The following is a 42,043-nucleotide window of genomic DNA, read 5'->3' as shown; positions in this document are numbered from 1 at the left end:
AAAAAACCTACACACCCCCTCCCCCCCTGTTTTTTTTTTTGGGGGGTTTTTTTTTTTTTGGGGTATAACAAAAAAAACAACACGCCGCAGATCAACAGGGGGGTGGGGGGTGTGGGGGTCACTGGGTTAGTTTTTTGCTCGTCAGGTTGGCGGCTCGGGCGTTGATGCATTCGCCGGTGGCCAGGTCGAAGGCGAAGTTGTGGGCCAGGCAGTGGATCTGGCCGTCGCGGACGACGGCGCCGACGGAGAGGTCCTCGCCGGCGTGCGGGCAGTAGCGGGGGATGTCGTAGCGGTCGCCGCCGCAGGCGACGGTGATGCGCTCGGACTCGTCCCGGCCGGTCTCGTACGCCTCGACGGCCTGGAGGGCGGGCGCGTTGGCGTGCTTGAGCAGGCCGACCAGGTAGTCGTTGTAGACGTCGGGGTCGCGGTAGAGGCTGAGGCGGAACGAGATGAGGAGGTCCTCCCAGGCCATCCGGCCGGCGAGGACGCCGTCCAGCCAGCGGCCGGCGATCGTGAGCCGGTAGTGCGGGCGGACGTCCGGGGACGCGGCCGACACGGTGATGCCGGCGGCGGAGAAGCCGACGTCCCAGACGCCGCCGTTCGGGCCGGTGATGTCGAACCGGACGGTCATCGCGATCTGCCGGTTGAAGTAGTCGCTGAGCCCGCCCAGGTAGGCGAAGTGGGCCTTGAACCGGTCGAACAGGTCGGGGCCCGGCTCCGGGTACTGGGCGAGGACGTCCGCGATGGCGGGCGCGCGGTCGGCGGCGTACTGCTTGAGGTAGTCCGCGCGGTCGGCGTCGGCGAAAGAGAACGCGGCCGAGACCGGATCGCGGGTGATCTCGCCGGTGTCCAGGTCGACGGCGTCGCCGGGCTTGAAGGAGTCCCAGCGCTGCCCCGGCAGGTGCTCGCGCAGCCAGGCGGTGGAGACCTCCGGGTCGCAGAACGCGCCGTCGGCCTGGTCGAGCACCCAGTTGAGGTGGTCGACCTCGGCGTCCAGGAAGCACGGCGGGCCCGCGAAGGGGACGGCCAGCTCCGGCCCGGTCTGCCGGACGAGGCGCTGCGCCGCGCGGAGCTTGGAGATCCGCTTGGCCAGGGAGACCCTCGCCATCTCCGCGGGCGGGTACTCGTAGCAGATCGGGTGCCAGGACGCCCCGGACGTCTGCAGCGCCATCAGGTCGAGCCGGCCGCCCGCCAGGTGCTTGGCGCGGCGGGTCTGCGCGGCGGTGAGCCGGGCGTCGTTGCAGTGCAGGATGCCGCGGCCGTCCGCCACGACGAGAAAGGCGGCATCGTGGCACATTGGCGACAGTTCCGGAATCACGGTGATCCAGGACCCTCGATTGTCCAGCGGGAATTTCCGCCAGGGTTCGACCTCGATTACCTGGCGGCCACCCGCGGCGGCCGTCATGCGTTCCCGGAACGCGGGTCCGGGATAACACGGAATGAGGATTCTGGTCCGCGCCGGAAGGCGGTCCAGGACCCACGGGTCGAAATGATCTAGATGCTCGTGCGAGACGGCGACCCAGTCGGCGTCGAGGATCGGGGCGAGATCCAGATGATCGTTCCTCGGATACTGGTGCCAGGCTCCGAGAAAAGCCCCCGCTGGAGCGAGCCACGGGTCCGCGAGCAGGTGGAACGCGGTCGCGTCCACCGCCACCCCCGCATGTCCGAGAAAGGTGACCTTCGGCATGGGGAGACTGTCCCGCGCGGCGCCCGCCGGCGCACCCGCCGGAATGCGCAAAGCGGCTACGCCACCGGCATGAAAGAATTGTCATGGACGGAACTGACAATCCTGACTGGGACGCTCCGACAAAGGGCGGAGTTCACATTGCGCCGCGAATGTCCACTTCTGGACAGGCGGCGGTCTGTTGCGGCCAATTGACTGGACATCGATGGGGACACCGGGTGACCGTCTATGGGGTGCTGGAATAGCAGACGGGGGTCTTCATGAACAACGGGGCTCGGTCTTCCCCGGCGGACGGCGCGGCGGGAGCGGCGGGCGCCGTGGCGCTCGCGGGCGCGCGCGGCGGGGAGCGGGACCGGCCGGCGGCGTCCGGGCGCGGCGAGCAGGTGCTGTGGCGGCGCCGGCTCCGCCACGACATCCGGCACGAACTCGGCACCATCATCATGCTGGCCTCAGCCGTCGCGGTCGCCGAGGACGTCGGCGACACCAGCCGGGCCCGCATCGACCAGCTGCTCGGCGAGACCCGGTGGCTCGACCACCTGCTGCGCCGGCTCGACCAGGAGGACGCCGGCGACGACGGCGGCAGCGCCCGGCCGCTGCCCGGCCCGGAGCGGCTCCGGGTGGACGAGCTGACCGCCGAGGTCGTCACCGGCATGCGGCTCGCCATCCCGCACGAGGTGGGCTTCACCGGCTGCGAGGCGTGGGCCCACATGGACCCGGTCGCGCTGTGGCGCGCCGTCCGCAACGTCCTCGACAACGCGTGCCGTGTCGCCGCGGGCCGGGTGGACGTGCGCGTCGACGCCGACCAGGGCTGGATCGCCATCCAGGTCGACGACGACGGCCCCGGTTTCGGCGCCGGCCACGGCACGCGCCCCGGTGCTCCGGCGCGCGGCCCGGCGCGGCCCGGCCTCGCCTCGCTCGGGCTCGGCATCGTCCACGACCTCATCTCCGGCTACGGCGGCAGCCTGGAGATCCGCACCTGCGAGATGGGCGGGGCGCGCGTCCGGATGCTGCTGCCCGCCGCGCCGCCCCCGGACGACCTCGTCCCCGGCGACTCGGCCCGCCGGGGCGCCGACGCCTATACCGACGACTGGCGGCCCCATCCATGAGAATGGTCATCTGCGACGACCACGCGGTCTTCGCCGAGTCGCTGTCGCTCGTGCTCGCCGACGCCGGGCACAGCGTCGTCGGGGTGGTCTACTCCCCCGCCGACGCGCTGCCCGTGCTGCGCGCCGGGCAACCCGACGCCTGCCTGATCGACCTGCGGTTCCCGTCCGGCACCGCGCTCGACTGGATGCCGCGGCTGCGCGCCGCGTCCCCGCGCACGCGGTTCGTCGTGCTGACCGGCTTCCTGGAGCAGCACGTCCTGGACGCGGGCGTCGCCGCGGGCGTGCGGGGGTTCGCGCACAAGGGGCAGCAGGCCGGCGACATCCTCGGCGTGCTGCGCCGGGTCGCGGACGGCGAGGTCGTCGCCGACCAGGCGGCGCTGCGCGGCGGCGTCCGCCCGCGCAGCCGCGCGCAGAAGGTCGCGCAGTTCCTCACGCCGCGCGAGCGGGAGGTGCTGACGCGGCTGGCGCGCGGCGAGTCCACCCAGGCGCTCGCCAAGGCGATGGGGGTGACGCGCAGCACGGCGCGCAGCCACGTGCAGAGCGTGCTGTCCAAGCTGGGCGTGCACTCGCAGCGGGAGGCGGTGATCGAGGCCGCCCGGCACGGCCTGGTCAGCGTCGAAACCGGGGAGTGGCTCGCCGGCTGACGCGCCATCCGGATACGGGACGGCCGAATCCGGCCCTTCAGGGTTCGGCCGGGACGCGTTAGCGTCTGCCTCGGAGAGGAGGTTCCCCCATGCCTCACCGGCGCGGCGCGTCACCCGTCTCCGGCGCCGGGGCCCTCGGCCGCGCGGACGCCTACGCCCGCGGGGTCCCGCACGGCCCGCTCGAACGGCTCCGGTCGCGGACGCCGGTCATGTGGCTCGACGGGAGCGGGGACGGCCGGTCCGGCGCGTGGGCCGTGCTGCGCTACGCCGACGTCCGCCACGCCCTCACGCATCCCACCCTGTTCGCCCCGGAGGCGGACGGCGTCCTCCACGGCCCGGTCAGCGGCGACCTGCCGCCCCAGGTTCCGGGCGGTGCGGCCCTCATCGACATGGATCCGCCCGCGCGGGCCATGCTCGCCCGCATCCCGTCCCGGGAGCCGGTCGACTTCGTCGGCGAGGTCGCGCGCGATCTGCCCGAGACGCTGCGGAACACCCTCGGCGGCGGCCTGTACGCGCTGCTGCGCCACCCCGCCGAGTACGCCCGGCTGCGGGAGGAGCAGGCCGACGAGAGGCTCATCGACAGCGCCGTGGAGGAGATGCTGCGCTGGTGGACGCCCGTCCTGCAGGTGTGGCGGACCGTCCAGCGCGGGACGACGGTCGGCGGGGTGCCGCTGCTGGCCGGTGAGCGGGTGATGCTGTGGCTCGCCTCCGCCAACCACGACGACGAGGTCTTCCCGGACCCCGGCCGGTTCGCCCCGGACCGCTTCCTCCACACCGGCCGCCCGCACCTGTGCTTCGGGTTCGGGTACCGGGCCTGCCTCGGCGCCCGCCTCGCCCGCGTACACCTGCGCGCCCTGCTGGTGGCGCTGCTGGAACGTCCCGGACGGCCGGAGCCCGCGGGCGAGCCGATCCCCCTGCGCTCGAACACCCGCCACGGCTTCGCCCACCTCCCCCTCCACTGGACCCCCTAGCCCGTTGATCTGCGGCGTGTTGTTGTTATGGGCGACCTGAAAACAACAACACGCCGCAGATCAACGAGGCGGGTACCTCTGGGGGAGTAGGGGTGGTGACTCCTTGGGGGCGACGTCGGGGGCCTGGGGGATGACTTAACGTGCAGGCATGAGCAGCTCACCGGCCTCCGTGCAGGGGCGGCCGCAGTGGACGCGGCCCGGTACGTGGCCGGTGTGGGTCGTCCCGATCCTGGTCGCGTTCTTCCAGGTCGCAGGGTCGCTGGGCGCGCAGCGGGGCGGCCCCGGCCGGAACGGGCGGTCCGGCGGTCCGCCGTGGGAGCACGGGGGCGGCGGCCCGGCCGAGATCGGGCACACCGATCTCGACGCGCTCGGCTTCGCGCTGCTGCTCGCCGGTCCGGCCCTGCTGCTGCTGCGGCGCCGGCATCCGGTGTTCACGGTGTGCGCGGCCGCCGCCGTCACCGCGCTGTACTTCCTGCGCGCCTACGTCTACGGCCCCGCGCCGCTCGCGGTGGCGGTCGCGATGATGGCGGCGGTCGTGTCCGGGCACCGGCTGGTGACTTGGGCCGGGACGGGCCTCGGTCTCGCGGCGTTCTTCGGGCTCACCGCGCTGATCGGCGTCCCGGCCGCCGAGCGCGGGCAGGACGGGCCGTTCCCGGTGGAGGAGCCGACGCTCGGCGGGTCGGTCTTCGTCGTCGGGTGGGCGCTGGTGGTGCTGGTCACCTCGGAGCTGATCCGGATGCGGGCGCAGCGGGCCGCCGAGACCGCGCGGACCCGGGCCGAGGAGGAGCGCCGGCAGGCCAGCGAGGAGCGGCTGCGGATGGCCCGCGAGCTGCACGACGTCCTCGCGCACAACATCTCCATGATCAACGTGCAGGCGGGGGTGGCGCTGCACCTCATCGACCAGAACCCCGAGCAGGCGCGCACCGCGCTCGCCGCGATCAAGGACGCGAGCAAGGAGGCGCTCACCGAGATGCGCGGGGTGATCGGCGCGCTGCGGGCGCAGGGCGAGACCGCGCCCCGCGCGCCGACCGCCGGGCTCGACCGGCTGGACGACCTGCTCGACCGGGCCCGCTCCGCCGGGCTGGCGGTCGACGCCGAGACCACCGGGGAGCGGCGGCCGCTGCACGCCGGCACCGACCTCGCCGCGTTCCGGATCGTCCAGGAGTCGCTGACGAACGTGACCCGGCATGCCGGCCCCGGCCCGGTGACGGCGCGGGTCCGCATCGCCTACGGTGAGCACGAGGTCGTGGTGCTGGTCGAGGACGACGGGCGGGGCGCTCCCCTGCTGGACGACCGGCCGGGCGGCAGCGGCATCCGCGGCATGCGCGAGCGGGCCGCCGCGCTCGGCGGGACGTTCGACGCCGGACCGCGTCCGGGCGGCGGGTTCCGGGTCCGGGCCGCGCTCCCCCTCGACGAGGAGACCGACCCCGCTGGAGGCGAGGCGCGATGATCAAGGTGGTGCTGGCGGACGACCAGGTGCTCGTCCGGGCCGGGTTCCGGGCGCTGCTGGACGCGCAGGCCGACATCGAGGTCGTCGGCGAGGCGGGCGACGGCGAGGAGGCGGTGGCGCAGGCGCGCCGGGAGCGTCCCGACGTCATCCTGATGGACATCCGCATGCCGGGCCTGGACGGGCTCGCCGCGACCCGGCGGATCGCCTCCGACGAGCGGCTCGACGGCGTGAAGATCGTGATCTTGACGACGTTCGAGCTGGACGAGTACGTGTTCGAGGCGCTGCGCGGCGGCGCGAGCGGGTTCCTGGTGAAGGACACCGAGCCGGTCGAGCTGCTGCACGCCGTCCGGGCGGTCGCGGACGGGGACGCGCTGCTGTCGCCCAGCGTGACCAGGCGGCTCATCGCCGAGTTCGCCGCGCGGGCCAAGGAGCCGGCGCCCTCGCCGCGGCTGAACGCCCTGACCGAGCGCGAGCGGGAGGTGATGGCGCTCGTCGGGGAGGGGCTGTCGAACGAGGAGATCGCGGCCCGCCTCGTGGTGAGCCCCGCCACCGCGAAGACGCACGTCAGCCGCACGATGGTGAAGCTCGGCGCCCGCGACCGCGCCCAGCTGGTCGTGTTCGCCTACGAGTCGGGACTGGTCAAACCCGGCTGGCTGCCATGACATTCGCCTGCTCGTCCGAGGAATGCCCCGGCCTTTAGGTTGGGAGGAGTTCCGGCTTCCGTCAGGCTCCGGGAACCGACCCCGATGGCGCCGGAAAGTCACCGCGCGGACACCGAACGTGGGTAAAGTGTGGGCCATGCGGACGGCGTACAAGTGCCGGGCCTACCCCGATCGGCAGCGATTCGCTCTGTTACCGTCCACGGGGACATGACAGGCTTGAACGGCTGACACCGCCATCGACGTTGAGGAGTCCGGTGCCGAACGACACGAGGATCCTGGCCGTCGACGACCGCGAGGAGAACCTGACCGCCCTCGCGGCCGTGCTCGACGCGATGCCGGTGGAGGTCGTGCCCGTCATGTCCGGGCAGGCGGCGCTCAAGGAACTCCTCAACGACGACTTCGCACTGATCCTGCTGGACGTCGTGATGCCGGAGATGGACGGGTTCGAGACCGCGGAGCACATCAAGTCCCGGCCGCGGACCCGCGACATCCCGATCATCTTCCTCACCGCGGGCGGCGGCGCCGGGGAGCAGGCGTACCGGGGGTACGCGGCGGGGGCCGTCGACTATCTGACGAAGCCGTTCGACCCGTGGCTGCTGCGCGCGAAGGTGTCGGTGTTCGTCGACCTGCACCGCCGGAACACCGAGCTCAGGCAGCAGGCGAGGCTGCTGCGCAGCACGCTCGGCGGGGACGGCGCCGAGGGCGCGCTCGCGGGCTGCGAGCGGCTGCTGGCCGCCCTCGACGAGCGACTCGCCAAGGTGGAGGACGACGTCGCCCGGCTGCGGTCCGGTGAGCCGGCCGACACGCTCGAAGGGCACGTGGGCGCGCTGCGCCTCGCCCTGGACGCCTTCTCCGCCGGCACCTGACCCCACCGGCACCTGACCCTGCCGGTACTCGTCCGCGGCCTTCGGCCGCGGCTTGCGCGCGTCCGCGTGGGCGTTCTGGTTCGGGACCTTTGGCCCCTGCGATGCGGGATCTATGGCCCGTGACGATCACGCTTGGTAGTTGATAGTAGTTGACACCTGCCGACTCTATTGACAGTGAGTTCAAGAGACTCCGCAGGTCACACCAGCAGATCCTTTACCTTTTGACCCCATGATCCGGTTTGTCGCAAGTAAGTACTTGGTAGTAACTTGCACTCACCGTCACAACCCCCAGGAGCAGACCCCCATGAGCGACTCCCCCGACCCGGCCGTCGGCCGCGTCCGCTGGAAGCGGTTCGCCGCCATCGCCGCGCCCGCCGCACTCGGCGCCGGCGCCCTGATGTTCATGACCGCGCAGGGCGCGATCGCCTCCTCCTTCGCGGTGTCCGGCAGCAGCTTCAAGGTCAGCGCCGACTCCCTCACCGGGACGGGCTTCGTCCAGTACGGCGGCGTCGACGCGAGCAAGGACGGCGCGAAGCACCCGGTGCAGGTCTCCGGCATCAAGTCCGCGAAGATCCGCAACATGTGCCAGTCGGTGAAGGTCGGCCCGTTCACGCTGCGGCTGACCGCCGGGACGGGCGACAAGCCGGTCGAGGCCACCGACCTCGTCCTGGACGTGGAGCAGCTCAACGCCGACGCCACGTTCTCCAACATCGAGATCGGCCGGGACGCGAGCACCCTGGACCAGGGCCCGGACGGCGCCCGGGGCACGGCCGGCATGTTCGGCCAGCAGGCCTCCGCGATCGAGCTGACCAACGTCAGGCAGGTCGCGTGGGCGACCACCGCCGGCACGTTCAAGCTGAGCGACCTCAGCATGAAGCTCGGCGACGAGTGCTTCTGAGGCCATGAACTCCGTCGAACCGCAAGGGTTCCGCCGCTGGCGGCGGACGCGGCCCTTCTGGGGTGGCGTGTTCGCCGTCCTCGGCGGGCTGGAACTGATCGCGATCCCGCTGGCGCCGATGCCGCTCGTCGTCCACCAGGGCATGGCCGGGGTGGCGAGCTGGCTGATCGGCGCGCTGCTCGTCACGGCGGGCGTGCTGTTGTGGACGCAGCCCGCCCAGCGCAGCTTCTACGGCATCCTCGCCGTGCTGCTGTCGCTGGCGTCGTTCCTCACGTCCAACTTCGGCGGGTTCTTCGTGGGGCTGCTGCTCGGCCTGGTCGGCGGCGCGCTCGGCTTCGCCTGGTCCCCCGCCGCCACGGACGCCGGCGCCGCGCGGCGTCCGGACGGCGGCGGGCCGGGCGCGCACGCGGCATCGCGCGGCGGGCGCCTGACCGCGATCGCGCTCCCCGCCCTGCTGGGCTTCCACCTGCTCAACCCCACACCCGCACCTACGCCCACGGCCACGGCGGAACCGGCGGCATCGCCCGATCCGGCCGCCACCCCGGCGCCTACGCCCAGCGCCGCGTCCACTACGACGGCGCCGAAGTGCCCAGACGTCCCCGCCACCACGTCCGGGCTCTCGCAGGACGAGGTGCGCAAGCTCCTCCAGGAGCTGAAGTCGAGCAAGGACCCGGCCTGCGCCGCGAAGACCCCGACGAGCAGGGCGGCCGCTCCCGGCACCCGCCTCTACACCGATTCGGGGACGCTGCGCGCCGACTCGCTGACGATGTCGGGGCTCAGCTATGACGGCGTCGCGTCCCTGTCCTCGGCGAACGGGACGGTGAAGGCGCTGAAGTTCACCATGTCCAAGGCCGTCCTGAAGAACGTGGACCAGACCGTCGCCCGCGGCGGGACCACCGCGCGGACGCGGACCCCCAACCTCACGCTGACCGGCGACGTCGTCATGTACACGACGAAGATGTCGTCCAAGCTGCTGGGGATACCGCTGACGTTCACACCGGAGAACCCGCCGCCGCTGACGCTGCCCTACATGGTGATGACGGACGTGGTGTCCGAGCAGCCCGCCGTCACCGCGAACGGCGCGCAGATCACCGGGCTCGCCATCGCCTGAGCCTCCGTCCGCAGCTTGCCGCGCAGGATGAATGCGCCGAGCAGCACTGCCGCCACCACGAAGACGACCGCGATCGTGACGACCAGCACCGTCCGGCGGCGCTCACCGCCCGCCCGAACCGGCGGCGGCGGCTGCGCCTGCGACTGCTGCTGCCAGTTCGCGTACTGCCGCGGCTGATCCCACGGCGGGGACGTACTCGGCGGTTCGCTCTGCCGGGTCGGCGGCGGCGCCCACTCGGTCTCCAGCAGCGTGCGGGGCTCGCGGTCCTGACCGGGCCGCGCGGTCGGCGGCCGGTAGGAGCCGTTGCGGTCGGCGATGCCTCCGTCGCGCCCCGCGAAACCGCCGTCGCGTTCCGCGATTCCACCACGGTCGCGCCGGGTCACCGGGCTGAGGTCATCGGAGTCGAGGCGCGTCACGGCCTCGCGGTCCTGCCGGGTCACCACGCCGAGTTCGGACGGGTCCATGATCGTCTCCGCGGCGTCGTCGGCGCGGACGAGCGGCGCGCGGCGGACGGACGGCTCGTCCAGCACCGTCCGGTTCGGTGGCGGAGGCTGCGGCGGCACCGGCGGCCGGGACGGCACAGGCGGGCGCGGCGGCGGCATGGCCGCGACGCGGGTGAGCAGCGGTTCCGCCTGCACGGCGGTCATCCGGTGCACCGGCTGGCGCGCCAGCAGCCCGTCCAGCACCGGGGCGAGCGGCCCCGCGTTCCGCGCCGGCGGGACCGGCTCGGTCAGCGCGGCCTGCAGCGACGACATCGCGTCCGACCGCTCGTAGGGGGACCGGCCCTCGACCGCCGCGTACAGGGTCGCGCCGAGCGCCCACAGGTCGGACGCGGGCACCGCCCGCTCGCCCTGCGCCCGCTCGGGCGGGATGTAGGCGGGCGACCCCATGACCAGGCCCGTCTGCGTGAGCGTCGCGTCGCCCTCCACCTGCGCGATGCCGAAGTCGGTGAGCACCACCCGGCCGGAGTCGGTGATCAGCACGTTGCTGGGCTTGACGTCGCGGTGCAGGATGCCCTTCTCGTGGGCGTGCCGGAGCGCGCCGAGCATCTGCAGCCCGATGTCGGCGACCCGGCGGTGGTCCATCGGGCCGCGCTCGATGATGTCCTGCAGGGACGGGGCGAGGACCAACTCCATCACGATCCAGGGGCGCCCCGCCTCCTGCACCACGTCGTGGACGGTGACGACGCCGGAGTGGTTCAGCCGCGCCGACGCCCGCGCCTCCCGGAACGTCCGCTCGTACAGGACGCCGATCTCGTCGTCGTTCAGGCCCGGCGGGAACACGACCTCCTTCACCGCGACCTCGCGGTCGAGCATGACGTCGCGGGCGCGCCACACGGTGCCCATGCCGCCTCGGCCGACCACCGAGTCCAGCCGGTAGCGGTTACCGAGCAGGCGTGCCTGTGTCATGTCGGAAGAGTCCCCCCATAGGTCATCCCACCCCGGAGGGACGGAACGTGTCGAGCACATTCTTCACGAGCGGCTCTCTCTCATTCCACCTGGACGCGGGAACGGCCACCACGATCGCGTACGGCCGGCCGTCGACGATCACGCCCCGGTCCCGGGCCCGGGTGGCCCCCGTGCTCCGGGTCCAGGTGAACTCGATGTCGGCGGCGGCGTGCCCGGCGACCTCCGTGCGGGTGATCTCCCCGACCCGCCGGAAGCCCTGCAGCTTGCCGTCCGCGATGGCCTCCCGCTCCCAGTTCAGCCAGTGGTCGTAGGGATCACCGGCCCAGACCGTCCGGTCGACCTGAATGTAGGCGCTGGAGGCGGGGTCGGTCCAGATGACGCTGTTGCCCTGCGCGGAGCGCCGCCACCCGGGCGGAACGCCGATCGTGAATCCGGCGCCGCGTCCCAGGGTGAGCCCCGCGGGAAGGGGCGACCCGGTCGGCGCGGGCGAGGACCGCGTCGGCGAGGGCGGCGCCGAAGTGCCCGGCCGCGTGCCCTGGCCGCCGGGCGTGGAGGGCTGGGCGACGGTGGTGGGCGACTGCGTGGTGTTCGTCCCCCCGGACGACGGCCGGTTCGCCCAGAACACGCCCCCGGCGACCGCGAGGATCACCGCCGCCGCGGCAACGCCGCCGAGGATCGGCAGGAGCGGTGACCGCTTCCGGGGCGGCGGCGGAGGCTGCGTGTATCCGGGCGCGGTGTATCCGGGCGTCCACTGCTGGCCAGGGCCTGGCGGGAAGGCCGCGGTCATGCCTTCCGGCGGCGGCGGTACGGGGACGGGCTGCTGCGTCGGCGGCACGGCCCCCGTCGCGGCCGCGGGCCCGTCCACGGCCGTCGTCCGGCCGGCCGCGAGCTGCGCGGCGGCGAGGTTCGCGGCGTGGCCGGACGCGACCGCCGTGAGCGCCTCCTCCACCTGGTCCCCGCTCGGCCGCCGGACGGGGTCGCGCTCCAGCAGCCCGGTGAGGACGGGCGCGAGCGGCCCCGCGTTCTTCGGCGGCGGGACGTCCTGCGTCATCACGGCCGCGAGCACGGCCATCGCGTCGCTGCGGTGGTGCGGCGCCCTGCCCTCGGTCGCCGCGTAGAGGGTGGCGCCGAGCGCCCACAGGTCGGACGCGGGGATCGCCGGGTCGCCGTTCACCCGCTCCGGCGACATGTACGCGGGCGACCCCATGATCAGCCCGGTGCCGGTGAGCGTCGCGTCGCCCGCCATCTGCGCGATGCCGAAGTCGGTGAGGACGGCCCGGTCGCCGTCCGCGACCAGCACGTTCGCGGGCTTGACGTCGCGGTGCAGGATGCCGATCGCGTGCGCCGCCCGCAGCGCGCCCGCGATCTGCCGCCCGATCGTGGCGACGCGGCCGGGCGGCAGCGGCCCGTCCTCGTCCACGATGTCCTGGAGGGACCGGGCGCGCACCAGCTCCATGACGATCCACGGGCGGTCGTCCTCGTCCACGACGTCGTGTACGGTCACGACGCCCGGATGGTTCAGCCGCGCCGACGCGCGGGCCTCGCGGAGCGTCCGGCGGTGCCGGTTCTCGCGCTCGTCGTCGCTCAGCCCGGCGGGCAGCACGACCTCCTTGACCGCGACCTCGCGGTCGAGGGTCTCGTCGAGGGCGCGCCACACGGTGCCCATGCCGCCGCGTCCGACCACGGATTCGAGCCGGTAGCGACCGGCGAGGAGGCGGCCGTCCATCACTCGTCCGCGGGCTTGAAGTGCTCGTAGACCGGCTGGAGGTCGCCGAACACCTTGTCCCAGTCCCGGTCGGGGGCGCGCAGCAGGATGGCGTAGCCGTGGTCGCCGGCCACGAACCCGCGGTTGAGGATGTGCACCCTTCCCCCGTCGCCGTTGTAGGTGAACTCCCAGTCAGCCGAGTCGTCGCCGTCGCCGGTGTCGGGGACGGGCGGGTGGTCGCCGGTCGGCGCGATCCTGATCTTCTTGTAGCCGGGGAACCCGGTGTGGCCGCGCGCCTGCCGCCGCCAGTCGTCGATCGCGCTGTCACCGGGATCGTCGGTCTGGTCGATCTGCAGGTAGGCGCTGCGGTCGGGCGAGTAGAAGAAGTCGCCGCCCTGCTTGCGCTCGGGCCCGGTCCAGCCGGGCGGGACGGGCACCGAGTAGCCGCTCGGGTCGTCGTGCGTGGTGAACCCGGCGGGCAGCGCGCCGGCGAGCGTGCTCGGCGAGGCGCTGGGGCTCCGCGTCGGGGACGCGGCCGGGCTGGACGGCGTCGCCGCCCCGGTCGCCGGGGCGGTGGCGCCCTCGTTGCGGACCTTCTTGTCCTTCTCGCCCCCGCCGCTGGCCAGCGCGATGCCCGCGATGACCACGATGATGACCAGCACGATCGCGGCGACGATCAGCACGTTGCGGTTGGCGGCCAGCGCGGGCCGCGCGGCCGGGTGCGTGGTCGGCGGGAAGTGCGTGGACGGCCCCGGCTCGGGCGCCCGCTCGCGGCCGTACCGGACGGCCCCGGCCGGCTCGGTGCGCGGGCCGGGCTGCCACGAACTGGCGCGGCCGGGGTCGGGCGCGGTCTCGGCGGGGTTCCCCGGGGCCGCCTTGCGGGCCCGGCCGGTGGGGAGGTCGAGGCTGGTCAGCTGGTCCGGGCGCGCCTCGGGGTCCGCCGCCGGGGCGCCGGGCTCCGGCGCGCCGGGCCCGCCGGGGTCGTCCATCTCCTCCGGGAGCGGCTGGTCGGGCGCGTAGGTCTCCGGATACGGCTCGGCGTACGCCTCCGCGTACGGCTGCGACCGGTAGGCGGAGTCGCGGGCGGTGGTCTGGGGGCCGGGAAGCTCGTCCATGGCGAACTCGACGGCCATCGTGCGCTGGGTGTCGACGGTCTCCTGCCGGACGATGTCGTCCAGCAGCGCGCCGGCCTCGATCGCGTCCATCCGCTGGTCGGGGTTCTTGCGCAGCAGCCCCTCGATGACCGGGACGAGCCGGCCGCCCTTGTCCGGCGGGTCCGGCTCTTCGGAGATCACCGCGACCAGCGCGGCCATCGGCTCGGGCCGCTCGAACGGCGACCTGCCGTGCAGCATCGCGTACAGGGTGACGCCGAGCGACCACAGGTCGGACGCCGGGCCGGCGACGCGGCCCCGCGCGCGCTCGGGCGCGATGTAGGCGGGCGAGCCCATCACCAGGCCGGTCTGGGTGAGGGTGGCGTCACCGGCGGCGGTCGCGATGCCGAAGTCGGTGAGCACGGCCCGCTCGCCCATCCGCCCCGTGCCGGTGATCAGCACGTTGCTGGGCTTCACGTCGCGGTGCAGGACGCCGGCGCCGTGCGCGGCGTGCAGCGCGGCGAGCATCTGCCGGCCGATCTCGGCGGCACGGCGCGGCTCCAGCGGCCCGTCCTGCTTGATCACCTGGTCCAGGGAGCGCGCCTTGATCAGCTCCATGACGATCCAGGGCCGGCCGTCCTCCTCGACGACGTCGTAGACCGTGACGACGCCGGGATGGCCGAGCCGCGCGGCGGTACGGGCCTCACGGAACGTGCGCTTATGGTGCACGGCGCGTTCCTCATCGGTGAGACCATGCGGGAGGATGACCTCCTTCACCGCAACGTCACGACCGAGGACCTCATCGTGCGCCTGCCAGACCGTCCCCATGCCGCCCCGGCCGACCTGGGTCACCAGGCGGTAGCGGCGGGCGAGCAACCGCTCACCGGTGGGTTCATTTGGCATATCCGCGACCATATCGACTTTTGCTGACAACCTTGGACCGAGCTTGCAAGCCACATCCCCCTACCCGTACGACGTCCGGTCCCGCCCGCAGGTTCGCCACCGGGCGGCCGCGGGCGGACGAAAGCGTGGTCGACGTGACACCCGGTAAGAAGGAGAGCGCCATACCAGCGAGCGACCGGCCACGTGCCGACCGGGGGACCATGATCGACAAAGGCCCGCAGCGGCGGCTGCGCGGCGGCCTGCGGGGCGAGTGGGACCGGCTCGTGCAGGCCGCTCCGACGATCTTCTTCTGGTACACCCGACTCTCCGGGATCCTGTCGCTGCTCGCGTGGGTCTCCTATGGTCTCATCCTTGAGATAGCCGATATCTGGGCGCTGCGCTGGATCGGGTACCTCGGCTGGTTCCCCAGCGTCCCCATCGGGCTGCTGTGGATCCTGCTGTCGATGGGCGTCCGGCGGCGCAAGAAGGCCGCCTGGCGGATCCTCGTCCTGATCTTCTGCCTGCCCACCGCGCTCGGCGTCACCGCCGTCCTGACGACGCTGTTCAACCCGGACATGCCCACCCCCGTCGGGCTGATCGTCACGGCCGCCGTCTACCTCGCCGTCCTCGGCCTGCTGATCTGCGCGCGGGGCCAGTTCACCACGCTGCCCGACCGCGCCAACCGGCGGCTCGCCACCATCGTCTTCACCAGCCTGCTCATCGTGACCTGCGGAATCGGCACGTTCCTGGTCACCGTGACCGACCGGAACACCAGCGGCGACTTCTGGACGCACCCGCTGTACGCGATCTCCCAGACCGTCCTCGGGCCGCGCGTCACCGGCAAGCCGATCGACGTGTCGGTGCCGTTCTGGGTGGACGCGATCCTGTGGAGCCTCGGCACCGGGCTGCTGATCGTCACGTTCTGGGCGCTGTTCAAACCGGGCCGCCGCGACCCCGTCCTGTCCCCCGGCGAGGAGCTCGCGGCCCGCGCCCTGCTCGCCGAGTACGGCGACCAGGACTCCCTCGGCTACTTCGCGCTGCGCCGCGACAAGGACGTCATGGTCGCGCCGAACGGTAAGGCGGCCATCGCCTACCGGGTGGAGGGTTCGGTCTCGCTGGCCAGCGGCGACCCCCTCGGCGACCCCGAATCGTGGGACCAGGCGATCGAGGCGTGGCTGGAGGAGTGCCGCGCGCACGCGTGGATCCCGGGCGCGGTCAGCGTCGGCGAGCGCGCCGCCCACATCTACCGGCGGCACGGGTTCGACGTGCTCGAACTCGGCGACGAGGCGATCGTCGACCTCACCGACTTCAACCTGGACGGCCGCGAGATGCGGCAGGTCCGGCAGGCGGTCCGGCGGGTCGAGCGGGCCGGGTACACCGTCCGGATCCGGCGGCACTCGCAGATCCCCGGCTGGGAGATGGCCAAGCTGATCCGCAGCGCCGACGCGTGGCGGGGCGAGGAGACCGAGCGCGGCTTCTCCATGGCCCTCGGCCGCCTCGGCGACCCCACCGACGGGCGCTGCGTCATGGTCGAGGCGTTCGACGCGCACGGGGAGCTGCGCGGGCTGCTCAGCTTCGTCCCGTGGGGGCGGTCCGGGCTGTCGCTCGACCTGATGCGCCGCGACCGGCTCGCCGAGAACGGCCTGAACGAGTACATGGTCGCCAAGCTGGCGGAGAAGGCGGCGGCGGTCGGCGCGCAGCAGCTGTCGCTGAACTTCGCGATGCTGCGGTCGGCGTTCGCGCGCGGCTCGCAGATAGGGGCCGGGCCGGTCGCGCGGCTGTACTACCGGTTCCTGTCGTTCGCGTCGAAGTTCTGGCAGCTCGAATCGCTGTACCTGTCGAACGCCAAATACCTGCCGGAGTGGCGTCCCCGCTTCATCTGCTACCTGCAGGGACGGCACCTGATCCGGCTCGGGCTCGCCTACGCGCGGGCCGAGGGGTTCCTGCCGAGCTTCAACCGGCCGAAGCTGGACCGGGCGGCCGCGATGGTCCCCTCCACCGACCTCGTCGACAAGATCCGCGAGATCGAGGAGGCGGCGGACGCGGCGCGCGCCCCGCAGCGGCGGCTGTCGGAGCAGGAGCGGGTCCGGCACGCCAAGCTCGACCAGATCCGCGCCGCCGGGATGGAGCCGTACGCGCTCGGCTGCGAGCGCACCGACTTCGCCGCCGACATCCGCGCCCGCTTCCCGGACCTCGCCCCGGACGCCCGCACCGGCGTCGAGGCGGCGATCGCCGGACGGGTCGTCCTCGCCCGCGAGCACGGCCGGCTGATCTTCGTCACGCTGCGGGACGAGACCGACGACCTGCAGGTCATGCTGACCGCCGACGCGCTCGGCGACGAGTCGCTGCGGCACTGGAAGACCCTCATCGACCTCGGCGACCAGGTGGGCGTGCGCGGCGAGGTCGTCACGTCCCGGCGCGGCGAGCTGTCGGTGCTCGCCGCGTCGTGGACGCTCGCGGCCAAATGCCTGCGCCCGCTGCCGAACAAGAGCTCCGGCCTGTCCGACCCCGAAGCCCGCGTCCGGCAGCGCTACGTCGACTTCATCGTGAACGACGAGTCCCGCCGGATGCTGCGGATGCGCGGCGACGCCATCGCCGCCGTCCGCGACGGGCTGCGCGAACGCGGCTACCTCGAAGTCGAGACCCCGATGCTGCAGCCGGTGCACGGCGGCGCCGCCGCACGGCCGTTCACCACCCGCATCAACGCCTACAACATGCAGCTCTACCTGCGGATCGCCCCCGAGCTGTACCTGAAGCGCCTCCTGGTCGGCGGCGTCGGGCGCGTCTTCGAGCTGAACCGCAACTTCCGCAACGAGGGCGTGTCGCACAAGCACAACCCCGAGTTCACGATGCTGGAGGCGTACGAGCCCTACGGCGACTACGACACGATGGCGACGCTGACCCGCTCCCTGGTCACCGACGCGGCCCGCGCCGCCCTCGGCACCACCGTCGTCGTCCGGGACGGCGTCGAGTACGACCTCGCCGGGCCGTGGGAGGAGATCACCGTCTACGAGTCGGTGTCGAAGGCCCTCGGCGAGGAGGTCACGACCGACACGCCGCCGGCCGCCGTGCGGAAGTTCGCCGAGCGGCACGGGCTGAACATCGACCCGCAGTGGGGGCAGGGGAAGATGGTCCAGCTGCTCTTCGAGGCCCTGGTCGAGGAGGGGCTGAAGGCGCCGACGTTCGTCCGCGACTACCCGGCCGAGACATCGCCCCTGACCCGCCCGCACCGCGCGGACCCGCGCCTCGCGGAGAAATGGGACCTGATCGTCTTCGGCCTGGAACTCGGCACCGCCTACTCGGAGCTGATCGACCCCATCCTGCAGCGCCGCCGCCTCACCGAGCAGTCGCTGCAGGCCGCCGGCGGCGACCCCGAGGCCATGGAGCTGGACGAGGACTTCCTGCGCGCCCTGGAGTACGCGATGCCGCCGGCCGGCGGCATGGGCATGGGCATCGACCGGCTGCTGATCACCCTCACCGGCCGCAGCATCCGCGAGACGATCCCGTTCCCCCTGGTGCGCCCCGGTTCCTAGAGGCTCCGCGGGACCGGCCGGTACCCCTCGCCGGCGAGCCACCTTCGCGCCGCTCCCCGCCGGGCGTCCTCCCCCTCGGGCAGGACGGCCGGCGGGACCGGCAGCCACCGCCGCCCCGCGCACTCGTCGTCCGGCACCTCGTCGGCGGGCAGGACGTCGCCGCGCTCCAGGTCGAGGACGTGATCACCGTCCTCCATGGCCGCGGCCACGGCACCGAGGTCGGCGGGCAGCGGAACGAGCGGCTCGGTATTGAGCTCCCCCAGCGCGGCGGCGAGGTCGTCGGCCAGCTCGGCGTCCCCCGGAAGGCCGCGTTCACGCAGCTCACCGAGGCATGCGCGAGCAAGGCCGACGTCGAGGCCACCCCGGCCGAGAGCGGCCACGAGCAGGTCACCGGCGTACTGAAGCACGGGCCGGAGCGGACGCCCACGAAGCACCGAGACATCGCCACGCCCGGCATGAACAGCACCCCGCAACCGCGCCAGCGCCCCCTCGTCCCACTCCGTCACACGACATTTGTACAGACATCCAGTGACACCGACCCCGGAATTCACCGAGCTTGTTCCCTCGCCGTCCGGTAGTGGTAGGCGCATAGCTCGGCGTAGCCGACGCGCGCATAGAGGCGTGACGCGGCGAAATTGTCGCGCTCGACCTGGAGATACATGTGCCCGGCGCTGTTCGCGGCGGCCCAGTCGGCGAGGGCGGCGAGCACAGTGCGGGCCGCGCCCTTTCCGCGCGCCGAGGGAAGGGTCGCCATGCTGAAAACGTCGGCCCATCCCGTGTCGGCGACCGCGCGCCCTACCGCGACGACATCGTCCCCGACGGTCGCGGAGGCGTGGGCGGACGGTAGATCGACTCTGCCGAGCATGTCCCATTCGGCCTGCGAGGCGCCGTTCACCGCCTGCCAGGTCTCGAACCACGCCCGGCTCGGACGCTCGTCCAGCCTCACCTTCAGCGTCCGCCCCTGCTCCAGGACGCGGGCGGTGGGCGCAACCTGCAACGACAGCGAACCGTGCCGACGATACCCGTGCGCTTCAAGGGCGGCGTCGAGCCCTTCCGAGCACACCGACGGGGTCATTTGGAAGCGTGGAGTCGCGCCGTGTGCGGCATAGAACTCTTCCGTTTCGACGACCCTGCGCTTCACGTCGTCCGGCGTGGTGTCGCCGTGGGGCAGCACGGTTCCGATCCACCAGGAGCAGTCGGGGGCGAGGCGCAGCCGCCATCCGTCGGCGTCCACGACATGCTCTGCCGGTTGGCCGCGGGCCGCCCTCTCCTGCAAGGCCCTCACCGTGTCCGGATTCTTCACGGCGCTGCACGCTACCCGGGCCGGCCCCGATATTGCTCTACGGCGTAGCGGAGCCGAGCGCCCACCAGGAGTTCTTCGTCTTCGGGGCAGTCGAGTAGGCGTGCTACCAGTTCGACGATCTGGTCGTCGGTGAGGTCCGGCTCGCGTTCGGCGATGCGGCCGACGATCTCCACCAGTTCGGGGCGCTTGTATCCGACGATCGACTGGCCGCGCCGGACCTGGGCGTGCGCCGCCGGCTCCTGCGCCGGAGGCGGCGGAGTCGGAGGAGGAACTGGAGGCGGCGGCTGTTTGGCGCCGGGTCTGCCCCAGAGGGCGGGGATGTCCGGGGGTGGGCGCCGGTCGTCCGGGGGCTGGTTCGGGCCCGCCGCGTCCAGGCGCCGGGGCGGGGCGCCGCGACGTGGCGCGCCCGGTTCCGTGCGGCCCGGGTCCGGCCGCCGGGGCGGCGCGCCTTCGCGCGGTTCGAGCGGCGGCGCGTCCAGCCTGCGCGGCGGGGTGTTCGCGTGCCTCGGCCGCTGCGGGCGCCCCGCGCCGTCCTCGCGCGGCACGTCCAGACGGCGAGGCGGGCCGTTCGGGCGGCCGCGGCCGGGTGCGTTGTCGTCACGCGGGGCAGGTGGCGTCCCGTCCCGCGCGTCGGCGCTTCTCGCGGGCGCGGGCGGACGCCTGGGGGGCGTGGGAGGGCTGGCCGGTGGGTTCTTCTCGCGCGGGGGCCGCCTGTCGCGTGGGTCGGCGTTTCCGGCGGGAGTGGGTGAGGGCGGACGTGGGGGGCCGGGTGGGGCTGGGCGGTCGAGGTCTGGGCGGCGGTGCGGGGCGGGTGCGGGTTGTGGGGGGCTCGGCGGGACTCGGCGTTCCGGCGGATTGGGCGCCGGGCGGGGGGTGGGGAGGTCGGGGGCCGTCTCGCGCGGAGACGGGGGTGCTTCCGTGGCGGCGGTCAGGGCCGTGAAGAGGGGCGTCGTGGGGGTGATCGCCTCGTGGAGGTGGGACGGGAGGCGGATCGCGGGGAGCGGGCCTTCCGGGGGTGGGAGGGCGGGTCCTGCGGGGCCCACGAGGATGGTCCGGGGGGCCGGCCACAGGATGTGGAGGGCCTCCGCGCCCGCCTCGTGCTCGCCGTCGACGATGACGACGTCGAAGGAGTCGGGGGTCGGCGGGAGGACGTCCGGGATGCGCCACAAGGGGAGGATCCAGGCGGGGACGTCGGCGAGGGCGACCGCGGCCGTCCAGGCGCGGGCGGTGGTGAGGGCGGTGCGGGCCTCGGCGAGTTCCTTCTCTGCGGCGGCGACCAGGTCGGCGCGGGTGGTCGCGGGCGGGGCGGTGGTGGCGCGGCGCGCCCAGGTCCAGGCGTCGTCCCAGCGGCGGGTGCGGGCGTGCCATGCCTCGTCGCCGTCCGTGGCGATCATGAGGTTGGCGAGGTCGGGGTGGACGGCCCGGACGCGGGCGAGCAGGTCCGCGCAGCGGACCTGCAGGGAGCGCTCGTGCCGGGCCTCGGCGAGGCCGCCGAGGGCGCGGCCGTACGCGGCGGCGTCGCGGGCGTCGACGGCGGCGACCGCGTCGGCCAGTTCGGGCGGGTCGCCGGGCTCGACGGGGCCGATCGAGTCGCGGAGGGCGTCGAGGTCGGCGGTGGCGCGGTTGACGCCGAGCCCTTCGAGGGCGGTGCGGAGCGCGGCGGCGTAGGTGTGCCACTGGACGGGGTGGGCGACGGCGATGCCGAACCCGCCCCGGTCCAGGAGGCGGCGCGTCGAGTCGACGGCGCGCATGGCCTCGCCGATGCGGGCGAGGCGGGCGTGCGCGCGGACGAACCGGGCCACGCGCTCGGCGGGCGGCAGGTCGGCGGGGAAGGAGATGCCGGCGGCCTCCCAGACGTACTGGAGTTCGCGGCAGGTGATCCGCACCATGAGGTCGGTGTGGACGATGTCGAGCAGTTCGGGGGTGGCCGGTGCGGCGCCGTCCACGGTGACGGTGGCGAGGAGCGGTTCGGCCTGGCGCTGGGCGGCGGAGCGGAGCGGCCCGCGTTTCAGGGTGCCGCCGCCCGCGAGGTGCGCGCGGAGGTCCTGCGCGGCCGCGGCGAGGCCGCGCAGGTCGGCGCCGGCGGGCAGGGCGACGCGGTGGGCGCCGAGGTCGGCGAGGGCGCGCTCGGCCCACTGGGCGCGGGCCGTCATCTCCGCGACGCGGGCCCAGATGAGCGGGCGGCGTTCGGCGAGGGCGTCGCCGAGGGCGCGGACCGCGAGGTCGGCGGGGTTCCAGCCGCCCGGGTGGCCGTCCAGGCCGAGGTCGTGGAGCGCGGCGGCGACGAGGGACGCGTCGCCGTCCAGCCGGGCGAGGAGGGTGACGTCGCTGTCGCGCAGCCGCTGGGACAGGTCGGTCCGGTCGCGTTCGGCGCGCTCGGCGGCGGCGACCTCGGCGTCGATCAGGGTGCGGACGTAGGCGGCGCTCGGCAGCGCGCCGGGATCGACGTCGCGCTGCGCGGTGCGGGCCTTGCGCTCGGGGCTCTCCTCGGCGAGCAGGACGGCGAGTTCGGTGGCCTCGGAGCGGGAGATCGGCGGCGTCGGCGGCATGTCCGGCCGGACCGGCATCCAGGAGAGTTCGGGTTCCTCGTCGCGGCGGTCGGGGGCCGGTTCGTCCGGTCTGTCGCGCAGTTCGGCGAGCCGGAGGGCCGCGGCCTTCTCGCGCTCGGTGGCCGCGGCCAGGTCGGGGGCGGCGGCGCGGATCGCGGCGGCGACCCGCGCCGCCGTGGCCGCGTCGGTCGCCGCGAGGGCAGCGAGGCCGGGCGGGAGGGCGGCGCGGAGCGCGGCGGACGCGGCCGGGCCGGACGTGGCGACGAGCACCCGGTGGCCGCGCGCGAGCAGCCCGGCGAGCAGGTCGGGGACGGTCTCCGGCGCGCGCTCCGGGATGTGCATGACCTGCGGCTTCTGCGACGGCGACACCAGGCGCGCCAACCCGTCCGGGACGCCGCGCGGCAGCAGGCTGAGCAGCGTGGCGTGGTGGTCGGCGATGGCGGCGCGGCCCGGCGGCCGGACGACCAGGGCGGGCGCGAGCCGGATGCGGGGCGCGGGCGTGACGGTGTCGGTGTCGGGCGTCCAGTCCTCGCGGTAGTCGGCGGGGGTGGTGAGCGCCACCTGGCACCATTTCCGGAGGACGTCCCCGACCGAGGCGTTCAGCCCGAACCCCTGCCCTGACTGGACGGCGTCCGCGATCCAGCCGGCGGGCCGGAAGCCGGGATGCCCGGAGAGCAGGTCGCGGTCGCGCAGGACGGTGTGCCCGGCGAGGACGACGTCGATGCGCTCGGTCCGCTCGTCCACCGCGATCCGGACGGGCGTGCTCAGCAGGTGGTCGTGGACGGCCGGGCGCCACGACAGCAGGCCGGTCGCCAGCACGACCTCCTCGCCGGCCAGCTCCCGCAGGACGCGGTACCAGTTGCGGAGGCCGAGCCAGCCGTCGAACTCCTCCAGCACGACGGGCGGCGTGAGCGGGATGACGGGGACGCTGAACAGGACGTCGCCGGGCCCGGCGTCCGCCTCCACGTAGACGTCGCCGGGCAGGCCCGCCAGCCAGTGGACGTGGTCGTGGTCGGCGAGGTCGCGGGACGGGCGGCGCCGGGCCCGCGCCAGGTCGCGCAGGAACCCGAGCAGCCGGGCCGCGTACTCGGCCTCGCGCGCGGCTCCGCCGCCGGGCCGCTCGGGCGGGCCCGGCGGGCCGGGCGGGCCCGGCGGGCCGGGCGGACCCGGCGGGCCGGGCCGGGCGCTCCGGCCGGGACCCGCGGCCTCCTCAGGCACCACGGCTCCTTCCCTTCCCACGGCGGGACGGACCCGGTCATCCCCGGCGGTCCCCGCATCGGTGACCGGACGGCGGAAAAGGTCCGATGGTGGTGCCCCGATCTAACACCCAAGGGCGGGCCCGGTCGAGCACTATCGATGATCTTGGAGCTAGCGGGCGCCCGCCATGTGCCGGTCCTCGTTCGGCATCATCACCCACAGGACCAGGTAGACGACGAACTGCGGACCCGGCAGCAGGCACGACAGGACGAAGAGCAGGCGGACCATCCCGGGAGTCATGCCGAACCGGCGGGCGAGGCCGGCGCAGACACCCGCGATCATCCGATTGTCGCGCGGACGGTAGAGGCCGTTCATGGGTTGTTCTCTCCCCGATTCGTCGAGCGGTGAACACGGCCGCGGGTTTCCGCCGCCGTGTTCCCCACGCTACGGACTGGACGGGCCGCTCCACATCGGCCGCTGGGCCCGTTCCGGCGCAATACCTCGGGATTACGGGACGTCCCCTAAGGGTCGTCTTGGGGCAGGGTTTCCGGGACAGGGTTCTCTAGAGGGCGTTGTGCTCGGCCACCAGCTTCGGCAGGCCGGCTAGGTCGTCCAGGACGAACAGGCACTCGCGGAGCGCGTCGTCGTCCTCCTGGATGTGCCCCCAGGGGCCGCGCCGCAGGAACGCCGCCCGCATCCCGAACTCCAGGGCGGGACGGACGTCGTTGTCGATCCGGTCCCCCACGTACAGGACGCGGTCCGGCAGGACGTCCGCGAGTTGCGCGCAGCGCTCGAAGAACTCGTGGGACGGCTTGGCGACCGCCCACACGGCCGAGATGCCGACGACCTCCGCGTCCAGGCCGAGCGCCGCCATCTGCGCCGCCGCCTCGACCGGCTGGTTGCCGGCGATCCCGACGTAGAGGCCCTGGTCGCGGAGGCCGGACAGGCAGGCCCGCGCGTCCGGGTACAGGTCGTCCGGCCCGAACCCGTTCGGGACGCCCGCCTCGGCCCGCAGCCGTTCCTCCTTCGCGAGGTCGAACCCCGGCCGGAAGTACTCCAGGAGGTCCATGTGGCTGCCGCCCAGCGCGAGCACCGCGCCCAGCTTGGTGAGGAAGGTGTGCCTCGGCACGCCCAGCCAGTCGGCCCAGCGCCCGTAGATCTCCCCCTCGTTGATGAGCGTCTCGCCGATGTCGAAGAACACCGCCTGGACGGGACGCAGGTTCACTTGGCGGCCAAGTCCACCGACGCGCCGGGGGTCAGGCGGCGGAACTCCTTGCCGAGTTCTTCGCCCGCCTTGGCGACGTGGTTCTGCATCACCGTGAGGCCGATGTCGTTCAGCAGGCCGTCGTGGATGACGAAGGCCCGCTCGGGACGGACCTCGCGCGTGTAGGCGTACAACTCCGGGATCTTCATCCACGGCGCGTTGCCCGGCAGGCACAGGGTGGGCACGGGCTCCGACGGGACGGTCAGCGCGTCACCCGGGTGGAACACCTCGCCGTCCACGAGGAAACCGACGTTCGGGATGGGCGGCACGTCGGGGTGGAGGATCTCGTGCTCCTCGCCGTAGACATGGACGTCGAACCCGGCGATGGTCACAGCGTCGCCGTGGCCGACCTGGTGGACGCGCCCGCCGAGGTCGGCGAGGTTCCCGGCGACCACGCGGGACGTCCAGACCTCCAGCGCGGGGCGCTCGGCCATCGCGGCGCGCAACGCGTCCGCGTCGAAGTGGTCGAAGTGCTCATGGGTGATCAGGACGGCATCGGCGGCGGCCAGCGCTCCGGCCGCCTCGCTGAAGGAGCCGGGGTCGATGACGATCGTGCGGTCGTCCTCGGTGATCTGGACGCAGGCGTGCCCGAACTTCGTTAGACGCATCCGGCCATGTTTTCACGACGGGGTCGCCGGACCCATTGACCGGCCCCCGGACCGTTGATAGAACACGTTCTACTTTGGCCCGGCCGCAGAAGTCCGGCCGCACGAGTCGGGCCGCAGGAGTCCGGCGCAAGGAGGCGGCGATGCCCGTTCCCGACCAACGCGACCCCGAGATCACCAGACGCGCGCTGGCGGACTGGCTCGGCGGGCATCTGCCCGGCGTCCGGATCCCCCACGTGGACACCCCGCAGACCAGCGGTTTCTCCAACGAGACGCTCATGTTCGACGCCGAGTGGAGCGACGGCGGCGCGACCAGGCGCGAGCCCTTCGTCGCGCGGGTCGCACCGACCGCGTACCAGGTCTTCCCCGAGCCCCGGTTCGCCGACGAGTACCGGCTGATGCGCATCCTGGACGAGCGCACGTCCGTGCCGGTGCCGCCGATCCGCTGGTACGAGCCGTCCGCGGACGTGCTCGGCGCCCCGTTCTTCGTGATGGGCCGCATCGACGGACGCGTCCCGACCGACATGCCGCCGTACCACACCGACGGCTGGGTGACGGAGGTCGAACCGGCCGAGCGGGCCGCGATGTGGTGGTCGACGCTGGAGATCATGGCGGACCTGCACCGGCTGGACGTCCGCGACCTCGGCCTCGGCTTCCTCGACCAGCCGGACTGGGGCGCGCCGGGCCTCGGCCAGCGGCTCGCCTACTACGAGCACTACCTGCACTGGGCCTACCAGGGGCCGCAGGAGACGGCGCTCAGGGCGCTGGAGTGGCTGAAGGCCAACCGCCCCGACGAGCCGGACGACCCGGTCGCGCTGTGGGGCGACGCCCGCATCGGCAACGTGATCTTCCAGGCGGGCGCGCCGGCGGCCGTCCTGGACTGGGAGACCGCGGTGCTCGGCGCCCCCGAGGAGGACCTCGCCTGGTTCATGTTCCTCGACCGGCACCACAGCGACGGCATGGGCGCGGCCAGGCTGGCGGGCTTCCCGTCCTACGCGGAGACCGTCGCCAGGTACGAGGAGCTGCTCGGCCGCCCGATGCGGAACCTCGCGTACTACGAGGTCCTGTCCGGCTTCAAGTTCTCGGTGATCATGGCGCGGATCGGCCAGGCGATGATCGACTTCGGCTGGATCGAGGCGACCTCCGACTTCCCCTACAACAACAACTGCTCGCAGCTGCTCGCGCGCATCCTCGGAGGAGACCGGTGACGCTCTCGCCGCTCGACGACTACCCGATCCACCAGGCACCCGAGGTGATGCGGCACGTCACGACGTCCGACCGCAACTTCTACGACCGGTACTACTTCAACGTCCATCCGTGCTCCGACGAGATGATGCTCATCATCGGGATCGGGCAGTACCCGAACCTCGGGGTGATGGACGCGTTCGCGGTCGTGCGGCGCGGCCCGGTGCACAAGGTCGTCCGGGCGTCCCGCGAGCTGGGCAACGACCGCATGGACACCACGGTCGGCCCGTTCCGCGTCGAGGTCATCGAGGGGCTGAAGCGGCTCAGGGTCGTCCTCGACGAGAACGAGCACGGCCTGGCCTTCGACCTGACGTGGGAGGGGACGATCCCCGCCACGCTGGAGCCTCCGCACTATCTCCGCTGGCAGGAACGCGTCGTCTTCGACTCGCGGCGCCTCGCCCAGACCGGCCGCTGGACGGGCACCATCACGGTGGACGGCGAGACCATCGAGGCCACGCCCGACCACTGGTGGGGCTCGCGGGACCGGTCGTGGGGCATCCGGCCCGTGGGCGAGTCCGAGCCTCCGGGCATCCAGGTCAAGAACGCGGGCACCTTCTACTGGCTCTACACACCGATCCAGTTCGAGGACCACTCGATCCTGTGCATCGTGCAGGAGGACGAGAAGGGCCGCCGCATCCTGGAGGAGGCCACCCGCGTCTGGCCCGACCGTGAGGCCGAGTACCTGGGACGTCCCGAATACCGTCCCGAGTACGCCGAGGGCACCCGCGACGTGGTCAGCGCCACGCTGCGGTTCGCGCCGCCCGGCGGGGAGCCGTTCGAGATCAAGGCGACACCGATCCTGCCCGTCCACATGATGGTCGGCACCGGATACGGACTGGAGCCCGGCTGGAAGCACGGCATGTACCAGGGGCCCGATCTCAAGGTGGAGGGCGTCACCTACGACACCCGCAAACCGGACGACGCCGCACGCATGTGGGGCATGGTCGACGCGGTCGGCCGCTACGAGTACCTGGACGGGGCGCAGCCCACCGGCGCCGTCACCGGCCACGGACTCTACGAGTACTGGGCCCTGGGCCCGCATCCGTCCTTCGATGACTGAGGAATCTGCGAGACTGGCGGCCGTGACGACCCCGCCTTCGCCCGACCCCCCGGACGCAGAACGGCCGTCCCGGGAAGAACTGGACGGGCAAGTGCGCGAACGGTACGGCACTTGGCGCGACCAGCCGCGCGGCTTGGCCTGCGCGGTGATCGCGGCCTTCATGGTCCTCACCACGGCGGCGTTCGTGTTCGCCGTGGTCGCCGTCGTCGCGGCGATGAGCTGACGGCACAAGACCCGGGGCGCCCCGCGTCAGGATGCCCCGGGTCTCGCCGCACGCGTCAGGTAGGGATTCCCCCGGTGCCCTCCGCGATGGTGAACGCGACGTCGCCCTGCGGGTCGACCTGCGCGTCGAGCATCTTGTCGTCCAGCATCTCGGCGACGGTGGGCTCCAGGTACACCTTGGCGCCCTCCTCCTCGACGACCTGGTCGCCGGCCTCGGGCGCGGGGGCGACGGAGAGCCGCAGGGCGTCCGAGCCGTCGAGCCCGGACTCGATGCGGATGCCGGTCTCCGGCGGAAGCTCCGGATTGGCGGTCACGGTACGGATGACCTGGACGGCACCGCTGGTCAGCGTGAGCACGATCAGCTCCTCACGTCTCTGTCGTTCTCGGATCGGATCTGCCCCACCCTCCCCGATCGCCACGGCGGCAAACATCCGGACGTGACCGGCGGATGTCAGTCCGCGTTCGGCGCGAGCGCCTTGACCGCCTCCACCGGGGAGAGGCCGCCGCCGGGGACGACGGCGAGGACCGGCGTGGTCAGGCCGCTGTCCACGTACTCGCGGACGCGGGCCCGGCACGCCTCCGGCGACCCGTGCACGATCAGGTCGTCGACGACCTCGTCCGGGATGACCTCCAGGGCCTTCTTCCGGTCGCCGGCCGCCCACGCCTCGTTCATCGGGGCCAGCGCCTCGCCGCGTCCGAGCCACTCGTGGAACGCCTTGTAGACGGGCACCGTCATGTACGCGGCGATCATCCAGCGGCCGATCGCGCGGGCCTCCTCGGCGTTGTCGGTCGGGCACACGAACAGCCGCGCGATCAGCTCGGGCTCCTCGCCCAGCTCGCCGCGCACCGTCCGGACGTCCCTGGGCGCCAGCCAGTTGGTGATCGCGCCGTCGGCCTCGCGCGCGGCGAGCCGCAGCATGCCGGGGCGCAGCGCCGCGAGGACGACCGGCGGCGCCGTCTCCGGCACGTTGTCCAGCTTGAAGCCCTTGACGGCGAAGGTGTCGTACTCCTCCTTCACCTTCTCCCCGGCGAGCGCCTTGCGGAGGAAGCGCAGCGTGTCGCGGACGCGCTTGTACGGCTCGTCGAACGGGATGCCGTTCCAGCGCTGCACGATCGTGTCGGACGAGGTGCCGATGCCGAGCACGAACCGTCCGGGCGCGAGGCCGGCGAGGGTGGCGGCGTGCTGGGCCAGCAGCGCGGGCCCGCGCGTGTAGACCGGGACGATCGCGGGGCCGAGGCGCAGCTCGGGGCCCCACTGGGAGGCGAGCGCCAGCGGGGTGAACGCGTCGGTGCCGTTGGTCTCGGCGGACCAGGCGTCGGTGTAGCCGAGCCCGGACAGCTCCGCGACGATCTCGCGGTGCTCGGCCAGCGGGAGCCCGGTGAGCGGAATGGTCAGTCCCCAGCGTGACATCCGGGCCTCCTCAGGCGATCGACGCGCGGATGGTGGCGCCGCCGTCGACGACGAGGGTCTGCCCGGTCATCCAGGACGAGGCGTCGCCCGCGAGGAACACGGCCGCGTTCGCGATGTCCTCGGGCTCGCCGAGCCGGCCGAGCGGCATGTGCGCGCCGATCTCCGCCTCGTTGGCCTCCCACAGCGCGCGGGCGAGCTGGGTCTTGACCAGGCCGGGCGCGATGCAGTTCACCCGCACCCTGGGCGCCAGCTCCATCGCGAACTGCCGGCTGAGGTGGATCACCGCGGCCTTCGTGGCGTTGTAGTAGCCGATGCCGTGCTCGGTGATCAGCCCGCCGACGGAGGCGATGTTGACGACCGAGCCGCCGCGCTCGGCCAGCGACGCCTTCAGCGCGAGCTGCGTCCACTGGACGACCGCGAACTGGTTGACCTCGACGGTCTTCGCCGCGGCGGCGGGCGTGATCTCGGCCATCGGCCCGAAGTGCGGGCTCGTGCCGGCGTTGTTGACGAGGATGTCCAGGCCGCCGAACTCGGCGACGGCCGCGTCCACGCACGCGGCGGCCTCGTCGGCGTGGCCGACGTGCGCCGCCTTGGCGAGCACGCCCACGTTCGGGTGCGCCGCGCCGATCTCCTTGGCGACCTCGTCGAGCGCCTCCTGCTTGCGGGACGAGAGCACCACGTTGGCGCCCTCGGCGGCGAACGCGGTCGCGATCGCCTTCCCGATGCCCCGGGACGCCCCCGTGACCAGGGCCGTCCTTCCCTCAAGACCAGTCCGCATCCGCGCGCTCCCTACTCGCTCACCACTCGCTCGCACCCTGTGGGCGGCGATGGGCAGAATCCGACTCGGTTCACTGTAGCGAAGTGACTGACGAGTCAGTTAGCTGCCCTGGGGGTTCCGTCCCGCTCACCGGACGGGCATTCTTTCTAACGATCGTTTGGTTGTTACGCTGCGCCGGACGACACGAGGAGGGGCCGCGTGACCACGACCCGGGTGAGCACACCCAAGGAGCGCCGTCCGGCCGTCGAGGGCTGGTACACCACCGCGGACGGCGACGTCCGCCTGCTCGGTACCCGCTGCTCGTCCTGCGGAACGCCGTACTTCCCGCGCAACGAGCTGGCCTGCCGCAACCCCGGATGCACGGGGCCGAAGGACGGCTCGGAACTGGAGGAGTACGCGCTGTCGCCGCGCGGGCGCGTCTGGTCGTACGCCGACTCGCGCTACAAGCCGCCGCCCCCGTACGTCTCCCCCGACCCGTTCGTCCCCTACACGGTCGCCGCCGTCGAACTCGAAGCCGAGCGCATGGTCGTCCTCGGCCAGGTCGCCCCCGGCCACACCGTCGACGACCTCGAGGTCGGCATGGAGGTCGAGCTGACCGAGGGCGTCCTCTACGAGGACGACGAAGCCGAATACACGGTCTGGATGTGGAGGCCCGTCAAATGAGTCGCGACATCGCCGTCCTCGGCGCGGGCATGCACCCGTGGGGCAAGTGGGGCCGCAACTTCGTCGAGTACGGCCTCGCTGCGGCGCGGACCGCGCTCGCCGACGCCGGGCTGTCCTGGACGGACGTCCAGTACGTGTCGGGCGCCGACACCATCCGCAACGGGTACCCGGGGTTCATCGCCGGCGCCACCTTCGCGCAGGCGCTCGGCTGGTCGGGCGCACGGGTGTCGAGCTGCTACGCGGCGTGCGCGTCGGGGGCGCAGGCCATCAACACGGCGCGCGCGCAGATCCTCGCGGGCCTGTGCGACGTCGCGCTGGTCGTCGGCGCCGACGCCGCGCCGAAGGGCTTCTTCAAGCCGGTCGGCGGCGACCGCCCCGACGACCCCGACTGGCTCCGCTTCCGCCTCCTGGGCGCGACGAACCCCATCTACTTCGCCCTGTACGCGCGCCGCCGGATGGCCCTGTACGGCGCCACGCTCGACGACTTCGCCGCCGTCAAGGTGAAGAACGCGCGGCACGGCCTCGGCAACCCGAACGCCCGGTACCGCAAGGAGGTGACGGTCGAGGACGTCCGCGAGTCCGCCGTCGTCGCCGACCCGCTGCGCCTGCTGGACATCTGCGCGACCAGCGACGGCGGCGCCGCCCTCGTCCTCACCTCGATGGAGTTCGCGCGGCGGCACGGCGTCACCGACCCCGTGCGGATCCCGGCGGTCTCGACGGTCACCCCGACCTTCCCCAAGACCGTCCTGGACCTGCCCGACTTCGCGACGGACTCGGCGATGACGGCCGCCGTCCCCGAGCGGCCGTTCCGCTCCGCGATCGCGCACGCCGCCTACGAGGAGGCCGGCCTCGGCCCCGAGGACCTGTCGCTCGCCGAGGTGTACGACCTGTCCACCGCCCTCGAACTCGACTGGTACGAGGACATCGGCCTGTGCGAGCGGGGCGGCGCCGAGGAACTGCTCCGCTCCGGCGCCACCGCGCTCGGCGGCCGCGTCCCGGTCAACCCGAGCGGCGGCCTCGCCTCCTTCGGCGAGGCGATCCCGGCGCAGGCGATCGCGCAGGTCTGCGAGCTGACCTGGCAGCTGCGCGGCCGGGCCGAGGGCCGCCAGGTCGACGGCGCCCGGGCCGGCATCGCGGTGAACCAGGGCCTCTTCGGCCACGGCTCCGCCGTCATCACCGTCCGCTGATCACCGTCCGCTGATCACGCGGCGGTGAACCCGTCGCAGCCCAGGTAGAAGGCGTCGCCGTTCGCGCGGACGTGCAGCCAGACGATCGTCCAGACGCCGGGACGCAGCTCCGGGGACGTCCCGGCGCCCGAGCCGTCCCAGGTGAAGTCGGCGGGGAAGTGGAGGTCGAGCCAGCCGGCGTCCGGCGGGATCGGCCGCGGCCGGCTCGCCATCCAGCCGGGACCCGCGCTGCCGTGCGGCCCCGGCGGGCGGAGCTGCGCCGCCACGTAGTAGCCGGACGGGGACGCGTACTTGAACCGCATGCCGAACTTGATGCTCGTCCCCGTGTACGGCTGCCGCGGCGCGGAGACCTGCAGCTGACCCGCGAGGGCCCGGTCCTCGGGTTCTGAACGGATCGCGGGCAGGCAGTTCCCGTCCTTCTCGGAGTACGCCACGGCCCGGAAGTCCGACGTGGGCTGCTTCACGAGGATCACGTCCGGCGGACGACCGCCGGGGCCGGGGGTCCGTCCGGCCTGCGCACCCTCCGGCGGCGTGGCGGTCCCGCCCTCCGCGCCCTGCCCGGCCTGGGCGTTCTGCGAACCGTTCGTCGAGGGATCGGCGCCCTGCCGGCCCGCCGGGTCGTCGTTGAAGACCGACCGCGCGGTGAGGGCTCCGGCGAGGACTACGGCGACCACCCCGGCGCCGGCCGCGATGACGGCGGCGCGCGATCGCCCGGACATGCGCCCGGTCAGCGTCGTCCGGCCGCGACCCGGCGGGACGAGCCCGGACGCGACCGCGTCCGCGACGCCCGCGGGCACCGGCTCGGGGGCGCCGACCCGCCGCCGGTACTCGGGATCGTCCGCCGGCGGCACCGGGTCGGCGGCCAGTTCGAGCAGCCGCTCCGGGGTGGCGCGGGCGCCCGGCTCCTTCGCCGCGCACTGCCGGACGAGGCCCGCGACGCGCGCGTCGACCCCGTCCAGGTCGATGTCGCCGTCGAGGGTCCGGTGGATGATCGCCTCGATGCGGCCGCCGCCGAGCGGCGGGCGCCCCGTGGCGGCGTAGGCGATGGTGCCGGCGAGCGAGAACACGTCCGACGCGGGGACGGGCTGCTGCTCGCGGACGACCTCCGGCGCCACGTAGCCGGGGGTGCCGTTCCACGCGCCGGTCTGGGTGATCTGCGTCTGGCCCTCGCCGCGCGCGATGCCGAAGTCGATGAAGCGCGGTCCGTCCGGCGCGAGGATCACGTTGCCCGGCTTGAGGTCGCGGTGCTGGACGCCCTGCCGGTGGAGCTCCAGCAGCCCCCGGGCGAGCGCGGCGAGCAGCCGCACGCAGGTGTCGGGCGGGAGCGGCCCGTGCCGGGCGACCGCCTGCCGCAGCGTCGGGCCGGGCACGTACTCGGTCGCCAGCCAGTACGGCGGCGCGTCCAGGCCGGCGGCGACCATCGCGGCGGCGTACCGGGTCCGGACCCGCTCCACGGTCGCGACCTCGCGGCGGAAGCGGGCGAGCGCCTCCGGCCCCTCGAAGTCCTCCCGGATCACCTTGACGGCGATGTGCCGGCCGCCGCCGGTCAGGCCGAGGTAGACCTGCCCCATGCCGCCCGCGCCGAGCCTGGCGAGGAGCGGGTAGCCGCCGATCTCGGCGGGGTCCTCTGGGCGGAGTGGTTCCACGGCTCAGCAGCCCCTCGTCGTCGCGTCCGTCGCAACGCACATGATCTCATTCGCGCGGGGCGGTGCGTCCGGGATTCAGCGGGCCTCGCGGGCCACGTGGAGGGCGAAGGCGATCATCGGCGCCTGGAGCGGGAGGCGGCCGTAGGCGATGGCGCGCAGCGGCAGCGGGCGGCGGCGCCAGTCGCGGGCCATCTTGACGTTGGCGGGGAAGACGGCCGCCATCAGCGCCGCCGTGGCGATCGCGCCGGCCCTGCGGGTGCGGGGATGGGCGACGGCGGCGGCGCAGCCGAGTTCGGCGACGCCGCTGAGGTAGGTCCAGGTCCGCGCGCCGCCGGGCAGGCGCTCGGGGACGAGCGCGTCGAACGGCCTCGGGGCGATCATGTGCAGGGCGCCCATGCCGGCCATGGCACCGGCCAGCCGCCGCGACGCACGTGACGAATCGGTCATGTCCCGCAGTCTGGCAGATCAGACGGCTCGTCCAATAGTGCCCCCTCGGGTCTTCCGATGTGAGGCAAGTCACCCCCTTGCGCCCGTGTGACCTGGGGTGGAGCGGTCACGTGTCAGATGTCATCGTCTCGGCGACTTCGTGCGGTTTCGGGGGGAGTTAGGTTGCTACTGACCGGTAAGTACGAAATCTCCCCGCGGAGGCTCGCGATGACGTCCGAGCACCAGACTCCGGGGGCGGCTGCCGCGGCCGGGGGGACCGCCGGCGCCGTCTCCGGACCCGCCCCGAACGGCTCCGGGACTGGCGGGGGCCGTCCCGGAGCCGCGCGGGCGCTCGCCATGCCGCGCCCGGCCCCATGTCGATCACAGGGTCGGCGGCGGTGATGGGCCCGCCGCGCGGCCGCCCCACCGGTCAGGGCAGCTCGCGGATCTGCTCGATGATGCCGGGCATCGCCTCGTTGTTCTCGCGGATCCAGCGCCGCAGGACGGCGATCTCCGCGTCGCTGTAGGCGGCGAGGCGCTCGTGGAAGGCGTGGGCGATCGGCTCGAAGTAGGAGCCGAACTCGGCGATGTTCTCCTCGACCGGCTCGACGATCACGCGGCGGCGGTCGTCGGGGTCGCGGGTGCGCCGGACGTATCCGGCGCGTTCCAGCCGGTCGATGACGGCGGTGATCGCGCCGCCGGTGGTGATGCCCATCAGCTGCGCCAGCTGCCCGGGGGTCTGCGGGCCGTCCAGCACCAGCGCGCTCACGCACTGCGCGTCGGTGACGTTCAGGCCCGCCTTGCTCGCGGTGGCGTGGTGCAGCAGGACGGTGAACATGGTGCTGCGCTGCATCGCCCGCTGCAGCTCGTCCAACCGCTCGCGGTCCGGGGTCGACACGCCCACCTCTCCCTCGTCATCTCTCGTTTGGAGAGCCTAGTGGCCGGATGCGGACAGGGCCACCGGGGACGGCGCGGCGTGTGGCGCAGGACTCACCCGCCCATGATCGGGGCACCCCCAGGCCGCCCCTATCATGGGTTTTGTTAGGACCACTAACAGAGGTCCGCTCCTGGCCCCGAATCCCACGAAGGTTCGGGGCCGACCTCTACGTCCTCAACCGGTGCGTCCTCATCCGGCCTCCCCGGCCACCTCCTTGGCCCACCGGTAGTCGGCCTTGCCCGCGGGCGAGCGCTTCATCTCGGCGACGAACGCGTAGACGCGCGGCACCTTGTAGCCCGACAGCTCGCGCCGGCAGTGCGCGTCCAGGTCCGCGGGGTCAGGCGCGTCGCCGGACGGCTGGATCACCGCCGCGACGCGGTTCCCCCAGCGCTCGTCCGGAAGGCCCGTCACGACCGCGTCGTACACGCCCGGATGGCCCTTGAGGACGGCCTCGACCTCCTCCGGGAACACCTTCTCGCCGCCGGTGTTGATGGCCTGCGAGCCGCGCCCGTAGACGGCGATCGAACCGTCCTCCTCGACGGTGGCGATGTCGCCGGTGAGCAGCCAGCGCCTGCCGTCCACCACCGGGAACGTCTTGGCCGTCTTCTCCGGGTCGTTGTAGTAGCCCTGCGCGATGTGGCCGGTGCGGGCGACCTGCCCGATCACTCCCGAGCCGGGCTTGACCTGCTGCAGCGCGTCGTCCAGGACGGTGACGTTCTCGACGTCGGGGGCGAACCGCAGGCCCTTCTCGGGGGTCGAGCCGGCGACCGCCTCGGCCGTCGAACCCGACTCGGTCGACCCGAACCGGTCGAGGATCAGCACGTTCGGCAGCAGCTTCTGGATGCGGTCCCGGACCGTCCCGGTGAAGATCGCGCCCGTGGAGACGTAGGCGAACAGCGACGACGTGTCGTACTCGCCGCGCGCCAGCTCCTCCGCCATCGGGATCGCCATCGCGTCCCCGGTGATCGTCAGCGAGTTGACCTTCTCCCGCTCGATCGTCCGCCACACGTCGGCCGCGTCGAACTTGCGGGTGTAGACGAGCGTCGCGCCCATGAACCAGGCGATGAACGTGGCCACCTGCGCGGCCCCGTGCATCAGCGGCGCGACCGGCATCATGATCAGCGGCCCGCTGGTGCGGGCGTGCTCCACGATGTCCGCGGGCGCGGCCGGGCGCGGCACCGTCGGGTTCCAGAACGCGAAGATGATCTGCTCGGTCGACCACATGACGCCCTTCGGCATCCCGGTCGTCCCGCCGGTGTAGATGATGTAGAGGTCGTCGCCGGACCGCTCCGGGAAGCCCGCGCGCGTGGCGTCCGCGTCCGCCAGCGCCGCGTCGTAGGCGACCGCGCCCGGGATGGACGGCGTGCCGCCCACCCCGATGAGGTGCGTCAGCTTCGGCGCCTCCGCGACGGCCGCGGCGACCCGCTCTTCGAACTCCACGTCGTACAGCAGCGCGACGCTGTCGGAGTCCTGGTAGACGTAGAGCAGCTCGGTCTCCACGTACCGGTAGTTGACGTTGATCGGCACGGCCCGGATCTTCAGCGCCGCCAGCAGCGCCGCCGCGTACTCCACACCGTTGTACAGCTGGACGGCGACGTGCTGGCCCGGCCGCACGCCCGCGTCCTGCAGGTGGTGGGCGAGCCGGTTCGCGTGCGCGTCCAGCTCGGCGAACGTGAACCGCTGGTCGCCGCACACCAGTGCGACACGGTCCCCGATCGCGTCCGCGATTCCCTCGAACAGGTCAGCGTGGTTGTACTCCATCGGACGTCCTCCGAAGGGGGGTGAAGGAGATCAGGGTTTGTCGCTGCCGACGATCCACATCGCGAAGAACTGGGCGCCGCCGCCGTAGGCGTGGCCGAGCGCGCGCCGCGCACCGTCCACCTGGTGGTCGCCGGCCAGCCCGCGCACCTGCAGCGCGGCCTCCGCGAACCGGATCATGCCGGACGCGCCGATCGGGTTGGACGACAGCACGCCGCCGGACGGGTTCCACGGGATGTCGCCGTCGAACGCCGTCGCGCCGGCCTCGGTGAGCTTCCAGCCCTCGTTCTCGCCGCAGAACCCGAGGTTCTCCAGCCACATCGGCTCGTACCAGGAGAACGGGACGTACACCTCGGCGCAGTCGAGTTCGCTGCGCGGGTCGGTGATGCCGGCCTGCCGGTACACCTCCGCCGCCGCGTCCTTGCCGCCCTGCGGGCTGACGCTGTCGCGGCCCGCGAACTGCATCGGCTCCGAGCGCATCGCCGTCCCGTGCACCCAGGCGGGTCGGTGCGGTGCTCGCTTTGCCGCGTCCTCCGAGGCCAGCACCATCGCGCACGCGCCGTCCGAGGACGGGCACGTCTCCAGGTACCGGATCGGCTCCCACAGCATCGGCGTCGACTCGACCATCTCGCGGGTGATGCCGGGGATCTTCAGGTGCGCGTACTGGTTCCGCAGCGCGTTCTGCCGGTCCTTGACCGCGACGAGCGTGCCGATGTGGTCGGGGGCGCCGGACCGGGCCATGTAGGCGCGGATGTGCGGCGCGAAGTAGCCGCCCGCCCCGACGACCAGGGACGTCGTGAACGGCCCGTTGACCGTCAGCGTCCACGTCGCGTTCGACTCCGACTGCTTCTCCCACGCGAGCGTGAGGACCCGGTCGTGCACGCCGGACTGGATCAGGTTCGCCGCGACGATCGCCGTGGACCCGCCGACGGAGCCGGCCGTGTGGACGCGCAGCAGCGGCTTGCCGGTCGCGCCGATCGCGTCCGCCAGGAACAGCTCCGGCATCACGACGCCCTCGAACATGTCGGGCGCCTTGCCGACCACGACGGCGTCGATGTCCTTCCAGGTCAGCCCAGCGTCGTCGAGGGCGCGGCGGGCGGCCTCGCGGAGCAGGCCGGCCATCGACACGTCCAGCCGCTTGGTCTTGTACTGCGTCTGCCCGACGCCGATGATCGCGCAGGATTTAGCCATGGTTGTTCTCTCCCGACAGCACGCAGACGAGGTTCTGCTGGAGGCAGGGGCCGGACGCGGCGTGCCCCAGCGTCCGGGACGCCGTCCCATCGTGGATGCGGGCCGCGGCCTCGCCGATGCGGACCAGGCCCGCCGCCATCACCGGGTTCGCCGCCAGGGCCCCGCCGGACGGGTTGACCGTCACGCCGTCGTCCAGGCCGAGCGCCTCGCGCAGGATCAGCTCCTCATGGCTGAACTGGGCGTGCAGCTCGGCGACCTCGATCCCGGTCGCGCCGGCCTTCTCCCCCGCGAGGCGAGCCGCCGCGGAGCGGGTCAGGTCGCGCACGCCGAGCGCGTGCGGCTCGGTGCGGTGGTCGATGCCGGTGATCCACGCGGGCCGCTCGCACAGCTCCCGCGCCTTGTCGCCCGCCGCGAGCACGATCGCAGCGGCGCCGTCGGTGACGGGCGCGACGTCGTAGGGGCGCAGCGGCGCCACGTCGTACGCGTCGCCGTCGGGATCGGGCAGGTGCAGCGCGAACGGGTTGTCGCGGCCGGACGCCCGCGACCTCGCCGCGACGGCGCGCAGGTCGTCCTCCTTCACGCCCGACCGCTCCATGTAGGCGCGGGCCTGCATGGCGGCCATCGACACCTGGTCGACGCCGAGCGGGGCCAGCGTGTAGGGGTCGAGCTGCTGGGTCATGATCGCGCGGAGGTCGCCCTGGGACGACTTGCCGAACCCGTACACCAGCGCGGTGTCGATCTCGCCGATCTGGAGCTTCACCCACGCCTCGTACAGCGCCCACGCGCCGTCCATCTCGACGTGGCTCTCGGCGATCGGCGGCCACGCGCCCAGCGTGTCGAGCGCCGACACGAACGCGAACGGCGCGCCCTGCAGGTAGTCGCACGAGCCCGAGCAGGTGAACCCGAACCGGGACAGGCCCGTCCGCTCCTTGATCTCGGTGATCACCGGCAGGACCATCTCGGTCTCCGCGATCCCCTGGTCCTCGGCGCTGTGATGACTCTGTGCGAACGCGACGACTGCGACATCACGCATTACATGAAGTCCTTGATCTCTTCGAAGGGGACGTCGGGCTCGTCGATGGGCTCGAACCACTTGATGTTGGACATCGAGTGGGTCCACTCATCGCGGGGCCGCCACGCCGCCTTCACCCGCATCCCCATCCGCACCTGGTCGGCCGGGATGCCCGCGACGAGCGTCAGCATCGTCAGGCCGGCGCCGTCCAGCAGGACGTAACCGGACACGAACGGCACCTCGGGTGCGCGCGGGTCGGGGATGTTGTTGACCGCGAAGGTGGTGACGGTGCCCGTGTCGGGCAGCTCCACCTCTTCGGTCGTCGGCACGCCGTCGCGCGTGCAGAACCCCTTCATCGGCACGATGACCTTGTCGCAGACCGGGCAGCGGTGGCCGATGATCCGGCCCTCGGAGATCCCCTCCAGGAACCGGCCGAGCGCCCGGCCGCCCTTCAGCCGGTACTCCAGCGCCGCCTGCGGGTTGATCATCGTGACCTCGGGCAGGAAGCACTCGATGTCGCCGATCGTCCCGGTGCGCTCCGCGCGGTACTTCGGCCGCACCCGCATCCCGGTCTTCAGGAACTTCGGCGGCTTCGCGCCCACCTCGAAGACGCCCAGGTCGAGGGCGTGCACGAGGGCGGTGTCGGCGCCGTCCGGGCGGATCAGCGCCCACGCGAACGGACGGTCGAACGGGTGCTCCTTCGCCGGGTCCGGCACCCACGACCAGGTCGTGACCGTCCCGGCCGGGCCGACCTCGACGAACTCGCCGGTCACGTCCTCGCCGGTCTCGGGGTCGCACTCCTGCGGCGGGACGATCACCCGGCCGCCCGCCGTCCGGACGCCGACCAGCCGGCCGTCGCGCAGCTCGCTCAGGAACCGCCCGATCACCGGGCCGACCGAGCGGGTGTAGCCGCCGGGGAACTCGACGACGTGGTTCGGGGCGTCGGATGGCGCCGTGTTAGATGGCACTGTCGCGGTCCTTCCAGTACGGGTCCCGCAGCTTGCGCTTGAGGAGCTTGCCGTTGGGCTCGCGCGGCATCGTCTCGATGAAGTCGATGGTCTTCGGCCACTTCATCTTCGCGAGCCGCCCCTCCAGCGACGCGAGGATCTCGCCCGCGAGCTCGTCGCCGGGCGCGACGCCCTCGGCGGGCTCGACGACGGCCTTGATCTGCTCGCCCCACTCCTCGTCCGGGATGCCGAACACGGCGACGTCCCCGACCTTCGAGTGCAGGATGATCTCGTTCTCGATCTCGGCCGGGTAGATGTTCGCGCCACCCGAGATGATCATGTCGGCCTTGCGGTCGGACAGGAACAGGAAGCCGTCCTCGGTGAGGTAGCCGATGTCCCCGACGGTGAAGAAGCCCTTGAGGCGGTTCTTCTCCGTCTTCTCCTTGTCGCCCTTGTACTCGAACTCGACGCCGGCCATCTTCATGTAGATCGTGCCGTGCGTGCCGGCCGGGACGGGCTCGCCGTCGTCGTCCACGATGAGCAGCTCGCTGATCGGCCACGCGTTGCCGACCGTGCCGGGGTGCGCGCGCCAGTCCTGCGGGCTCGCGATCGTCCCGCCGCCCTCGGTCGCCGCGTAGTACTCCCAGATGCAGTCGCCCCACCATTCGAGCATCTGCTGCTTGATCGGCACGGGGCACGGCGCCGCCGCGTGGATCGCCCACTTCATGCTCGACACGTCGTACCGGGACCGGACGTCCTCCGGCAGCGACAGGAGCCGCTTGAAGTGCGTCGGGACCATGTGGGTATTGCTCACACGGTGTTCTTGGATCACCCTGAGGGTGTCCTCGGCATCCCACTTGTCCATGTAGACGAGCGTGTGGCCCATCTGCAGGGCGGTGCCGCCGAACTGGGTGACGGCCGTGTGGTAGTTGGGCGAGGTGATCAGATGGGCCTGGTGCTCGCCCCCCGCCGGGATGCCCGGCGGGATGCCGAACAGGCCGAGCAGGAACGTCATCAGCTCGGCGCTGTCGTCGGGGTCGATGCCCATCAGCGCCCGCTTGACGCCCTTCGGCCGTCCGGTCGTGCCGGACGTGTAGTGCATCGTGGCGCCGTTGCTGCGGTCGTCCGGCAGCGTGTCGGGCTGCCCCTCGACGAGCTCGGCGAGCGGGCGGAAGCCCTCGACGTCCCCGAACGCGAACCGCCGGTGCGCCTCGATCTCCGCACCGGCCGGCACGCCCTCCCGGGCGTACCGCTCGTGGACGAAGAACGCCTTGGCCTCGCTGTCGGAGACGATGTAGCCGATCTCCGGCCCGGTCAGGTGCCAGTTGATCGGCGTGTAGTACCAGCCGGCCTGCAGCGCGGCCAGGTACAGCACGAGGCCGTCGGCGCCGTTCGGGACGAGCCCGCAGATGCCGTCGCCCTTCTCCAGCCCCAGCGCGCGCAGCCCGTGGACGAGCCGGTTCGCGCGGGCCAGCAGGTCGCCCGCGGCATGACTCGTCCCGTCCGGGTCGACGCACGCGACCCAGTCGGGATCGGCCTGCGCCAACCGCCAAAAGCCCAATGACCCCATCGGAACTCCCCTAAGTGATCACGGTGAGCACCGTCACACGGCGGCACTCGGCGATGAAAGTAGATCACGTTCTCGTTTTGGAGTTCAACCCCTACCGGTAGGGCAGCGGCTTAACTAGAATCTGTTCTCGTTTGACACCCGAGCTGGAGGAACCATGGCGGAACGGCTGCCGATCAGCACCGAGCACTGCATCGTCGAGCGGGACGGCCACGTCGTCACCGTCACGATGAACCGGCCGGAGGCGCGCAACGCGCTCAGCACCGCGATGCTGGTCGGTCTCGCCGACGCCTGGGCCTACATGTCGGACACGCCGGAGGTCCGCGTCGGCATCCTCACCGGAGCCGACGGCACCTTCTGCGCCGGCGCCGACCTGAAGGCGATGAGCCAGCCGTCCGCGGACCCGCGCGTCCAGGAGCGGGCCGCGCAGATCACCGACTACCACTGGAAGGGCCTGCTGCGCGACGGCCGCCCCACCAAGCCGCTCATCTGCGCCATCGAGGGCTACGCCGTCGCCGGCGGCACCGAACTGCTCACCGGCACCGACCTGCGCGTTGTCGCCGAGGGCGCCACCCTCGGGCTGTTCGAGGCCAAGCGCGGCCTGTTCCCCATGGGCGGCAGCGCCGTCCGCCTGCCCCGCCAGATCGGCTACGCCGCCGCGCTCGACATCCTGCTCACCGCCCGCGAGGTGACCCCGCAGGAGGCCCTCGCCATGGGCCTGGTCAACAAGGTCGTCCCGGACGGGCAGGCGCTCGCCGCGGCCCGCGAGATGGCCGACCAGATCGCCGCGTGCGCGCCGCTGTCCGTCCAGGCGATCCTGCGCGCCGTCCGCGAGACCGAGCACCTCCCCGAAGAGGAGGCGCTCAAGATCTCCGACGAGATCGGCTGGCCCGTCTTCGCCTCCGCGGACGCCAAGGAGGGCTCCCGCGCCTTCAAGGAGAAGCGCCCCGCCGTCTACCACGGCAAGTGACGGATCAGGCCCCCGGCGGCGGCTCGGGCGTGGGCCGGCCCCGCCGCGGCGCCGGCCCCCCCCCAACCCCCGCCGGGCCCCCCCCAACCCCCC

General features: G+C 72.8%; 36 protein-coding genes. 15 read left to right on the top strand and 21 right to left on the bottom strand.

Annotated features, from left to right (window positions below; all coding sequences use genetic code 11):
- Window positions 1-118: 118 nt before the first annotated feature.
- The gene (locus tag ABZ806_RS34275) at window positions 119-1,687 is read right to left on the bottom strand and encodes a Rieske 2Fe-2S domain-containing protein (RefSeq protein WP_500221616.1); all 1,569 of its coding nucleotides are present in this window, start codon (window positions 1,685-1,687) and stop codon (window positions 119-121) included.
- Window positions 1,688-1,944: 257 nt separating this feature from the next.
- On the opposite strand from ABZ806_RS34275, the gene ABZ806_RS34270 reads away from it, so the two are divergent.
- The 8 genes from ABZ806_RS34270 to ABZ806_RS34235 all read left to right on the top strand — a co-directional run bounded on the left by ABZ806_RS34270 (window position 1,945) and on the right by ABZ806_RS34235 (window position 9,392).
- Window positions 1,945-2,790 carry a sensor histidine kinase gene (locus tag ABZ806_RS34270; RefSeq protein WP_500221614.1) on the top strand — a complete coding sequence of 282 codons (846 nt, stop codon included), beginning with the start codon at window positions 1,945-1,947 and terminating at the stop codon, window positions 2,788-2,790.
- Window positions 2,787-3,434 carry a LuxR C-terminal-related transcriptional regulator gene (locus ABZ806_RS34265; RefSeq protein ID WP_500221612.1) on the top strand — a complete coding sequence of 216 codons (648 nt, stop codon included), beginning with the start codon at window positions 2,787-2,789 and terminating at the stop codon, window positions 3,432-3,434. The genes ABZ806_RS34270 and ABZ806_RS34265 overlap by 4 nt, the downstream gene beginning before the upstream one ends.
- Before the next feature lie 89 nt (window positions 3,435-3,523).
- Window positions 3,524-4,405 carry a cytochrome P450 gene (locus ABZ806_RS34260; protein WP_500221611.1) on the top strand — a complete coding sequence of 294 codons (882 nt, stop codon included), beginning with the start codon at window positions 3,524-3,526 and terminating at the stop codon, window positions 4,403-4,405.
- A 148-nt stretch (window positions 4,406-4,553) separates the two neighbouring features.
- Complete coding sequence (locus ABZ806_RS34255; protein WP_500221610.1) at window positions 4,554-5,855, top strand: sensor histidine kinase; 1,302 nt, start codon at window positions 4,554-4,556, stop codon at window positions 5,853-5,855.
- The gene (locus ABZ806_RS34250; protein WP_500221609.1) at window positions 5,852-6,517 is read left to right on the top strand and encodes a response regulator transcription factor; all 666 of its coding nucleotides are present in this window, start codon (window positions 5,852-5,854) and stop codon (window positions 6,515-6,517) included. The genes ABZ806_RS34255 and ABZ806_RS34250 overlap by 4 nt, the downstream gene beginning before the upstream one ends.
- A gap of 254 nt (window positions 6,518-6,771) precedes the next feature.
- Window positions 6,772-7,383, top strand: a complete 612-nt coding sequence (locus tag ABZ806_RS34245) for a response regulator (protein WP_500221608.1) — start codon at window positions 6,772-6,774, stop codon at window positions 7,381-7,383.
- A gap of 304 nt (window positions 7,384-7,687) precedes the next feature.
- Window positions 7,688-8,281 carry a DUF6230 family protein gene (locus ABZ806_RS34240; RefSeq protein ID WP_500221607.1) on the top strand — a complete coding sequence of 198 codons (594 nt, stop codon included), beginning with the start codon at window positions 7,688-7,690 and terminating at the stop codon, window positions 8,279-8,281.
- 4 nt (window positions 8,282-8,285) lie between these two features.
- Window positions 8,286-9,392: a DUF6114 domain-containing protein gene (locus ABZ806_RS34235; protein ID WP_500221606.1), complete on the top strand. Its 1,107-nt coding sequence runs from the start codon at window positions 8,286-8,288 to the stop codon at window positions 9,390-9,392.
- On the opposite strand, the gene ABZ806_RS34230 is transcribed toward ABZ806_RS34235, so the two are convergent.
- From ABZ806_RS34230 to ABZ806_RS34220, 3 genes are read right to left on the bottom strand one after another with little or no spacing between them, the layout of a single operon-like run.
- Window positions 9,308-10,801, bottom strand: a complete 1,494-nt coding sequence (locus tag ABZ806_RS34230; protein ID WP_500221605.1) for a serine/threonine-protein kinase — start codon at window positions 10,799-10,801, stop codon at window positions 9,308-9,310. The two genes, ABZ806_RS34235 and ABZ806_RS34230, sit on opposite strands and share 85 nt — an antisense overlap.
- 22 nt (window positions 10,802-10,823) lie before the next feature.
- Entirely contained in the window at window positions 10,824-12,527 is a 1,704-nt protein-coding gene (locus tag ABZ806_RS34225) for a serine/threonine-protein kinase (protein ID WP_500221604.1), read from the bottom strand.
- Window positions 12,527-14,500, bottom strand: coding sequence for a serine/threonine-protein kinase (locus ABZ806_RS34220; RefSeq protein ID WP_500221603.1), 1,974 nt, complete (start codon window positions 14,498-14,500; stop codon window positions 12,527-12,529). Before ABZ806_RS34220 ends, ABZ806_RS34225 begins: the two co-directional genes overlap by 1 nt.
- A 200-nt stretch (window positions 14,501-14,700) precedes the next feature.
- Between ABZ806_RS34220 and lysX the strand changes: the two genes are divergently transcribed.
- Window positions 14,701-18,012, top strand: coding sequence for a bifunctional lysylphosphatidylglycerol synthetase/lysine--tRNA ligase LysX (gene lysX / locus ABZ806_RS34215; protein WP_500221602.1), 3,312 nt, complete (start codon window positions 14,701-14,703; stop codon window positions 18,010-18,012).
- Here the strand turns inward: lysX and ABZ806_RS34210 are convergent.
- The 6 genes from ABZ806_RS34210 to ABZ806_RS34185 form a co-directional block, all read right to left on the bottom strand.
- A complete protein-coding gene (locus tag ABZ806_RS34210) occupies window positions 18,009-18,419 on the bottom strand; it encodes a hypothetical protein (RefSeq protein ID WP_500221601.1) in 411 nt (136 codons plus the stop codon). The two genes, lysX and ABZ806_RS34210, sit on opposite strands and share 4 nt — an antisense overlap.
- Before the next feature lie 140 nt (window positions 18,420-18,559).
- Window positions 18,560-19,315, bottom strand: a complete 756-nt coding sequence (locus tag ABZ806_RS34205; protein ID WP_500221600.1) for a GNAT family N-acetyltransferase — start codon at window positions 19,313-19,315, stop codon at window positions 18,560-18,562.
- Between the two features lie 11 nt (window positions 19,316-19,326).
- Window positions 19,327-23,082, bottom strand: a complete 3,756-nt coding sequence (locus tag ABZ806_RS34200; RefSeq protein WP_500221599.1) for a hypothetical protein — start codon at window positions 23,080-23,082, stop codon at window positions 19,327-19,329.
- A gap of 150 nt (window positions 23,083-23,232) precedes the next feature.
- Window positions 23,233-23,436: a PspC domain-containing protein gene (locus tag ABZ806_RS34195; RefSeq protein ID WP_163055284.1), complete on the bottom strand. Its 204-nt coding sequence runs from the start codon at window positions 23,434-23,436 to the stop codon at window positions 23,233-23,235.
- 187 nt (window positions 23,437-23,623) lie between these two features.
- Window positions 23,624-24,286 (bottom strand): HAD family hydrolase, encoded by a 663-nt coding sequence (locus ABZ806_RS34190; protein ID WP_500221597.1) that lies wholly within the window; start codon window positions 24,284-24,286, stop codon window positions 23,624-23,626.
- Window positions 24,283-24,933 (bottom strand): MBL fold metallo-hydrolase, encoded by a 651-nt coding sequence (locus ABZ806_RS34185; RefSeq protein WP_500221596.1) that lies wholly within the window; start codon window positions 24,931-24,933, stop codon window positions 24,283-24,285. Before ABZ806_RS34185 ends, ABZ806_RS34190 begins: the two co-directional genes overlap by 4 nt.
- Window positions 24,934-25,073: 140 nt before the next feature.
- On the opposite strand from ABZ806_RS34185, the gene ABZ806_RS34180 reads away from it, so the two are divergent.
- The 3 genes from ABZ806_RS34180 to ABZ806_RS34170 are packed head-to-tail and all read left to right on the top strand — an operon-like array spanning window position 25,074 to window position 27,458.
- Entirely contained in the window at window positions 25,074-26,138 is a 1,065-nt protein-coding gene (locus ABZ806_RS34180) for a phosphotransferase family protein (protein ID WP_500221595.1), read from the top strand.
- On the top strand, window positions 26,135-27,235 hold the full coding sequence (locus tag ABZ806_RS34175; RefSeq protein ID WP_500221594.1) for an Rv3169 family protein: 1,101 nt from the start codon (window positions 26,135-26,137) through the stop codon (window positions 27,233-27,235). Before ABZ806_RS34180 ends, ABZ806_RS34175 begins: the two co-directional genes overlap by 4 nt.
- A 22-nt stretch (window positions 27,236-27,257) precedes the next feature.
- Entirely contained in the window at window positions 27,258-27,458 is a 201-nt protein-coding gene (locus ABZ806_RS34170) for a hypothetical protein (protein ID WP_500221593.1), read from the top strand.
- 55 nt (window positions 27,459-27,513) lie between these two features.
- Here ABZ806_RS34170 and ABZ806_RS34165 read toward each other — a convergent pair whose 3' ends face one another.
- The 3 genes from ABZ806_RS34165 to ABZ806_RS34155 form a co-directional block, all read right to left on the bottom strand.
- A complete protein-coding gene (locus ABZ806_RS34165) occupies window positions 27,514-27,813 on the bottom strand; it encodes a Fe-S cluster assembly protein HesB (protein ID WP_163055273.1) in 300 nt (99 codons plus the stop codon).
- A gap of 95 nt (window positions 27,814-27,908) precedes the next feature.
- Window positions 27,909-28,868 carry an LLM class F420-dependent oxidoreductase gene (locus ABZ806_RS34160; RefSeq protein WP_500221592.1) on the bottom strand — a complete coding sequence of 320 codons (960 nt, stop codon included), beginning with the start codon at window positions 28,866-28,868 and terminating at the stop codon, window positions 27,909-27,911.
- 10 nt (window positions 28,869-28,878) lie between these two features.
- Entirely contained in the window at window positions 28,879-29,646 is a 768-nt protein-coding gene (locus ABZ806_RS34155) for an SDR family oxidoreductase (RefSeq protein WP_500221591.1), read from the bottom strand.
- A gap of 198 nt (window positions 29,647-29,844) precedes the next feature.
- Between ABZ806_RS34155 and ABZ806_RS34150 the strand changes: the two genes are divergently transcribed.
- Both ABZ806_RS34150 and ABZ806_RS34145 read left to right on the top strand, forming a co-directional pair.
- A complete protein-coding gene (locus ABZ806_RS34150; protein ID WP_500221589.1) occupies window positions 29,845-30,309 on the top strand; it encodes a Zn-ribbon domain-containing OB-fold protein in 465 nt (154 codons plus the stop codon).
- Window positions 30,306-31,496, top strand: coding sequence for a lipid-transfer protein (locus tag ABZ806_RS34145; RefSeq protein WP_500221588.1), 1,191 nt, complete (start codon window positions 30,306-30,308; stop codon window positions 31,494-31,496). Before ABZ806_RS34150 ends, ABZ806_RS34145 begins: the two co-directional genes overlap by 4 nt.
- Window positions 31,497-31,510: 14 nt before the next feature.
- Here the strand turns inward: ABZ806_RS34145 and ABZ806_RS34140 are convergent, their stop codons facing one another.
- From ABZ806_RS34140 to ABZ806_RS34105, 8 genes are all read right to left on the bottom strand, one after another.
- The gene (locus ABZ806_RS34140; RefSeq protein ID WP_500221587.1) at window positions 31,511-33,142 is read right to left on the bottom strand and encodes a serine/threonine-protein kinase; all 1,632 of its coding nucleotides are present in this window, start codon (window positions 33,140-33,142) and stop codon (window positions 31,511-31,513) included.
- 75 nt (window positions 33,143-33,217) lie between these two features.
- Complete coding sequence (locus tag ABZ806_RS34135; protein ID WP_500221586.1) at window positions 33,218-33,589, bottom strand: DoxX family protein; 372 nt, start codon at window positions 33,587-33,589, stop codon at window positions 33,218-33,220.
- A gap of 409 nt (window positions 33,590-33,998) precedes the next feature.
- Complete coding sequence (locus ABZ806_RS34130) at window positions 33,999-34,466, bottom strand: MarR family winged helix-turn-helix transcriptional regulator (protein WP_500221585.1); 468 nt, start codon at window positions 34,464-34,466, stop codon at window positions 33,999-34,001.
- Between the two features lie 228 nt (window positions 34,467-34,694).
- A complete protein-coding gene (locus tag ABZ806_RS34125; protein WP_500221584.1) occupies window positions 34,695-36,266 on the bottom strand; it encodes an acyl-CoA synthetase in 1,572 nt (523 codons plus the stop codon).
- Between the two features lie 30 nt (window positions 36,267-36,296).
- The gene (locus tag ABZ806_RS34120; RefSeq protein WP_500221583.1) at window positions 36,297-37,454 is read right to left on the bottom strand and encodes a thiolase family protein; all 1,158 of its coding nucleotides are present in this window, start codon (window positions 37,452-37,454) and stop codon (window positions 36,297-36,299) included.
- On the bottom strand, window positions 37,447-38,487 hold the full coding sequence (locus ABZ806_RS34115) for a thiolase family protein (RefSeq protein ID WP_500221582.1): 1,041 nt from the start codon (window positions 38,485-38,487) through the stop codon (window positions 37,447-37,449). Before ABZ806_RS34115 ends, ABZ806_RS34120 begins: the two co-directional genes overlap by 8 nt.
- Window positions 38,487-39,434 (bottom strand): Zn-ribbon domain-containing OB-fold protein, encoded by a 948-nt coding sequence (locus ABZ806_RS34110; protein ID WP_500221581.1) that lies wholly within the window; start codon window positions 39,432-39,434, stop codon window positions 38,487-38,489. Before ABZ806_RS34110 ends, ABZ806_RS34115 begins: the two co-directional genes overlap by 1 nt.
- Window positions 39,424-40,983 (bottom strand): acyl-CoA synthetase, encoded by a 1,560-nt coding sequence (locus ABZ806_RS34105; RefSeq protein ID WP_500221580.1) that lies wholly within the window; start codon window positions 40,981-40,983, stop codon window positions 39,424-39,426. Before ABZ806_RS34105 ends, ABZ806_RS34110 begins: the two co-directional genes overlap by 11 nt.
- Before the next feature lie 154 nt (window positions 40,984-41,137).
- On the opposite strand from ABZ806_RS34105, the gene ABZ806_RS34100 reads away from it, so the two are divergent.
- Window positions 41,138-41,950: a crotonase/enoyl-CoA hydratase family protein gene (locus tag ABZ806_RS34100; RefSeq protein WP_500221579.1), complete on the top strand. Its 813-nt coding sequence runs from the start codon at window positions 41,138-41,140 to the stop codon at window positions 41,948-41,950.
- Window positions 41,951-42,043: the final 93 nt, after the last annotated feature.

The sequence above is a fragment of the Spirillospora sp. NPDC047418 genome, from assembly GCF_040643275.1.
Lineage (GTDB): Bacteria > Actinomycetota > Actinomycetes > Streptosporangiales > Streptosporangiaceae > Spirillospora.
This window is presented reverse-complemented; position numbering and strand designations above follow the sequence as displayed.

What these genes read in the sequence shown, in the direction of transcription:
- ABZ806_RS34155 (WP_500221591.1), bottom strand. Translation starts at nt 29,646, where the DNA reads ATGCGGACTGGTCTTGAGGGAAGGACGGCCCTGGTCACGGGGGCGTCC.
- lysX (WP_500221602.1), top strand. Translation starts at nt 14,701, where the DNA reads ATGATCGACAAAGGCCCGCAGCGGCGGCTGCGCGGCGGCCTGCGGGGC.
- ABZ806_RS34235 (WP_500221606.1), top strand. Translation starts at nt 8,286, where the DNA reads ATGAACTCCGTCGAACCGCAAGGGTTCCGCCGCTGGCGGCGGACGCGG.
- ABZ806_RS34230 (WP_500221605.1), bottom strand. Translation starts at nt 10,801, where the DNA reads ATGACACAGGCACGCCTGCTCGGTAACCGCTACCGGCTGGACTCGGTG.
- ABZ806_RS34220 (WP_500221603.1), bottom strand. Translation starts at nt 14,500, where the DNA reads ATGCCAAATGAACCCACCGGTGAGCGGTTGCTCGCCCGCCGCTACCGC.
- ABZ806_RS34145 (WP_500221588.1), top strand. Translation starts at nt 30,306, where the DNA reads ATGAGTCGCGACATCGCCGTCCTCGGCGCGGGCATGCACCCGTGGGGC.
- ABZ806_RS34250 (WP_500221609.1), top strand. Translation starts at nt 5,852, where the DNA reads ATGATCAAGGTGGTGCTGGCGGACGACCAGGTGCTCGTCCGGGCCGGG.
- ABZ806_RS34265 (WP_500221612.1), top strand. Translation starts at nt 2,787, where the DNA reads ATGAGAATGGTCATCTGCGACGACCACGCGGTCTTCGCCGAGTCGCTG.
- ABZ806_RS34240 (WP_500221607.1), top strand. Translation starts at nt 7,688, where the DNA reads ATGAGCGACTCCCCCGACCCGGCCGTCGGCCGCGTCCGCTGGAAGCGG.
- ABZ806_RS34125 (WP_500221584.1), bottom strand. Translation starts at nt 36,266, where the DNA reads ATGGAGTACAACCACGCTGACCTGTTCGAGGGAATCGCGGACGCGATC.
- ABZ806_RS34160 (WP_500221592.1), bottom strand. Translation starts at nt 28,868, where the DNA reads ATGTCACGCTGGGGACTGACCATTCCGCTCACCGGGCTCCCGCTGGCC.
- ABZ806_RS34105 (WP_500221580.1), bottom strand. Translation starts at nt 40,983, where the DNA reads ATGGGGTCATTGGGCTTTTGGCGGTTGGCGCAGGCCGATCCCGACTGG.
- ABZ806_RS34260 (WP_500221611.1), top strand. Translation starts at nt 3,524, where the DNA reads ATGCCTCACCGGCGCGGCGCGTCACCCGTCTCCGGCGCCGGGGCCCTC.
- ABZ806_RS34270 (WP_500221614.1), top strand. Translation starts at nt 1,945, where the DNA reads ATGAACAACGGGGCTCGGTCTTCCCCGGCGGACGGCGCGGCGGGAGCG.
- ABZ806_RS34100 (WP_500221579.1), top strand. Translation starts at nt 41,138, where the DNA reads ATGGCGGAACGGCTGCCGATCAGCACCGAGCACTGCATCGTCGAGCGG.
- ABZ806_RS34120 (WP_500221583.1), bottom strand. Translation starts at nt 37,454, where the DNA reads ATGGCTAAATCCTGCGCGATCATCGGCGTCGGGCAGACGCAGTACAAG.
- ABZ806_RS34185 (WP_500221596.1), bottom strand. Translation starts at nt 24,933, where the DNA reads ATGCGTCTAACGAAGTTCGGGCACGCCTGCGTCCAGATCACCGAGGAC.
- ABZ806_RS34115 (WP_500221582.1), bottom strand. Translation starts at nt 38,487, where the DNA reads ATGCGTGATGTCGCAGTCGTCGCGTTCGCACAGAGTCATCACAGCGCC.
- ABZ806_RS34225 (WP_500221604.1), bottom strand. Translation starts at nt 12,527, where the DNA reads ATGGACGGCCGCCTCCTCGCCGGTCGCTACCGGCTCGAATCCGTGGTC.
- ABZ806_RS34275 (WP_500221616.1), bottom strand. Translation starts at nt 1,687, where the DNA reads ATGCCGAAGGTCACCTTTCTCGGACATGCGGGGGTGGCGGTGGACGCG.
- ABZ806_RS34195 (WP_163055284.1), bottom strand. Translation starts at nt 23,436, where the DNA reads ATGAACGGCCTCTACCGTCCGCGCGACAATCGGATGATCGCGGGTGTC.
- ABZ806_RS34135 (WP_500221586.1), bottom strand. Translation starts at nt 33,589, where the DNA reads ATGACCGATTCGTCACGTGCGTCGCGGCGGCTGGCCGGTGCCATGGCC.
- ABZ806_RS34180 (WP_500221595.1), top strand. Translation starts at nt 25,074, where the DNA reads ATGCCCGTTCCCGACCAACGCGACCCCGAGATCACCAGACGCGCGCTG.
- ABZ806_RS34255 (WP_500221610.1), top strand. Translation starts at nt 4,554, where the DNA reads ATGAGCAGCTCACCGGCCTCCGTGCAGGGGCGGCCGCAGTGGACGCGG.